The sequence below is a fragment of the Paraburkholderia sp. GAS348 genome, from assembly GCF_050434205.1.
GTDB lineage: Bacteria > Pseudomonadota > Gammaproteobacteria > Burkholderiales > Burkholderiaceae > Paraburkholderia.
The window spans coordinates 1-57,531 of sequence record NZ_JBNPVT010000027.1 but is presented as its reverse complement, the minus strand read 5'-3'; the positions used below and the strand labels follow the sequence as shown (position 1 = coordinate 57,531).

General features: G+C 59.2%; 54 protein-coding genes and 2 pseudogenes. 28 read left to right on the top strand and 28 right to left on the bottom strand.

The features are described 5' to 3' along the window. The first annotated feature begins 336 nt into the window (after positions 1-336). The 14 genes from P3T22_RS29200 to P3T22_RS29135 all read left to right on the top strand — a co-directional run bounded on the left by P3T22_RS29200 (position 337) and on the right by P3T22_RS29135 (position 12,553). Positions 337-633: a hypothetical protein gene (locus P3T22_RS29200; protein ID WP_063500111.1), complete on the top strand. Its 297-nt coding sequence runs from the start codon at positions 337-339 to the stop codon at positions 631-633. A gap of 45 nt (positions 634-678) precedes the next feature. Then, entirely contained in the window at positions 679-1,545 is an 867-nt protein-coding gene (locus P3T22_RS29195; protein WP_429326841.1) for a DUF2092 domain-containing protein, read from the top strand. A gap of 11 nt (positions 1,546-1,556) precedes the next feature. Then, positions 1,557-2,342, top strand: a complete 786-nt coding sequence (locus tag P3T22_RS29190) for a hypothetical protein (RefSeq protein ID WP_063500856.1) — start codon at positions 1,557-1,559, stop codon at positions 2,340-2,342. A gap of 165 nt (positions 2,343-2,507) precedes the next feature. After that, positions 2,508-3,269: a DUF4239 domain-containing protein gene (locus P3T22_RS29185; RefSeq protein ID WP_063500113.1), complete on the top strand. Its 762-nt coding sequence runs from the start codon at positions 2,508-2,510 to the stop codon at positions 3,267-3,269. A gap of 240 nt (positions 3,270-3,509) precedes the next feature. Then, positions 3,510-3,644 carry an entericidin A/B family lipoprotein gene (locus tag P3T22_RS29180; RefSeq protein WP_063500114.1) on the top strand — a complete coding sequence of 45 codons (135 nt, stop codon included), beginning with the start codon at positions 3,510-3,512 and terminating at the stop codon, positions 3,642-3,644. Between the two features lie 146 nt (positions 3,645-3,790). Further along, the gene (locus P3T22_RS29175; RefSeq protein WP_063500115.1) at positions 3,791-4,720 is read left to right on the top strand and encodes a LysR substrate-binding domain-containing protein; all 930 of its coding nucleotides are present in this window, start codon (positions 3,791-3,793) and stop codon (positions 4,718-4,720) included. Between the two features lie 269 nt (positions 4,721-4,989). Beyond that, positions 4,990-5,613 carry a 3-isopropylmalate dehydratase small subunit gene (gene leuD / locus P3T22_RS29170; RefSeq protein ID WP_063500857.1) on the top strand — a complete coding sequence of 208 codons (624 nt, stop codon included), beginning with the start codon at positions 4,990-4,992 and terminating at the stop codon, positions 5,611-5,613. 44 nt (positions 5,614-5,657) lie between these two features. Beyond that, positions 5,658-6,878: a CaiB/BaiF CoA transferase family protein gene (locus P3T22_RS29165; protein WP_420488494.1), complete on the top strand. Its 1,221-nt coding sequence runs from the start codon at positions 5,658-5,660 to the stop codon at positions 6,876-6,878. Continuing rightward, on the top strand, positions 6,875-7,891 hold the full coding sequence (locus P3T22_RS29160; RefSeq protein ID WP_429326840.1) for a hydroxymethylglutaryl-CoA lyase: 1,017 nt from the start codon (positions 6,875-6,877) through the stop codon (positions 7,889-7,891). The genes P3T22_RS29165 and P3T22_RS29160 overlap by 4 nt, the downstream gene beginning before the upstream one ends. Positions 7,892-8,109: 218 nt before the next feature. After that, on the top strand, positions 8,110-8,370 hold the full coding sequence (locus tag P3T22_RS29155) for a hypothetical protein (protein ID WP_082855429.1): 261 nt from the start codon (positions 8,110-8,112) through the stop codon (positions 8,368-8,370). A gap of 736 nt (positions 8,371-9,106) precedes the next feature. Further along, positions 9,107-10,060 carry a carbon-nitrogen hydrolase family protein gene (locus P3T22_RS29150; RefSeq protein ID WP_429326839.1) on the top strand — a complete coding sequence of 318 codons (954 nt, stop codon included), beginning with the start codon at positions 9,107-9,109 and terminating at the stop codon, positions 10,058-10,060. Positions 10,061-10,475: 415 nt separating this feature from the next. Further along, a complete protein-coding gene (locus tag P3T22_RS29145) occupies positions 10,476-10,940 on the top strand; it encodes a hypothetical protein (RefSeq protein WP_063500859.1) in 465 nt (154 codons plus the stop codon). 112 nt (positions 10,941-11,052) lie between these two features. After that, entirely contained in the window at positions 11,053-11,436 is a 384-nt protein-coding gene (locus tag P3T22_RS29140; protein ID WP_063500118.1) for a VOC family protein, read from the top strand. Between the two features lie 676 nt (positions 11,437-12,112). Continuing rightward, complete coding sequence (locus P3T22_RS29135) at positions 12,113-12,553, top strand: hypothetical protein (RefSeq protein WP_063500119.1); 441 nt, start codon at positions 12,113-12,115, stop codon at positions 12,551-12,553. Positions 12,554-12,679: 126 nt separating this feature from the next. Here the strand turns inward: P3T22_RS29135 and P3T22_RS29130 are convergent, their stop codons facing one another. From P3T22_RS29130 to P3T22_RS29120, 3 genes are all read right to left on the bottom strand, one after another. Continuing rightward, a complete protein-coding gene (locus tag P3T22_RS29130) occupies positions 12,680-12,862 on the bottom strand; it encodes a hypothetical protein (protein WP_063500120.1) in 183 nt (60 codons plus the stop codon). 243 nt (positions 12,863-13,105) lie between these two features. Next, entirely contained in the window at positions 13,106-13,978 is an 873-nt protein-coding gene (locus P3T22_RS29125; RefSeq protein ID WP_063500121.1) for a manganese catalase family protein, read from the bottom strand. A gap of 417 nt (positions 13,979-14,395) precedes the next feature. Beyond that, on the bottom strand, positions 14,396-15,517 hold the full coding sequence (locus P3T22_RS29120; protein WP_429326838.1) for an ATP-binding protein: 1,122 nt from the start codon (positions 15,515-15,517) through the stop codon (positions 14,396-14,398). A 131-nt stretch (positions 15,518-15,648) separates the two neighbouring features. Between P3T22_RS29120 and P3T22_RS29115 the strand changes: the two genes are divergently transcribed. Further along, positions 15,649-16,068: a response regulator gene (locus tag P3T22_RS29115; RefSeq protein WP_429326837.1), complete on the top strand. Its 420-nt coding sequence runs from the start codon at positions 15,649-15,651 to the stop codon at positions 16,066-16,068. Positions 16,069-16,219: 151 nt separating this feature from the next. On the opposite strand, the gene P3T22_RS29110 is transcribed toward P3T22_RS29115, so the two are convergent. Both P3T22_RS29110 and P3T22_RS29105 read right to left on the bottom strand, forming a co-directional pair. Next, positions 16,220-17,374 carry an epoxide hydrolase family protein gene (locus P3T22_RS29110; RefSeq protein ID WP_063500124.1) on the bottom strand — a complete coding sequence of 385 codons (1,155 nt, stop codon included), beginning with the start codon at positions 17,372-17,374 and terminating at the stop codon, positions 16,220-16,222. A 536-nt stretch (positions 17,375-17,910) separates the two neighbouring features. Further along, positions 17,911-19,875 (bottom strand): alkaline phosphatase family protein, encoded by a 1,965-nt coding sequence (locus P3T22_RS29105; RefSeq protein WP_082855430.1) that lies wholly within the window; start codon positions 19,873-19,875, stop codon positions 17,911-17,913. 218 nt (positions 19,876-20,093) lie between these two features. On the opposite strand from P3T22_RS29105, the gene P3T22_RS29100 reads away from it, so the two are divergent. Then, positions 20,094-20,366, top strand: a complete 273-nt coding sequence (locus P3T22_RS29100) for a hypothetical protein (protein WP_148662376.1) — start codon at positions 20,094-20,096, stop codon at positions 20,364-20,366. Here the strand turns inward: P3T22_RS29100 and P3T22_RS29095 are convergent. Continuing rightward, a complete protein-coding gene (locus P3T22_RS29095) occupies positions 20,334-20,960 on the bottom strand; it encodes a LysE family translocator (protein ID WP_429326836.1) in 627 nt (208 codons plus the stop codon). The genes P3T22_RS29100 and P3T22_RS29095 overlap by 33 nt on opposite strands. 332 nt (positions 20,961-21,292) lie before the next feature. Between P3T22_RS29095 and P3T22_RS29090 the strand changes: the two genes are divergently transcribed. Beyond that, positions 21,293-21,781, top strand: a complete 489-nt coding sequence (locus P3T22_RS29090; RefSeq protein ID WP_429326835.1) for a GNAT family N-acetyltransferase — start codon at positions 21,293-21,295, stop codon at positions 21,779-21,781. Positions 21,782-22,012: 231 nt separating this feature from the next. Then, a complete protein-coding gene (locus tag P3T22_RS29085; RefSeq protein WP_236721018.1) occupies positions 22,013-22,663 on the top strand; it encodes a cysteine hydrolase family protein in 651 nt (216 codons plus the stop codon). A 378-nt stretch (positions 22,664-23,041) separates the two neighbouring features. Here P3T22_RS29085 and P3T22_RS29080 read toward each other — a convergent pair whose 3' ends face one another. The 4 genes and pseudogenes from P3T22_RS29080 to P3T22_RS29065 form a co-directional block, all read right to left on the bottom strand. Then, positions 23,042-24,682 (bottom strand): acyl-CoA synthetase, encoded by a 1,641-nt coding sequence (locus P3T22_RS29080; protein ID WP_063500128.1) that lies wholly within the window; start codon positions 24,680-24,682, stop codon positions 23,042-23,044. Positions 24,683-24,714: 32 nt separating this feature from the next. Continuing rightward, positions 24,715-25,620: an SDR family oxidoreductase gene (locus P3T22_RS29075; protein ID WP_063500129.1), complete on the bottom strand. Its 906-nt coding sequence runs from the start codon at positions 25,618-25,620 to the stop codon at positions 24,715-24,717. A 161-nt stretch (positions 25,621-25,781) separates the two neighbouring features. Further along, positions 25,782-25,909 (bottom strand): annotated as a pseudogene (locus P3T22_RS29070) (ABC transporter substrate-binding protein); the annotation flags it as partial. Between the two features lie 170 nt (positions 25,910-26,079). After that, the gene (locus tag P3T22_RS29065) at positions 26,080-26,919 is read right to left on the bottom strand and encodes an SDR family oxidoreductase (RefSeq protein ID WP_063500130.1); all 840 of its coding nucleotides are present in this window, start codon (positions 26,917-26,919) and stop codon (positions 26,080-26,082) included. A 102-nt stretch (positions 26,920-27,021) separates the two neighbouring features. Between P3T22_RS29065 and P3T22_RS29060 the strand changes: the two genes are divergently transcribed. Further along, a complete protein-coding gene (locus P3T22_RS29060) occupies positions 27,022-27,963 on the top strand; it encodes a LysR family transcriptional regulator (RefSeq protein ID WP_429326834.1) in 942 nt (313 codons plus the stop codon). A gap of 270 nt (positions 27,964-28,233) precedes the next feature. Here P3T22_RS29060 and P3T22_RS29055 read toward each other — a convergent pair whose 3' ends face one another. From P3T22_RS29055 to ltrA, 3 genes are all read right to left on the bottom strand, one after another. Further along, positions 28,234-28,590 (bottom strand): septal ring lytic transglycosylase RlpA family protein, encoded by a 357-nt coding sequence (locus P3T22_RS29055; RefSeq protein WP_082855431.1) that lies wholly within the window; start codon positions 28,588-28,590, stop codon positions 28,234-28,236. 1,238 nt (positions 28,591-29,828) lie between these two features. Next, the gene (locus P3T22_RS29050) at positions 29,829-31,535 is read right to left on the bottom strand and encodes a hypothetical protein (protein WP_429326833.1); all 1,707 of its coding nucleotides are present in this window, start codon (positions 31,533-31,535) and stop codon (positions 29,829-29,831) included. A gap of 393 nt (positions 31,536-31,928) precedes the next feature. Continuing rightward, the gene (ltrA, locus tag P3T22_RS29045; RefSeq protein ID WP_429326832.1) at positions 31,929-33,407 is read right to left on the bottom strand and encodes a group II intron reverse transcriptase/maturase; all 1,479 of its coding nucleotides are present in this window, start codon (positions 33,405-33,407) and stop codon (positions 31,929-31,931) included. Between the two features lie 95 nt (positions 33,408-33,502). On the opposite strand from ltrA, the gene P3T22_RS29040 reads away from it, so the two are divergent. The 3 genes from P3T22_RS29040 (at position 33,503) to P3T22_RS29030 (ending at position 36,695) form a co-directional block, all read left to right on the top strand. Beyond that, positions 33,503-33,790, top strand: coding sequence for a hypothetical protein (locus P3T22_RS29040; RefSeq protein ID WP_429326831.1), 288 nt, complete (start codon positions 33,503-33,505; stop codon positions 33,788-33,790). Positions 33,791-33,822: 32 nt separating this feature from the next. Beyond that, positions 33,823-35,268 carry an IS1182 family transposase gene (locus P3T22_RS29035; RefSeq protein WP_429326830.1) on the top strand — a complete coding sequence of 482 codons (1,446 nt, stop codon included), beginning with the start codon at positions 33,823-33,825 and terminating at the stop codon, positions 35,266-35,268. A gap of 1,154 nt (positions 35,269-36,422) precedes the next feature. Then, entirely contained in the window at positions 36,423-36,695 is a 273-nt protein-coding gene (locus tag P3T22_RS29030) for a hypothetical protein (protein WP_429326829.1), read from the top strand. 141 nt (positions 36,696-36,836) lie between these two features. Here the strand turns inward: P3T22_RS29030 and P3T22_RS29025 are convergent, their stop codons facing one another. Continuing rightward, a complete protein-coding gene (locus P3T22_RS29025) occupies positions 36,837-38,174 on the bottom strand; it encodes an MFS transporter (protein WP_429326828.1) in 1,338 nt (445 codons plus the stop codon). Positions 38,175-38,527: 353 nt separating this feature from the next. Between P3T22_RS29025 and P3T22_RS29020 the strand changes: the two genes are divergently transcribed. After that, positions 38,528-39,118, top strand: a complete 591-nt coding sequence (locus P3T22_RS29020) for a carboxymuconolactone decarboxylase family protein (RefSeq protein ID WP_063500138.1) — start codon at positions 38,528-38,530, stop codon at positions 39,116-39,118. Between the two features lie 209 nt (positions 39,119-39,327). On the opposite strand, the gene P3T22_RS29015 is transcribed toward P3T22_RS29020, so the two are convergent. The 8 genes from P3T22_RS29015 to P3T22_RS28980 all read right to left on the bottom strand — a co-directional run bounded on the left by P3T22_RS29015 (position 39,328) and on the right by P3T22_RS28980 (position 46,614). Beyond that, a complete protein-coding gene (locus P3T22_RS29015; RefSeq protein WP_429326827.1) occupies positions 39,328-39,702 on the bottom strand; it encodes a BON domain-containing protein in 375 nt (124 codons plus the stop codon). 30 nt (positions 39,703-39,732) lie between these two features. Further along, positions 39,733-40,878: a porin gene (locus tag P3T22_RS29010; RefSeq protein WP_063500140.1), complete on the bottom strand. Its 1,146-nt coding sequence runs from the start codon at positions 40,876-40,878 to the stop codon at positions 39,733-39,735. A gap of 142 nt (positions 40,879-41,020) precedes the next feature. Further along, positions 41,021-41,377 carry a Rieske (2Fe-2S) protein gene (locus P3T22_RS29005; RefSeq protein WP_063500141.1) on the bottom strand — a complete coding sequence of 119 codons (357 nt, stop codon included), beginning with the start codon at positions 41,375-41,377 and terminating at the stop codon, positions 41,021-41,023. Positions 41,378-41,447: 70 nt separating this feature from the next. Further along, the gene (locus P3T22_RS29000; RefSeq protein WP_063500142.1) at positions 41,448-42,008 is read right to left on the bottom strand and encodes an RBBP9/YdeN family alpha/beta hydrolase; all 561 of its coding nucleotides are present in this window, start codon (positions 42,006-42,008) and stop codon (positions 41,448-41,450) included. A gap of 124 nt (positions 42,009-42,132) precedes the next feature. Continuing rightward, positions 42,133-42,981, bottom strand: coding sequence for a TauD/TfdA dioxygenase family protein (locus P3T22_RS28995; RefSeq protein ID WP_429326826.1), 849 nt, complete (start codon positions 42,979-42,981; stop codon positions 42,133-42,135). A gap of 10 nt (positions 42,982-42,991) precedes the next feature. Further along, positions 42,992-43,972 (bottom strand): quinone oxidoreductase family protein, encoded by a 981-nt coding sequence (locus P3T22_RS28990; RefSeq protein ID WP_063500144.1) that lies wholly within the window; start codon positions 43,970-43,972, stop codon positions 42,992-42,994. Positions 43,973-44,085: 113 nt separating this feature from the next. Then, positions 44,086-45,405, bottom strand: a complete 1,320-nt coding sequence (locus P3T22_RS28985; RefSeq protein ID WP_429326825.1) for an MFS transporter — start codon at positions 45,403-45,405, stop codon at positions 44,086-44,088. A 153-nt stretch (positions 45,406-45,558) separates the two neighbouring features. Further along, the gene (locus P3T22_RS28980) at positions 45,559-46,614 is read right to left on the bottom strand and encodes a 3-keto-5-aminohexanoate cleavage protein (RefSeq protein WP_429326824.1); all 1,056 of its coding nucleotides are present in this window, start codon (positions 46,612-46,614) and stop codon (positions 45,559-45,561) included. Between the two features lie 247 nt (positions 46,615-46,861). Here P3T22_RS28980 and P3T22_RS28975 point away from each other — a divergent pair, with 247 nt between their 5' ends. Then, on the top strand, positions 46,862-47,863 hold the full coding sequence (locus tag P3T22_RS28975; protein ID WP_429326823.1) for an AraC family transcriptional regulator: 1,002 nt from the start codon (positions 46,862-46,864) through the stop codon (positions 47,861-47,863). Positions 47,864-48,107: 244 nt separating this feature from the next. On the opposite strand, the pseudogene P3T22_RS28970 reads toward P3T22_RS28975, so the two are convergent. Further along, a pseudogene (locus P3T22_RS28970) lies at positions 48,108-48,374 on the bottom strand (GntR family transcriptional regulator); the annotation flags it as partial. A 535-nt stretch (positions 48,375-48,909) separates the two neighbouring features. On the opposite strand from P3T22_RS28970, the gene P3T22_RS28965 reads away from it, so the two are divergent. After that, the gene (locus P3T22_RS28965) at positions 48,910-49,551 is read left to right on the top strand and encodes a hypothetical protein (RefSeq protein WP_429326822.1); all 642 of its coding nucleotides are present in this window, start codon (positions 48,910-48,912) and stop codon (positions 49,549-49,551) included. A gap of 18 nt (positions 49,552-49,569) precedes the next feature. Here P3T22_RS28965 and P3T22_RS28960 read toward each other — a convergent pair whose 3' ends face one another. Both P3T22_RS28960 and P3T22_RS28955 read right to left on the bottom strand, forming a co-directional pair. After that, positions 49,570-49,821 carry a hypothetical protein gene (locus P3T22_RS28960; protein WP_429326821.1) on the bottom strand — a complete coding sequence of 84 codons (252 nt, stop codon included), beginning with the start codon at positions 49,819-49,821 and terminating at the stop codon, positions 49,570-49,572. Positions 49,822-49,837: 16 nt separating this feature from the next. Next, positions 49,838-50,647 carry an alpha/beta fold hydrolase gene (locus P3T22_RS28955; RefSeq protein WP_429326820.1) on the bottom strand — a complete coding sequence of 270 codons (810 nt, stop codon included), beginning with the start codon at positions 50,645-50,647 and terminating at the stop codon, positions 49,838-49,840. 92 nt (positions 50,648-50,739) lie between these two features. Between P3T22_RS28955 and P3T22_RS28950 the strand changes: the two genes are divergently transcribed. The 3 genes from P3T22_RS28950 (at position 50,740) to P3T22_RS28940 (ending at position 52,733) form a co-directional block, all read left to right on the top strand. After that, on the top strand, positions 50,740-50,967 hold the full coding sequence (locus P3T22_RS28950; protein WP_063500150.1) for a hypothetical protein: 228 nt from the start codon (positions 50,740-50,742) through the stop codon (positions 50,965-50,967). Positions 50,968-51,096: 129 nt separating this feature from the next. Further along, positions 51,097-52,008, top strand: coding sequence for an AraC family transcriptional regulator (locus P3T22_RS28945; RefSeq protein ID WP_429326819.1), 912 nt, complete (start codon positions 51,097-51,099; stop codon positions 52,006-52,008). An 86-nt stretch (positions 52,009-52,094) separates the two neighbouring features. Beyond that, positions 52,095-52,733, top strand: a complete 639-nt coding sequence (locus P3T22_RS28940) for a dihydrofolate reductase family protein (RefSeq protein WP_429326818.1) — start codon at positions 52,095-52,097, stop codon at positions 52,731-52,733. A 363-nt stretch (positions 52,734-53,096) separates the two neighbouring features. Here the strand turns inward: P3T22_RS28940 and prpF are convergent, their stop codons facing one another. The 3 genes from prpF to P3T22_RS28925 all read right to left on the bottom strand — a co-directional run. Further along, positions 53,097-54,281 (bottom strand): 2-methylaconitate cis-trans isomerase PrpF, encoded by a 1,185-nt coding sequence (gene prpF / locus P3T22_RS28935; RefSeq protein WP_429326817.1) that lies wholly within the window; start codon positions 54,279-54,281, stop codon positions 53,097-53,099. Between the two features lie 35 nt (positions 54,282-54,316). Beyond that, positions 54,317-56,914, bottom strand: a complete 2,598-nt coding sequence (gene acnD / locus P3T22_RS28930) for a Fe/S-dependent 2-methylisocitrate dehydratase AcnD (protein WP_429326816.1) — start codon at positions 56,912-56,914, stop codon at positions 54,317-54,319. Positions 56,915-57,228: 314 nt separating this feature from the next. Next, positions 57,229-57,531, bottom strand: a 303-nt coding sequence (locus tag P3T22_RS28925; protein ID WP_429326815.1) for a citrate/2-methylcitrate synthase, incomplete at its 5' end; no start/stop codon positions are given.

Here is a 57,531-nt window from a genome sequence, read left to right as displayed (position 1 = left end):
ATGGCTGTGAGCGGTCACCACGTCCTTGCGTACGCAAGGGAGCCTGAAGCAGCCCGCGACTGTAAAGCGCGGACAATTTTGTCGTCGTCCACCTGAATACGGGACGAATCAATCACGCCCAGGTAACAAGCGACGATTTTATTGAGCCGATATTGGACCAAGGTCCAATATCGGCATCCCCGCTGGTGCCATACTCTATTTCACAGGCGAAAGCGGTTGATCGTGTATTCCCGCACGAGACGATCGAAAAAATCAAGAACCAGATCATCCCTGTGAAAGCGCTGATCCTGGACCTTTCCCGAGTGCCGCATTTTTTGACGAAATGAGGGCAAGCTCATGATCAAGCGTCTCCTGTGGATTGCGATGGTGCCCGCGTTGCTGCTCGCGAATGCCGCCACCGCTCAATACCCGATGATGGACATGGTCGCCGACAAACTCGTTCAAAAGTACCAGCAATCGTCTTGCGAGCAACTGTGGCAAGAGAAAGCGCAGAAACAGGGGCGACCCAAGACCGGGAGAGAGCAGGAGGCCATGCAGATGCTGCGCGACGATCCGCAGATGCGCGCCGCGTTCATCGCCAGAGTGGCCGCGCCGATCGCCAACAAGATGTTTGAATGCGGCATGATTCCATGAAGTCGTCGGGTGCACCGTGAAACCGGCTTACTCACCGAGGCCGCGATGACCTGCGAGAAATTGAAGTTGGGCATAACCTTCGTCATGCTAAGTGTGTTCCTCGCCGCCGGCGGCCACGCCCAGCAAACGCTACGCACGCCGAAAGCAACCGCCAGGCCGGCGGCGAAAGCTGCTGCGCCGGCCTTCATGCCCGGACTCGAACCACGCGCGATCGACATCCTCAAGGCGGCGAGCGCGCGCCTTGCGGCCGCGAAGACGATGACTTTTACGGCCATCGTCTCCTATGAGAGTCCGAGCCGCCTCGGTCCGCCTCTCGTCTATTCGACGAAGTCGGAAGTGACGCTTCAGCGTCCCGACAAGCTCAGAGTGATCACCCTCGGTGACGGTCCTCCCTCGGAGTTCTACTACGACGGCAAGACGATGACAGCGTTCGCGCCGCTCGAGAATCTGATCGCCATTGCTGACGCTCCGCCGACGATCGATGCCGCACTAGAGGCAGCCTATAACCAGGGCGCCATTTATTACCCGTTTACCGACGTAATCGTCGCCGACCCCTACAAGGACATCGCCGATGGACTGAAAGTCGCCTTCTATATCGGTCAATCGAACGTCGTCGGCGATACCACAACGGACATGGTGGCGTATGTGACCGGGGATGTATTCGTGCAAATCTGGATCGGCGCGCAGGACAAGCTCCCGCGCCGCATTTACGCCGTCTACCTCAACGACCCCGCCCGTCTGCGCCACGTATTGGTGCTCTCCGATTGGCAACTCGATCCGGCTGTGCCCGCAGACGCGTTTGCGCCGGCCAGCGCAGCCGGCGCGGCCCGCATTGCGTTCGCGCGTCCAGACGCGAGCGATGCGCCGGGAATGAAGCCGCCGCCGAAGACCAGACACACCGGGACGCAATGAGGAGACGCATCGTGAAGAAAGTCGTCATCCGTCTGGTGGGTCTTCTTGTGTCGTCGCTCGCAGCCAGTTCAGCCGGCGCATGGTCGCATGCCAACTATTACGGAGGCAGCACGTCGCACGCGCCCGGCTCGGGGTCGACAACCCGCAGCAACGCATGGGGCGGCAGCGAAACGCACACCTATGGCCAGGGCACGACCGCGACCGGGCGCTACGGCGACACCGCCACGCACGCGCAAGGATCGGGACAGACGAGCGTCACTAACCAATATGGCGGCAGCGCGACCCACACCTATGGTCAGGGCACCAGCGCCACCAACGCGTATGGCGGTTCGGCGTACCACGCCGCAGGCTCGGGTTATACGAGCTACACGAGCGCCTCGGGTGCGACCGCTTACCATAGCGCTTATTACGGCGCCAGGTACCCCGCCTACCATCCTCCGGTCACGGTGAACAATTACGGATCCAGCTGCTACAACTGCGGCGGCTGGTCCACCGCGGGGGCAGCCGCAGCGGGCGTCGCAGTCGGTGTGGCGGCGGGCGCGGCCATAGCGTCGGCCAACACGAACGCAGCGGCATCGAATGCTTACAATGCGGGCTACGTCGCTGGAGCAACGGCAGCCCCGCCACCCGCCCCTGTCAGTACGACATTCGCCATGGGTGCGATCTATGCGGCACTACCGGCAGGCTGCATAAAGCCCTCGGTTCAGGGCGGCACATACTACCTGTGCGGTAATACGTGGTTCCAGCCCGCCTACGGCGCAAACGGCGTTTACTACCGCGTGGTGCCAGCGCCTTAAGGAACGTTAAGGGTTGCTTACCGTGCTCGCGTAACTCGGCCCACAGAGACAAATTGGAAGCCAGCTGGCGAAGCTGACCAATACTCGGTATGGCGGTCGTTGCAGCCGGTCGGTGTCGCGCGTCCTGATTCGGGGCGGCTCAGAGTCAAACCGCAGGGGGCAATCATGAACTCACTGGTAGTCGCCTCGATCGTATTTGTGTGCGTCTCCGGCAGCGGGATGCTCGGTTTGGCTCTTCGCACTTTTCTTCCCGACCATCATCTGAGCGAGGATTCAACAGCTATCGTGAAGCTGGGGGCGGGCCTGATGGCGACGCTCGCCGCTCTCGTCCTTGGTCTCCTCATCGCGTCGTCAAAGGTTACTTTCGACCGACTCAACGACGAGTTCACGCAGACGGCGGCTACGGTCTTCGTGATCGATCGCACCTTGGCCGATTATGGTCCGGAGGCAAAGGAAGCCCGCGAGTTCCTGCGCAGCACCTATGCCTCAGCTGTGGAGCGGTTCTATTCCGAAGGCGGCGCCGGAAAGGCCGACGTGGACGCTCCTGAAACCTTGGCGCACATGGTGCAATTTCAGCAAAAGCTTCGAGAACTGGCTCCACGAAACGACATGCAGCGCATGCTGCAATCGGAGGCCCTGGCTCGCAGCCACGACCTGGCGGAAGCGCGCTGGATACTGTTCCGACCAGGGGAAGGCGCGATCCCAACGCCATTCCTTGCGGTGCTGGTGCTTTGGCTCGGTATCCTTTTTGCCGGCTTCGGTCTGGTCAGCATCAACTACCGGACCGCCTTTGCGACGCTTTTCGTCTGTGCACTATCGGTCGCCGGCGCTATTTTCCTGATTGAGGACATCGCCCACCCGCTCGAAGGGCTGATGCAGATCTCGCGCACGCCGGCACAGATAGCACTCTCCCATCTCGGCCAATAGGCCAACGCTACCCGGCGGCGGCTTTCGGCAAACATGGGGCACCGCAGCCGTCCTCCATCTCCCGCCGTTCAGCCGGGCTTGCGAAGCGGGCATGGATTCGACCCCGCTATTGGCTGACGTCTCGCCTACAATGACACTCATACGCAGGGTCCGCGCCGGCTTGAACAGGTGCATGGCGCCCACGCGTGTTCCGGCTAGCACCCGCCTGCCGCCGCCAAAAATCCGTGAAAGGGGAACAACATGACACGACTCATCGCTCTGTTTTTGATCGCCGGCACCGCTCTCCTTGCGGGCTGCAACACCGTCGCGGGTGCGGGCGAAGACATTTCGAAGGGCGGCCAGGCCATCCATAACACGGCTGAGCAAGCCAAATAGCCGCCGCTGGCGCGACGGGCCAGCCGTTCGATATTGCGCGCTACACTGCCGGGCGCACATGTGTCCGGCAGTGGCGAATACTCGCGGCGCCGTGATTACGGCCGTGCCCCATAATGGAGCGCTGACAGCGGCCAGAACATCCGAGCATGAACCTTCATCGTCTCGATCTCGTCTCACTTTCGCTTTTCGCACTCATTGTCCGAAGCGGCAGCATCAGCAAGGGCGCCGAACTCGCCCACCTCGCGATCGGCGCCGCAAGCAAGCGAATCGCGGACCTCGAATCCACAATCGGCGCCGAGCTATTCGAACGCCACTCCCGCGGCATTACGCTCACCGCGGCGGGCGAGGCGCTCAAGCTTCACGCGCAGCGTATTCTGAACGACGTCGACCTGATGACGGCCGATATGTCGGACTATGCGGCCGGCGTCGTGGGCGTCGTTCGGCTGTGGGCCAACACGTCGGCGGTGACGCAGTTCCTGCCGTCAGGGATCGCGGAATTCAATTCCAGCAATCCGCAAATCCGCATCGAGCTGGAAGAGCAGGATAGCGAGCAGGTCGCACTGGCGGTGGTGGACGGCGTTGCAGATTTCGGCATCATGGCCGACCAGATGCCGACGTTCGGCCTTCAGACCATGCCCTATCGCCACGACCATCTGGTCCTGGTCGTCCCCAGCGGCCATCCGCTGACCCAGCGCGAGTCGGTCTCGTTCATCGACGCGCTGGAGTTCGACTTCGTCAACCTGTCGCGCAATACCTCGCTCGCCAAACGCCTTCAGGCCGCCACCGCCTTTTCGGGCGGACAGCTGAAACTGCGCATTCAGGTCCGCAGCTTCGATGCGATGTGCCTGATGGTTGCCGCGGGACTCGGCATCGCCGTGCTGCCCGATGAGGCGGCAGGTCCGCACCTGAGGTCGATGGGCTTGCACAAGATCGGCCTGTCGGAAGACTGGGCCCACCGCGAACTGCTCATCTGCGCTCGCGATCTGAAAGCACTGCGCAAACCGGCGCGGCTGCTCGTCGACCATCTGACCCGCGCGGCGCCGGAAACGGCCCAGGCCCCGACCACGACCCGCTGACGCAAAGCGCGCTTTCGCGTCCCGCGAAAGCTGGGTTCCACACTGTTGCATTCCGCCCACGGGATCGCGCGCGGAAAATGACTCTCCATAGACAGCAGCCTTGCCGGCCGTGACTGGCCGGCCAGGCAAGCATTCTTTCATATGAATGGATGGAGACACCCCCTCATGCAGCCCGCGAGTACGCCCCGTACGTTGTTCGACAAGCTGTGGCAAAGCCACGTCGTGGCTCGCTCGACAAGGTCTTCATCGGCTCGTGCACGAACGCGCGCATTGAAGACCTGCTCGTGGTGCCGCTCGACCGCGCGAACGTCGACACCGATGCAATCATCCCCAAGCAGTTCATGAAATCGGTGAAGCGCACCGGATTTGGCGTCAACCTGTTCGATGAATGGCGCTACCTGGACCACGGCGAGCCCGGGCAGGACGTATCGAGCCGCCAGCCCAACCCGGACTTCCCGCTCAACCAGGCACGCTTCGCGGGCGCCCGGATTCTGCTCACGCGCGACAACTTCGGCTGCGGATCGAGCCGCGAACACGCGGCATGGGCTTTGTCGGACTTCGGCATTCGCGCGCTGATCGCACCGAGCTTCGCCGACATCTTCTACGGCAACTGCTTCAAGAATGGCCTGCTGCCGATCAGGCTCGACGAGCGCGTTGTCCAGGACCTGTTCGACCTCGTCGCCCGCCCGTCCGGTTTGCGACTCGAGATCGATCTGGAGGCGCAAACCATCCGGCCCGTAGGCGGCGACGCGCTCCCGTTCGGGATCGAACCGGAACGCAAGCGCCGCCTGCTCAAAGGGTTGGACGACGTCGCGCTGACGCTCGGCCAGGCCGACCTGATTCGCGAGTACGAGCGCGTGCGTCGCGCTCGGGAGCCTTGGCTCTTCAACTAAGTCAACGCGCCTTTGGACACCGACCGCACGCTCAGGAGTTTTTCATGATGAACGGCCACGCTTCTTTTCCGAGTACGCCCGCAGCGCTTAAAGGCGTGCGCGTGATCGAGATGGGTCAACTGATTGCCGGCCCTTTCGCCGGCAAGACGCTCGGCGAATTCGGCGCCGAGGTCATCAAGATCGAGCCGCCGGGCGCCGGCGATCCGCTGCGCAACTGGCGTCTGATGAAGGACGGCACGTCCGTCTGGTGGCAGGTGCAGTCGCGCAACAAGCGCTCGCTGGCGCTCGATCTGCGCAGTGCCGAAGGCCAGAACATCGCGCGCCAGCTGATCGCCGAGGCCGACGTCCTCATCGAAAACTTCCGGCCAGGCACACTCGAAGGCTGGGGCATGGGCTACGAGCAACTGGCCGAGCTGAACCCCCGGCTCATCATGCTGCGTATCTCGGGGTACGGCCAGACGGGACCCTACCGCGATTTGCCGGGATTCGGCTCGATCGGCGAGGCGATGGGCGGCTTGCGTCATCTGACCGGGGATCCCGGCTGCGTACCTGTGCGCTGCGGCATCTCGATCGGCGATACGCTCGCTGCGCTGCACGGCGTGATCGGCGTGCTCACCGCGCTCTATCACCGCGACGCGAACGGCGGCAAAGGGCAGGTCATCGACGTGGCGCTTCATGAAGCAGTCTTCAACGTGATGGAGAGCCTGATTCCCGAGTACAGCGTGTTCGGCGCGGTCCGTGAAGCCGCCGGCAGCGCGCTGCCCGGCATCGCACCATCCAATGCGTATCGATGTGCCGATGGTTATGTGCTTGTCGCCGGCAACGGCGACAGCATCTTCAGGCGCCTGATGACGGCGATCGGCCGCAGCGATCTGGCGGACGCCCCTGCGCTCGCGAACAACGCCGGGCGTGTTGCGCGCGTTGGCGAACTGGACCAGGCCATCGAAGCGTGGACCGCGCAACGTTCGACCGAAGACGTGCTGGCCACGCTGACCGAGGCGCGCGTGCCCGTTGGCAAGATCTATACGGCCCGCGATATCGCCGAGGACCCGCACTACCGCGCACGCGACATGATCTTGCGGCAGACCACGCGCGACGGCTATGACGTCGACGTGCCGGGCATTGTGCCCAAACTGATGGGCACGCCGGGCTCCGTGCGCTCGTCGGCGCCGAAGCTTGGTGACGACACCCATGACATCTTGCGTGAGATCGGGCTCTCCGAAAGCCGGATTGCCGAGTTGCGTGACAAAGGAGCAATCGCATGAACATCTGGAACGGACAACACCGGCGCATTTACATGCAGGAAGTCGGCACGCGCGACGGCTTCCAGGCGGAAGGCACGTTCGTCGAGACGCGCGACAAGATTGCGCTGATCGACGCGCTTTCCGAAACAGGCATGGCGAAAATCGAGGTGACGGCTTTCATGTCGCCGCAAGCGATTCCCGCGTTACGCGACGCCGAAATCGTGCTGCGTGAAATCGAGCGCAAGCCGGGCGTCGTCTATACGGCACTCGTGCCGAACATGCGTGGCGCCGAACGCGCAATCGAGGCGCGCGCGGACGAGTTGAATCTCGTGATGTCCGCGACCGAGAGCCACAACCTGTCCAATCTGCGGATGACGCGCGAGCAATCGTTCAATGGGCTGAGGCAGGTTGCCGCCAGCGCGCGCGATGTGGGACTCCCGGTCAACATCTCGCTGTCGTGCGCATTCGGATGCCCGATGGAGGGCGATGTGCCGACAGACACCGTGATCGAGTGGACGCAACGCTTCGTCGAAGAGATCGGCGCGCGCGGCGTCACGCTATGCGACACGACCGGCATGGCCTTTCCGCAGCAGGTCGCCGCGCTGACGGCGCGATGCATCGAGCGCTGGCCGCAGACCGAGTTCACGCTGCACTTTCACAATACGCGTGGCATGGGTCTCGCCAACGTGCTCGCCGCGATCGATGCGGGCGCCGACCGCTTTGACGCGTCGCTGGGCGGTATCGGTGGTTGTCCCTATGCGCCGGGCGCCAGCGGCAACGTCTGCAGCGAGGAGATCGTGCATGCGCTCGAACTGATGGGCTACGACACAGGCGTCGATCTGGGCGCGCTCATCGACGCGTCAAAACGCTTGCCGGCGCTGATCGGCCACGATACGCCGAGCCAGATCGTGAAGGCGGGGCGGCGGCTCGACCTGCATCCGCTCCCGGCCGACTTTGCCGCGATCCGCGAGCCCGCCCCTTTACGCTCAAGCAACTGTTCACCGAGCGCGAAGCGCTTCGCCGCACGCTGCTAACGACGGTGCTTTCGATTGTCGCGACGACTGGGTGGTGGTGAGACTCGGGAAACCAATGACGGTGGTCGTCGCAGACTATTTTCGATGAGCAACTTTGTGCGGAAATTGGCAACAGTGAATTCTGCCGGTTGCGCTCGTTACTGAGCGAGTGCAGATCTACACTGCACGTACCGGGTACGTACAAGACTGTACGCGGGACACCTCCTGGAGAAAAAACCATGAAAGTTGCTCAATTTATCGTCGCCGCCGCTATCGCAATTCCCGCTGTGTCCTCGTTTGCACAGTCGACGCCTCCGTCAATGAACGACGCTGTGAGGGCGCAAATAGCGCAAGAACAGATGACATATCGATACACGGATCCCGCTGATCAAACGCAAGCTGCGATAAATGATGTTAAGCGGACCTGGGTGCCACCACGCCAGATAGCTGAAGTGAATATGGGGCGTTATTCGCTTTCCGTAGTCCGTCCGTCTTTTTGATACTTTCAATCGTAATCGAGATCTCGTTGTCTTGATCGAACTTGAGGATCACGACAGCAAGGTTTCCGACTGTCGCACGATGCATTCGAGTGTCGTGAGCGGGAAGGTCGACGCATGAGGCAACGGTGTTCAGCAGGTTCGGCGGTAAGTCATAACTTCAGGAAGCAACAGACCAGCGATTGTGTCAGGCTGCCTGCCGGCTCGATACACTGACGCACAAAGCATTGTCCGACGAAGCTCAGCCACTAAGCGGAAGTTCGCAATCACGAACCCTCTTCGGTGCCACTTACGCTTCATCGACACGCGGTCGTCGAATGAATCGAGGTATACGCGGGACCGGGTGCGTTAAGGGTTGTTCGATGCCTGCCAACACGCGCAGAGGCACCGTCACATTCCTGTGGCCGATGGCAGGCATCGAATAACCCTTAACGGGTGGAGTCTCATGGGACCGGCGTAACCCGACTCGAAACGGCCGTCTGGCCATCCCGGACGCGGCCGTTTGAGGGCTGCCGTTGCCGCCTATATCCAGACAGGAGGCTTGCCTGCTAGCAGGCCTATACTGGTAGCGGCTTGCAATCCACCGTGGCCGTGCTCGCAATCAACGAATTTTCCACCTCAAATTAGTTGCGACTGACGGACTCCGCCGGCTCACATGAGTTACGCGACTGGGCTTGCAATGAGCGGGCAAGCCGGAGCGTTCCCGATAGCAAGCCCTTACATTTAGCGGAGAATTCTGATGCAACAGAAATTACGTGCTGCGGTTGTGCAATCGGGATCCGTCGTCTTCGATGCGGACAGAACCATCGATAAAGTCGCGACGTTCACCGCAGACGCCGCGCGACAAGGAACTCAACTTATCGTATTTCCCGAAGCATTCGTCTCAGCTTATCCAAAGGGACTCGATTTCGGCTCGACAATTGGTGGAAGGACCGCTGCCGGACGCGAGGACTATCGTCGTTACTATGACAGCGCGGTAGAAGTGCCAAGTCCCGGCACCCGCCGGTTGGGCGAGGTTGCCGCCGACCACAAGCAATACATCGTGATCGGCGTAATCGAGCGGGACTACGGCACGTTGTATTGCACTGCGTTGTTTTATGGTCCGGACGGTACGATGCTCGGCAAGCATCGCAAGCTGATGCCGACCGCCGGCGAGAGGCTGATCTGGGGCTATGGCGATGGGTCGACCCTCCCGGTTTTCGACACGCCGTTCGGCAGGCTTGGCGCAGTCATTTGCTGGGAAAACTACATGCCATTATTGCGTATGGCGATGTACGCCAAGGGTGTTCAGATTTACTGCGCCCCCACCGCTGACAGCCGGCCGACATGGGCTTCCTCCATGCAGCATGTTGCCTTGGAGGGTCGTTGCTTTGTATTGTCAGCCTGCCAGCACCTGCGCCGATCGGATTGCCCAACCGACTATGCCGCAATCCAGGGTAACGATCCGTCCACTGTGCTGATGAGCGGTGGAAGCTGCATCGTCAGCCCGCTTGGCGAGCTCATTGCCGGCCCAATCTTTGAGCAGGATGCATTGCTCGTGGCCGATCTTGACCTCAACGACCTTGCCCGGGCGAAATATGACTTTGACGTCGCGGGTCACTACTCGCGTCCGGACATCTTCCGTTTGCATGTCAACGAAGCGGCGACGCCTCCCGTCGTGTTTGAGACAAATGGATTCGGCAGCGGCTTCTGAAGGTCAGCGCGGGAGCCGCCATTTGCAATGTGATGCGACAGAATGCCGGCCGGGAACCGCGCAACTAATTTAGCCCTCGGCCTAATCGGCCATCAAAGTCTGAGCTCGCGCACACATCGGTTCGAAATGAAGCTGGCTCGCCTGACGAATCGCTGGTCGCCGTCGCTTCGGCATGTTCCGATGCAATATCCGCGGCACCACTCCACGTTGGCGCTCACCATTGCATGGTTTCCTGACGCAGGCCACTTCAGTTCATATTGCCGCCGTGTCGAGGCCCTGGAACATCGCAGCGGTCAGTCTGGACCACCGGCACGTGAAGTTGTATCGTTTGAAGAGGGGAGCGGAAACGTCTGCTGAAATTCCGCGCTGGAACGGCAAGATTTCTTTTCATCACATTGCGAGGCCAAGGGATTTGATGGCACGCACACTGACAGTCGGACGGCGGATTCTTTGGGTGCTCGTACTCTGCATTGCCGCGACATGTCTGGCAACTGGCGCAGCGCTGCTGTTCGAGTTGTCGGTCGTCAGCCGCGCGGTGAGCGATTTCAGCCAGGACGAGACACGGGAACGGGCGCGCATCGCCCATGGTGGGCAGGTTACGCTCGATGAGCGCCTAAATCCGGCCTACCTGAAACGCTACGATCTGGACCCGGGCCAATACACCGACAGTCAGGGCCATTTTTCACCAACGGGCGCCGACTGGCAGCGATGGAGGCTTCGAACCAAAGCGGCCGCGACGGTGATGTGGCTCGGCCACGATCCGCCAGGCACATGGTGGACGCTACGACAGATCAAATGTGTCGATCGCTTTCCCGAAGCCCACGCCGATAGCGAGCCGATCGTCGACATTGCCGATGCATGCATCGGTCAGCCGCACTAATTGGCGCAATGTTCAGCGGTTGCGCGAGGGCGGGCGTGCCGGTTGGGCGATGATGCCGGCCGGCACCGTGAGCAGGCACTGTCACGCAAGCGGCGAAAGGAGAGTAGCGAACATGAGCATCACGCTTAATCACACTATCGTGTACGCGCGGAACAGGGATGCATCGGCGGGATTTCTCGCAGAAATACTCGGACTTCCCGAGCCGAAGCCATTCGGGCCGTTCCTTGCCGTGCAACTGGAAAACGGCGTCACGCTGGACTTCTACAGTGATGATCATCAAACGCGGCCGGAACACTATGCGTTTCTGGTGAGCGAGACGGAGTTCGATTGCATTCTTGCGCGAATACAGAGCCGCGGATTGCCCTACTGGGCGGATCCCTTTCACCGCCGGCAGGGCGAGATCAATACGAATGATGGCGGTCGAGGCACGTATTTCGAAGATCCGAGCGGCCACAATCTCGAGATCATCACGCAGCCGTACGGCAGCGGCGCATAAGGAATCCAGTCGGCTTCCGGTCCGGACCGGGAAAGCGTGTTTGGCAGTATTGGCCTGCGGAGAAGCCGAAGGATTTCTCGGCATTCGCGCGCTGGTCGCCGATCGCACGTTGATCGAGCCCTAGTGTTCTCGCGACAGTCAGCACGCGCCCCGTTACGGACAGATGCACTGCCCGACAGCGGCCATTCGATGTCGAAATTTCTGCGGTGGCTAGAAGTGGCATTAAGCGTCACTCGTAGCAGTTCTGAAGGATTACAACGCTCGGTTCATAGGCTAGAAAAATATGCCCGATTTCTAGCCGCGGCGGACTCAAGCGCTTGCAGTAGCGCCCAAGCGGTTTGTCGGTATGACCGGTTCCATCGTCAAGATAATGAGCTACTGCAAGAAATTACGCAGCGAGTATTCGAAACTTTCTTTGTCACATATGGTTCCCATTCGCAAGATCGCCGCCTCTCAGTTTGATCAAAATTGCATCTGACGATGCCTGATTGTCGGCGATCCAGGCACCGATGTCGATCGGCCGACTGCAGCCTGACACCAATGGTGCCGAAAGCGTTTCACTAAAAAACTATCGGATCATTTTGTTACACCTCTTACCGAGGTCCGAATGACGAGTTACAAAAACCTTTCGGAGGGCGGTTATACTCAGCGCCGTCCCAAAAACTAAAGACCTTTTATGTCGAAGAGAATCTTCCAGATTGTTGCCATTGCAGCGCTCAGCACAGCAGCGTCGTTACCGGCGGTGGCCGGTGATATGAACAATGCCCTTGGCGGTGCGCTCGGCGGCGTAGCCGGCGCTGCCTTGGGTGGCGCAGTAGGCGGCAGCACGGGTTCCGTCATTGGCGGTGCAGTCGGCGGCGGCGCCGGCGGTGCAGTCACGTCAAACCGCAGGGAACGCACGGGCGCCATCATCGGTGGGGCGCTCGGGGGCGGTGCCGGTACAGCGGCAGGCAATGCGATGGGCGGCCGCACGGGCGGCCTCGTCGGCGCGGCCCTGGGTGGCGGCGCGGGTTCAGCGCTTGGCGGTAACATGTCGCGGTCCAATTCGTACGCGGACGACTATGCCCGCGGCTACCGACCGGACAAGCGCCATCACAAACATCGCCACTATGACTGAACGTTGAGCAAAAACGGCGTGGTTCAATCAAAGGTTAAGCCCGAAACGCCGAATACCTTTCGCAGCGCTGCACGAGCGATTCTCATGTGAGCCAGAACCGGCGCTTGATGAGCCACGCCAGCCTCTTCAATCGCCATAGCGGCGCCAGACTCCGACCGCAGCGAAGGACTCCGCGAATCCCTCCATCGCGCCTTGTCTGACGCCCGCCCGCACCACTTCGTACAGACAGTCGTATAGACGAAAACCTGGCATCGAACCACCCTTGGCGATGGTTGCCAGACAGGTCGTGTCGAAGCGGACATTCGCCATCACGCGCAGTGGTGGTAACTCGCATGTCTTTTGCCCGGCCAGGAAGCAACCGAACTCGTCGGCGCACCAGCTGCATCCGCAGCCCATCGAGTCCCGCGCTCAACGAATGGCCGTTTGCGAGCGAAGCTTAAGACAGGAGTCGACCCAAAGCAGCCCTTTGACTGTTTCGAAAGAGACATTCACGACAGGCCGCTACGCGCCCGATGCGCGGCCATTCTGACAGCCGCGCATCTGCCAACAGGGTCAGGCGGCCTGCCCCGCGCCAAGGTCAGCACCTGTCGTCGGATCGGACTTTGCATCCGAGGCCGTTCTCGATGCCATTGCCTGAAGCACCTTCACATCCCCCTTCGATACATTTACCGTGGCGCTCCCGTCTCCGCCATCCACCGCCGGCTCCGGAGAGTCAACGAACTGCCAGTCCGGACCTTCGTTCCATGGCCCGCGCGTCACATCATCACCTTGCGACATTTTGTAGTACACGCTGGTGTATTCCGGCACGCCGGGAAGCTTGCCCTGCGGAAAGTTTGGCTGAATCGAATGTAACGCTTTCTCGAACGATTTCTGGTGAGCGATTTCTCGCGTCATCAGAAACCCGAGCGTTTCCTTGATACCCGGGTCATCTGTGACGTTGATGAGCCGTTCATAGACAATCTTCGCGCGAGCCTCGGCGGCGATATTCGAACGCAGATCGGCCGTCGGATCGCCAATCGTGTCGACATACGCGGCGCACCACGGCACACCGGCCGAATTCGTCAAGGCCGGGCCACCTCCGTAGAGTAATGCCGTGGTGTGCGAGTCGTTTCCCCCACCAGTCATCGAACGGTACAACTCTGCCTCGGCTTCAACGGCTTCGGCCAACTGGCCCTTCGCGCTTTTGTTCAGCATCGCGACGATCGAGCCGACAATTTCCAGATGACTCAATTCTTCGGTCGCGATATCGAACAACAGATCCTTGCGGCCAGGATCATCCTCGCCAACGGCCTGGGTAAAGTATCTGCAGGCGGCGCCGAGTTCTCCTTGGGGACCACCAAATTGCTCGAGCAGCAGATTCGCAAGACCTGGGTTCGGCGCCGCGACGCGCACGGTGTATTGAAGGCGTTTGTTGTGAATGAACATGAGACTTCTCCGGTGATTGGCCGCAGCAATCCCGCACGGGCACAGACGGGGACCATTAATGTCCCTGTACCCGTGCAGAGTCGCACATGACCATCGATCAATCCGGACAGCGGGCCAACCACATGGTCGTCCGCACCCAACAGTGGGCGCCCGGGTCTCAGAGCGAGCGCCCTGGCGGATGCGCTGCGAGAATGCCGCGCATGGCAACGCGTTGCCGATTCTGATGCAGCATGCACCGTGCCCATCGAGAAAATTCCGCCGTCTGACCTGCCATGCCGGCTTGCACCATGGCTCCACGGGAAAATTGGCGGGTGGCGCTGAACTCCAGGTGAATTCGATTAACCGATCCGTGCGTCGGTGGAAAGCCGCTATTTACGTGGACTACCTTCTGCCCTTGTGTAGCGGCAGGAGGAGACGCTATTCGCCGCGTGGCAGTCGTACGGCAAACACGGTTTCGTCATTTTCGGAGCGAACTTCGATCTCGCCTCCGTGAGCCTTCGCGATTTCGCGCACGATGTACAGTCCGAGGCCGAGGTGACTGTCATCGTTGTATCCTTCACTTTGATCCACACCGCGCCTCAAAGGCTCAAAAAGCTGCTCCATAGCTGCCGGCCCAATCGCAGCGCCGCTATTCAAGACAGCGATATGAATATCGGCCTCCTTACCGGTCACAATGACCCGCACCGGTGTCGTCGATGCCCCGTACTTGACGGCATTCAGAACGAGATTTCCGAGCAATTGCTGCAAACGTGGGCCGTCCCAGACACCGTCACATTTCCCCTGTATCGTCAGATCCAGCTGGCGATCAGGATGTATCGCGCGAAGCTGGTCCAGTTCGTCGCGAAATACGGCAGCCAGGTCCACATGGGTCGGAACTATATTGATGCCAAGACCGAGCTTCGTCCGGTTGAAATCGCTGAGATCGTCGAGAAGAGACTGCATGCGGGCGCCGCTTCGGATCAGGCGACTCGCAGCACCCGTCACTCTCTCTCCGGCATTCAACCCGACGAGATACGATGCGGTCATCTGAATGGTCTGGAGCGGGCTGCGCATATCGTGCCCGAGCATTCCGAGAAACAGGTTGCGAGCCTGGTCCACTTGCTTGCTGAAAAGGCCGACTGATTCAGCCAGTGCCTGGTCGATGGCTTCGTTGAACCGGATGACATCGTCCAATTCCAGTTCGTTGCTCGGGCAGTGGTCCATCCATAGCCGAAGGACACTGGCGCGGAGCGCTCGGTATTCCGCTGTCAATTGCTTGATGTCGAAACCGCTGCGTGCCCGCAGGATCGCGTGTGTTTGTGCCGCGGTTTCTGGAGCGTCGACTATTACTGGCGCGCGTCCTTGTGATTTTTCGACTTGTGCGTTTCTTGTCTGGGCGGCGGACAGAACCTTCGCGATCGCCTCCAGGATCTGTTGCGCATGGTCGCGTAAAGCGGGCGATTTCAGATTTGCGGCAGCCGGCAACAGCGTGCACGCGAATGCCTCCCATTGCGAGAGGATCGCTTCCATGTTCCGCAAAAGGAAGTCGGCCAGTCGCATGCGCGCCTCGAATAGTGGCAATGAGCCGTGAATTGAACGTCTATACCGGACCCATACTACGCGGAAATCTTACGAATGACCGCCTCGGGTCTGCCAATTGCGTCCCGGCAGGCACAGTCGGGAGAAACGCAATGTTCCCAGGCCAAGCTCACCACTTACTTGTCGCAGATTATGACCCTGGCTTGCTCGCCGCATACGTCCACTATTTCGAGATTCACGGCTACGAGGTTCGGGCCGCTCAAGACGGAGTCGATGCGCTGGCCGAGTACTGTCGGTGGCTTCCGGCATTCGTTATCCTCGACATTCAGATGCCTCGACTCGACGGTCGGGAAGTGGCTCGGGAGATCAGGCGCCGTAGCTGCAACCCCTCACCACTGCTTGTCGCGGTGTCCGGTTTGTCATCGCAGGTCGAAAGGGAGCTAAGCCTTCGGTCGGGTTTCGACCACCATTTTGCAAAACCTGCCCAACTGCCGGTCATTCTTGCCATGGTTGCCTCTCACTCGCGCATCAGCGACGCGAATATCGCCCTGGTTCATAGCCGTTGTGACTGACCGCTTTCGCGACGCAGGTCGATTGACCGCTTGTGGCCGAACGCGGTCCGATGACAAACCGCGGTCAACCTCGAACGACCTTCATCGTCTCGACCAGCGGACCATCGCGAAACGCAGATCGCGTCCGCTTAAGGTCGATTCTTCAACGAACTCAGTGCCGAAAGCGCCTGAAAAAGCTGCGAATGTCGGCCGCGAGGAGTTCAGGTTCTTCCATTGCCGCGAAATGGCCACCGCGCGGCATGTCGGTCCATTGCGCGATATTGAATACTCGTTCCAGCCATTCGCGTGGGGGGTGGTTAATCTCTTTCGGAAAGTGTGCAAAGCTCACCGGCGGCAATACCCGTTGTCCTGGGGTGAAACGCAGGGGTTGCAACCGGTTTTCCCAGTACATTTGAATTGCGGTACCAATGCTCTGGGTGTACCAGTAGAGCGACAGGTTGGTAAGCAACTCATCTTTCGAAAATCGCCCCTCGATAACCCCGTCGCAATCGCTCCAGGCGCGAAACTTCTCGCCGATCCACGCGGCCAGCCCGGCCGGCGAGTCGTTAAGCGACGCGGCCAGAGTTTGCGGCCTCGTGGCGTGCATATGCGCATAACCGCCCTCGAGCGCAGCCCACTCGCCTTTCTCTCGAAGGTAGTTTTGTTCTGGGATGGTAAGCGGCGAATCAGCGGCATCAATTGCCGGTTCGTACGATGTCGGTAGAAAGTTTAGATGAATTCCATCGACTACCTGGGAGTGGCGCGAGGCAAGCACGACCGACACCCCCGCGCCCAGATCACCACCCTGAGCGCCAAATCGCTGGTAGCCAAGACCACGCATCAGCGACGCCCACAGATCGGCTACCTGAAACGCCGAAGTACCAGCGGCGGCAGGTGCCGGCGAAAATGCAAAGCCCGGCAGTGACGGAATAACGACGTCGAAGGCATCGTTCGGGTCCGCACCGAATGCAGCCGGGTCGCGCAAACGATCCGCCAGCTCACGAAATTCGAAGAACGATCCGGGCCACCCATGCGTGACGACCACCGGGTATGGCCGCGGTCCAACACCACGCTGATGAACGAAGTGCACACGCTGACCGTTCACGTTGGCCATAAACTGAGGCTGCTGGTTCAGACCGCGTTCCGCGGCCCTCCAATCAAAACTGTCGGCCCAGTACTTCACCAATTCGCGCAGCCATGTGGTGTCTGTGCCCTGTTGCCACGGCCCTGAAGGTGTCGCGGATGCCCACCGACTGTCGCGCAAACGCCGGCGCAAGTCGGCGATCTCAACATCGGACACGCAAATTTGAAATGGCTCGATATGCATGGCACCTCCTCTGGAAGGATGCAGTCGATTCTCCACGATCTAACTGACAGTGCCGAACGACCACGGTTGGCTGGGCTTTGTACGACGACGAAGTTCCGTAGACGGACCCTGAACCGCCGTTCCGACTTTTGCCATCGCAACATCGTTCCTCGAAGTCTAACGGCCATCCGTCCACGCCAGGTCGCGTGCCGCTTATTGGCAGTTGCAGACGTTCACTGAGGGCGCAGACGTGTCTTCGGCAATTGTCCGCTGACGAGAAGCCAGATGATCGTGGCCGCCCCGATGCGGGTGTCACTGTCGCCAGTTCAACTTCCTGTTGCCGTCTCATCCATGCCATCGGTGGCATAAACAAATTCTATATGGCTCACCGTGCCGTGAGTGAGCACATTGCGCGGCCGATTGTAAGTTCTTTGTCTTCAGATTTCTTGCAACTCCGTCCAGCTTACTGCTTGAACCGCGACCACAATGTGTCCCCTGCGCGGTGAAACCCTCCAGATCGGCAGAGCCGGTTCGGCCCTGCCCGCCATGCCACGCCGTTACGGCGTGCGCGGAAACTCGAACGCGTCGAACAGATCACCGATTGCGGGCGAATTGACCGGCACATACGGATGCGTCTGCAGCTGGATCGGATTCGGCAGATTGTCGCGGCTTCTCTGCGTGATCGGCTTTAGATGCCAGTTGCGTTCGATGAACTTCAGGATCGACGCGTGATCCGAGTACTGATGCACGACACGGCCGCCGCGCGAGTATGCCGACACGACGATCATCGGAATGCGCGGGCCGTCGCCGAAGTAATCGAGCGGCTGGATGTAGCCTGAGTCGTAGTAGCCGCCGCCTTCGTCGGTCGTGACCAGGATCGCCGTCGAAGCCCACAGGCTCGGGTCGCGCTGTACCTTCTCGATCAGCTTGTGCACGAACGATTCAAAAAGCCCGAACTTCGACGACTCCGGGTGCCCGTCGAGCAGGCCGCCCGGCTTCACGAACGAAACCGCCGGCAGCGTGCCATTCGCAATGTCCGCGTACAGATCGGTCGTGTCCTGCAGATGCGCACTGACTAGCGCGGGGTTCGTCATGATCGCGGTTTCATACAGGAACGGGTTGCAGATATTGCAGTAGACACTCGTGGCCGGCGTCTTGACAAACGTATTCCAGCCTTCGCCGTAGTACTTCCACGAGATGCTCTTCTCGATCAGAGTATCGGCGATCGTGCGCACCGGCGACGGCGGGATCGTGAACGTATTTGTATTCACCGTGCCGTCCCCGTTGTAGCCGGGGTTGTAGTTGTTCAGCAGGTAATACGTGTTCGGCTCGCACTTCGCGTCCGGCTTGTACGGCAAGCGGTCCAGATAGTGGCGCAGCGTGCCGGCGCCGGGCTGATGACTGTCCGAGCAGTTGGTATACGTGCCGCCCGAATAGCCGTCCTGCGTGTAGTAGTTGTTGGTGCCCGGTTGCGGCAGCGGATTCTCGATCTGATCGGCGGGCGGTTTCGCGGCATTGCCGTTGCCGTCCGTGTAGTAGAGCGCGTCAGCCGTGCCGATCATGATGCTGTTCGCGCCCGTGCCGCCCATCACCGGCTGGTGATAGTTGTCGCTAATCGTGAATTGGCGCGCAAGATGCGTGAAGTACGGCATGTCGCCTGTATTCACGTTGTAATAGCCGAGCGCGGTTGCGCCTTCGCCGGTGGTCTCGTCGTTGAAATTCGCGGGCTGCGGCTTGCCGTTCGAACCGGCGCCAATCGAGGTCTCGACCCATGCGAACAGATCCATCTGGCAACCGCTCGGATTATCGAGCGTGGCGTGATCGAGGCTGCAATCGGCCTGTTGCCAATTCTGGTAGAAGCGGTGCACTGGGCTGTTGATGTACTGATCATAGTCGGGACCGACGCGCGAGATCTGGTACGGTCCGTTCGGCAGGTTATACGTGTTCGAGCCGAAGCGCGTATCGACGCTATGCTGCGGCACGCCGCTCGCCCCGGTAGTCAGGTGCACGACGTCCCAGGGCTCAATCATGGCGCCCTCGGCAGCCTGAGCCACTGTGAGTGTGGCGAACGGCGGCGGACTGGTATCGCTAGGCGTGCTCGCCGTACCGCCGGTATTCGGCGCCGGGAGCACCGTATAGGGCTGTTTGCCGCTTGGCGCCATATCGAAGCGCTTCGGGTCCGTGGCGCTGGCCGTGTATTGCGCGGCTAGCGCGAAGTTAGGTCCTGGGCGGCCGTCGGCCGTGATGATGCCCTTCGACAGCAGGTTCGCCACCGTCTGCCCCCGGCGCGGCGTGTAAGCGCCGAATACGTGATCGAACGTGCGGTTCTCGCCGACCACCACGATGACATGCTTGATCGGCGACGCGGTGTTCACCGCGGCTGCGGCGGCCTGCTGCTGGCTTTGCGCGACTGCCGGCCAGATAGCCGCGGCAAGCGCGAAGGCAGCGGCGCTGCAAAGCAGGCCTCCTCTAAATGCTGGGGTACTAATTACATTGGCAATTTTCTTCACGAACGCCTCCATGACGTTACCCGGATGAGCAAGCGGTAATGTGGCGTGTGGTAACAACGAGCAGCTCCCTGCGTGGAGACGCTGCCTCTCTCTTACAAAGCATTACGACGGAGAGAAGTTATAGGTTGGCAATGACGATATAGAGACAAAAAGAAGTCGATGGCGTGTGAATTTTCTAACGAATAACTTTCAATGCGATCCGTATTGCATAATTCGCCCGCGGCACTGGATTGGACGACAACGATGTGCCCGCAACAAAGGTGCGCAAGCGCATCATTGACCATTGCCGTTATCTCGTCGCTTCAACAGGAACCGGCACTATACTTTCGCATGTCCTTATCGTTATTGCAGATTTCGACCACGCATCCGGTTTTTATTTGGCATTACTGTATGCAGACGGTCCATTCCATCTCGGCCAGTTTGAGTCGTTCGGCATCGTGGACCAGATCATCAACAATTGGCTAGCTTCATCAAATTTTCTCTGTTGCCAACTTCAGACCTAGCCCGACAAACAAGGCGCCCATGGTCTTAGTCAACCATGCGGAAATAGCCTGGTTACGACGAAGTGCGCCTGTCATTCTCGCCGCAAGAAACACGTAGGTGATACTCGTTGATATTCCGACCATATTGCCAATCACGCCTAACGCAATGAGATGCTTCACAGGACTCGGGTCTTGTGCGTTCATGAACTGAGGAAGCAATGCGATGTAAAACAGAGCGACTTTCGGATTCAAGACGTCGCTGAGAAAGCCTTGCCAGAAGATGAGATGTAAAGCTTTTTTCTTGGCATCACCGCTGACAGGGAGAGCAATTCCCTTGGAGCGCAATGCTCCCAAGCCAAGGTAAATGAGATAAGCCGCACCGACCCACTTTACAGCGGTGAACGCCGTTGCTGATGCCAAGAAAAGCGCCGAGAGACCAGTTACCGCAGCGAGCAAATGCACATAGGCGCCGAGATTAATTCCGAACGCAGCACATAGCCCTGCCGCACGTCCTTGTGCAATTGTTCGCCCAAGCATGAACAACATGTCGGGACCAGGCACGAGACAAAGAACAAGACTCGCGGCTACAAAGAGCATGTATGTATGCAGACTCATAGTTTCTCCGGTTCAATCTCGGGAGGGGGCGGACAAAGCTTGCCATAAACAGGGCTTGAGGGCGGTGAAAAAATATTGTTGCCGCCATTGTCGATCTGCCCGCATTGGGTCAGTTAGGGCAGCCTTAATGTCCGCTTTCAGGTGAGCTGGCTGTCCCTTGTGGGTCGCGTGCCGCCGATCAGAGATTCACGCGGCTCAGGTCGCGTATGCTCTTTGCATGAGGCACTACGCGGCCACTTTCGGCCGTTCGACATTGCTGGATGAATCGTCGACAATCTGCAGAGGCTTTGCCATCGGGCCACTAACGCGCACAGTCCGTATCGAGTCTTCACATGCCACATATCGAATTGAAGCAGGCTGAGAAATCGGATCATCAGCTAATCGTGAACCTGATGCAGTTTTATAACTATGACTTCAGCGAGTGGGTTCCGCTTTCGTTTGCGGAAGACGGGTTCTTCGCTATCCGTCCGAAGGTTGAATATCTTTCCAGTCCAACGACGATTCCACTTCTCATTCTTGTTGACGCCCAAATTGCCGGTTTCGTGATCGTCGACGACGAGGTTCATGCCGCAGGGGCGCAGCACAATATCGGCTACTTTTTCGTAGCGCGGCGTTATCGCGGTCTAGGTGTGGGAACGCGGGTCGTGTCCGATTTGCTGTGCAAATTCCCCGGCCGTTGGCAGATATGGCACGTCAGGGAAAATTTGGGAGCAGCGGCGTTCTGGGCAAAGGTTGTCCCCGTTTTATCCGACGGCAAATATGTCGTCCATTCTCTGCCCATCGACGACTGCAATGCGACGCTGTACCGGTTCGACCGATGAAAGGTCGTTCGGCTGGGTGCGGCCGAGGCCGTGTGAAAACGGAAAAGTACTCGGTTTTCGGGCGTCGTTTTACCTTTCCCAAGGTGCCGCCAAGCCGATATGGCGCGATCTGAAGGGTCGATTTATTCGACTGCTACTTTTAGCTTGCGTTTTCACACGGCCTCGGCCGCGTGCTGCCCGACGCGTCAGGCACATCTCGACCCACAAGGGACCTTCGCGTGCCACGTACGAGTGTCCGGTGAACACCTCAAGGTTGCCGTCGCATTGCGAGCTGTAAATCCCGCTAAGATACGTTCTTTCCTCAAGAGGTTTCTGCTCATGACTACGTTAGCCGGTCGCCCCAACACCGCACTTGTCGTGATCGATCTTCAAAATGAAGTCGTCGCGAACGCATATCGATGCAATGAAGTGCTCGACGCGGTCAACGTGCTCATTGAGCGGGCACGCACCGCGCACGTGCCAGTTGTTTGGGTCCAGCACACCGACGAAGACCTCAAGGAGGGCAGCGAAGCATGGCAGTTTGTTGCCGAACTTGCTCCAGCGCCAGGGGAAGCGGTTGTCGAAAAAAGTTATCGCGATGCGTTTGAAGACACTGATCTAGAGCAGGTTCTATCCAGGCTCGGCGTAGGCAAACTCATTGTGACCGGAGCGCAGACGGACATGTGCGTTCGCTCGACCCTGCATGGCGCACTCGTGCGCGGCTATGACGCCACTCTGGTCAGCGATGCCCATACGACTGAAGACATGACGACAACTGGCGCGCCGACACCGGACGCCGTGATCAGGCACACCAATATGTACTGGAGCAAGCAAAGGGCACCTGGCCGCTCGGGCGGAGTAATCGAGAGCAAAGACGTCGATTTCGCGCCGTGTGGTCCCTGAATACGGCAAGCAACCGCCCAAGCCGTATGCTGCGGTCCGTTGGGAGGCCGAAATCCGGCCCAAATTGGCCACTACGTTCGCTGCCCTGTGTGACCGAAACTGGCCGGACTCCGGCCGTTGGAATCAAGACGCTTATCCGCTCGACCGGAGCGTTGCCTACACGCGTTTGCAACGTGGGCGATGCGCCCGGGGACCACTCCCCGAGCTACCGCGTGACAGCTACGCGAGCGGTCAGATCTCTATGACGTCCCCCATCACATCTTTGAGCGCCAGTAAAACGCTGAGCGAGGAAAGCGTTTGTAGGTGGCCTTTTTAGCTCGATGATTTCCTCTGTACCTAGATGTTTCGACTGCTCGGAACAGAGAGTACGCTGGACGACTAAGTCCCATTTTCGCTGACAACTTGCAGACGCAATTCCTTCCGCATTACCTTACCGGTGGCGGTCATTGGCAAGGTTTCAACGAAGCGAATTTCGCGAGGATACTCGTGAGCAGCAAGCCGGGTTTTCACATGTTGCTGGATATCACGCGCCAGATTTTCATCACCGACAAACCCTGGGTTGAGGACGATAAACGCCATCACGATCTCTGTGCGCGCACTATCGGGCGCCCCAATAACCGCAGCCATATAGACAGCAGGGTGGCGCAGTAAAGAGTCCTCAATTGCTCCGGGCCCGATGCGGTATCCTGCGCTCGTTATAACGTCGTCGTCGCGGCCGACGAAGCGAAAGAAACCATCCTCATCGCAGGTCGCCAGATCTCCCGTGACGAGATACCGGCCCCGATACTTCTCGCGGGTCGCTGCTTCATGCTGCCAGTAGCCCAGGAACATGACAGGGTCAGGGCTCTCGACGCCGATATTCCCGATCGTCCCGGGTGGCTGCTCCTGTCCCGCATCATCAACGATCTTAACGCGATGCCCCGGCACGCACCGACCGATTGCGCCAATGCGTGGCTCGTAGAGGGCAGCGCAAGATGAGAGAACGACGTTGCACTCGGTCTGACCGTAAAACTCGTTGATTGTCACACCCAGCGTGTTCCTACCCCACTCGATCAGCTCCTCGCCCAAAGTCTCACCACCGCTTGCAACGGATTTAAGCGACAACGACCAGCGTTCCGGCCGCTCCACAGTACGCATCATCTTCAAAGCTGTCGGCGGAAGAAACGTATGCGATACACCGTGACGCTCCATCAGATCGAATGCCGCCTCTCCATCAAATTTCGCAAATCGCCTCGCGAGCACCGGGACGCCGTGATGCCACGCCGGGAGCAGGACATCAAAGAGACCCCCAATCCAGGCCCAATCAGCAGGGGTCCACATCAAGGTCGCGTCGGTCGGAAATCCTTGCTGTGAAAGCTCGACGCCCGGAAGATGTCCCAGCAGCACCCGATGCGCATGAAGCGCCCCTTTAGATTTTCCGGTAGTTCCAGACGTATAAATAATGACGGCGGGGTCATCGGCCGTCGTTTCGACGGGTGTGAAATCACTGGACGCAGCTTGCAACTCGCCCCAGAACGAATAAATCCCTGCTTGAGTTCCCGCCTCCCCACCGTCGACGTTATAAATGCTTTGCAGTTCTGGCAGCGACTGTCGGATGTCCCGTAATTTCTCGATGCCTGAAAGATCGGTAATTAGCGCGACGGTGCCGCTGTCGCCCAAGCGGTGCTCAATAGCATCGACGCCGAACAAGGCAAAGAGTGGAACCGCAATCATGCCCGCTTTGTACACAGCCAGATGCGCTATCGCCGTTTCAGCAGACTGAGGAAGGAAAATCGCGACCCTGTCACCACGGCGCGCACCATGACGTAGAAGCGAATTTGCAAAACGGCCCGACAGCGATTTCAGCTGGTCGAACGAATACTTCGTAGCCTTCCCATCATGGTCCTCATAAATGAGGGCAACGCGCCCGCTACCGTCAGCCCATTTGTCGCAGGCGTCCACACCGATGTTGTAGTTTGCAGGGATATTCCACGCAAAGTCCGCTGTAACACTCTCGTACGTCTGTCCTTCTAGCTTCATCTCCGCCTCCAACTATCGAAGTACCTCTGTGCTTAATCCTGGAGCCCTTTAGGCGGTTCGTAGCGAGGGAACCCGTTATATTCGGTGACTCGCTCAGCGTTGGCGAGCGGCCAGGAATGTCGGGCGTTGGGAACCCCGCCGTCCACGCGGATCACTGTACCGTTAATGAAGGCCGATGCCTCCGAAAGTAGGAAAATCGCAGCGCTCGCGAGCTCAGATTCGGTACCAAAACGTTGCAGCGGCACTTTATGCTTCAGTTTGCGAAGCAATGCCTGGTATTCTTCGTTATAGCTGTCCATGCCTGCGGAGGCGATCCACCCCGGCGCCACGGCGTTCACCCGAACGCCGGCATGCCCCCATTCACAGGCTGCTGTCTCGGTCAAATTCCAGACACCCGCCCGTGCGGCGCCCGAATGACCCATCCCGGGCATGCCCCCCCAAATATCCGCCAGCATATTCACGATCGCACCACCGTGACCCGCCATCCATTGGGTAAAGCACTCGCGCGACATGAGGAATGTCCCATGGAGGTTGTTACGCACTACAGCGTCCCAGCCATTCAGTGAGATTTTTTCCAGCTTTGCCGGGAATTGTCCACCGGCACAGTTAAACAGGCCATCGATGTGGCCGAAGTCCGCGAGAGCCGCCGCAACCGTCTGTTTCACGCTGGCTTCATCGCGAATATCGCAAGCATATAAGCCGATTCGGTCTGCACTTTCCGGATAGTCCACATTAAGCTCGTCACGAACCGCAGTCAATTTGTCCGGATTCCGTCCGACCATGATCAGCGTCGCGCCCAGCGAGGTAAGCTCGTGCGCCGTGCAGCGGCCAAGGCCACTTCCGGCACCGGTTACCATCACAACTTTTCCGTCAAACAGGCCAGGTCGAAACACCGAACGGTAGCGGGCACTGACTGATTCATTTACGCGGTCCTTCATATCGTCTCTCCGATTTGGCGATGCGGGCGCCCGGCCTTTGGTGCCGATTGTTCCGTAAAAAAGGAACTCCGTGAATCGGCTGCAGGTGCAATCATGTGGCTCGATCACAGTCCGAGCTTTGCTTGCAAAGTAGTACCTTTAAAGACCCAAAATACGAGAAATTAATTCCATAGTTTGCAGCGCGTCTCTGCCTTGGTGATAAAGGCCTGCTCGCCAGGGATAGTGGCTCGGCAGGCGTTTTAACCCGCATCAGATACATATCGTGAATCATGCTTCCATCGGCGCGGATAGCCGCCGCTGACTGTGTCGGGTCAGGCCAGGTTGCAATGCACCCCGGCTGTGACACTATGCAATACGGGACGCGACTCCCGCACCGAGGCCACCACCACGTAGGCGACCACCGATGGGGCAGTCCTTCGTGGTTTAGGTGTGTGGTGGCAAGGGCGACTCACCTCGCGATTAGAAGCTACCGTCCGTCGACGTCGAAAGCGACTCCAGGGCGTGCACCGCCTTCAGCCGAGCCTCCACAGCCGGCCCGACCACCGCCAGTGCATCGCTTCCCGCCACGAACACGCGCGGCGGAATGTCCAAACCCGCGAGCTCTACCAGGACCTGGCCGAGCTTGTCCGGATCGCCCGGTTGCTGGCCGGCGTATGGGGACCACATTTCCTCGGCGCTGACTTCGGCGGCTGCGTAATCGTCGATACGCTTGTCCGGCCATTTGGCGTTGGCTGCGTCCAGCAGGTCCGTGCGGAAGAATCCCGGCTCGACCACCGTGATCTTGATGCCGAACTTTCCGACCTCCTCAGCCACGGCAAGCGAAAGGCCCTCCACGGCGAACTTGCTCGCGCTGTAGGCGCCGCAGTGCATCAGGCCGACCACGCCTGCCACGGAACTGACGTTGATGATGTTCCCGGAGCGCTGCCTGCGCATGATCGGCAGCGCTGCGCGCATCACGTTGCTCACGCCCCAGAAGTTCGTCGCGAGCAGGTGTTGAATGTCTTGCGTTCCCAGTTCCTCGTAGTTGCCTAAGAGGCTGTATCCGGCACTGTTCACGACTACATCGATACGACCGAACTTCTTTTGCGCCTCTTCTACCACGGTCGTTGCCTGCGCCTCATCGGAGACGTCGAGCCGGAGAATCTCCAGATTCTCGCCGGCCAGGTCGCGCAGGGCATTGCCCATTTTGTCCAGGTTCCTGCCTGTAGCAACGACCCGATCACCCGCCTTCAATGCGGCCCTGGCTGTACCAGCGCCGATACCGCTGCCAGCACCCGTGATAAACCACACTTTGCTCATGCTCACACTCCCAGTCCTGGTCAATGCTCTTCACTCTAGGCAGATTGACTGAGAAGAAAAACACCCTAGTACTGAACATGCTTTGAAGATATTCTTCAAAGCATGAGACTCAATCAGCTTGATGGACTGCTCGCATTCTGGAAGGTCGCGGAGCACCGTGGCTTCTCTGCCGCCGCGGCAGCGCTCGAGGTTTCGCCTTCTGCGCTCAGTCAGGCGATCCGCCACCTGGAGGCCCGGCTCGACGTCAGGCTTCTCAACCGGAACACGCGCAGCGTCAGCCTCACTGAAGCCGGACAGGCATACCTGTCCCGGATTGGACCGGCGTTGAGCGACGTGCTGGAAGCCGGAGAGCAGCTTCATGAGCTTCAGGGCCGGCCATCGGGCGTCCTGCGCATCAACGCAGCGCGAATCTCGACCGCGATGGTCCTCCAGCCGCTGCTGGCCGGGTTCCTGAAGGCCTATCCAGACGTCCACGTGGAGCTGACGAATGACGAGGGCTACGTGGACATCGTCGAAAGAGGGTTCGACGCCGGCATTCGAATGGGAGAGAGTGTCCAGAAGGATATGATCGCGCTGCCTCTCGGCGGCCCGGTTGCCGTATCCATCGTTGGATCGCCTGACTACTTCAAGCAGCATCCCGTGCCGCGCCACCCGTCCGATCTGATCCATCACAACTGCGTTCGGTTCAGGTTTTCAGGCAGCGGGGCCATTCACAAGTGGGAGCTCGAGGTTGACGGCCGCATCGTCGAATACGAGATCAGCGGCAACCTCACGATTAGCGACTCGTTGTTCTCGGTTGAGGCTGCGCTGGATGGCATTGCACTGGCGTACACGTTCGAGCAGCTCGCGCTTCCTCACATCCGGGCCAGAAAGTTGAAACGAGTCTTGAGCAGCTTCTCACCGATTTTCCCCGGGTTCTACCTGTACTACCCGAGCAGACGCCAGCAGCCTGCCAAGCTGAAGGCCCTGGTGAACTACGTGCTGGCGCATTCCAGCCCGGAGACGATTGGAATGTCAGCAACCGTGCCCGCGACAGACGTGTAGTAGTACGACCATTTTTTCGGCGACCGAAAGTCTGCGTCGGGCCGACAAATTCCGCACGAAGGTAAGCATCGCGCGACCATTAGACAGTGGAAACAACCGCCGACTGTACCGACGGCCATTCGAATCAGGATGCAAAATCCGAATGGCCGGTTTGCCGCAATCAACGGTCAACCGTTACACGAACGTGATCGGCCTCTCCCTAACCTTCAGCGTCAGACCGTAGCCCCTACCGCGCGAGCGGCACAACGCCGTTGACGCTCCGCGTGTTTTCTACCGACTGCCGTTTCCCGTCGTCAAGATTCCACCGCCGTCCGACTCCGTCTCTGTGCTCGCCGTGCTCTCTACACGTTCAATCCGTACTTGCATCGACCGTGCGTCTGTCAAACCCAGGGTCTTCGCCGCGGCATAAGAGAGATCGATAATTCGGTGTTTGATGTATGGTCCGCGATCGTTGATACGCACGACAACCGACTTTCCTGTTGCCAACGAACTGACGCGCACATAGCTGCCGAGCGGCAATGTTCGATGGGCAGCCGTTAATGCGCCGCCATCATAGCGTTCTCCGTTTGCGGTCAGATGCCCCTGGAACGTTGCCGAATACCATGACGCCTCGCCGGATTGCAACATCTCGTGTCGCATGCGACAGGAATCAACTCTGCACGCAGCATGGTCGGACGCAATCTGTCCGCAAGCCGCGAACAAAGCGCAGATTCCCAAAACTCCCAAATAGCGGAGTGATAGCACCATAGACCACATGTCAGTTAATGAGGCATGGTTTTAACGTTCTCAAAAAGTTCAGGCAAGCCGCGTGCCCGGGCGAAATAACATCTTGACAATTTTTATTAGATCTCATGCAGTGGGTCTGTCAGTCCGACCCTTATTTCATTGCAGGTGTCGCCGATGCGATTGGTACTGGCCATGACGAAAATACGTGAAATACGTATTCATTTGCCTGGGGCCACATGGCTATCATAACGGCCACCAATCTCGCCCGGTGCGCGAAGTTACACGCTGCACCGCCCAATTGTTCCGGCTGCTCGCCACGATGCAACGTCCACAACGTTCCGGACGTCGAACGGGTTTGCAAGGCAACTCGTGAGTAATGCGTCTGCATAAGGTTCAACGGATATTATCACCTGCGGTGCGATGGACCGCTCAGTGTCGAGTACGCGCTGGCAGAGATGACCACGTGAACGACCGTTATAACCTGGAAGCTGCGACGACAAAGTATGGTTAGCGGCGGCGGTCCGGCGAAATTCTTCAGTGCGGTGATTTCCGGTGCGTTCGCGCAATAACTGTTGCTTCCGAGCGGGGATGCTATGGTCGCTTGCGCTCTTGACGGTCAGATTCACCTGTACCAATTGGACAAAACATCGGGTGGCTATCGGGAAGCTAGCGTTCCACTACCCTCTTGCCAAACGGAACACCCGGCGGCAGTGTTCCTGATGGTCCGCGACGGGGCAACTATGTTGCTGAGCAGAATGCCTCCCTATGGCAATGTTGGGCCGAATGCGTGTTGCCATTGCCGTCAGATAATTACCGGCCAGTTTCGGCCGTTCGACCGCACACGCAAATGGACATTCAAATGTCGGAGCCGCACTCGGCAGTGGACGCTCATCCCATCAATTATCAACCAGCCCCCAATCCCGTTGTCGGCTTGGAGCTGAAGAAAGGGAAAGCGAGATGACCGCTGCGAACTTCTACTGTGAGCAAGTACGGCAACAGCTAGGAGTTGCCGCACTCTTGCCGGTCGATTACGTGCTCGTACAGCTGCTCACACGCCGGTCCCGACCAGACAGCGAGCCCCAGGGATAGCAGGAGTATTTATCGTCGCGTTCGATGTGGTCAAAAAGAACGGGGGGTAATCATAAAATCTCAACAGCAATTGCAATCGAGGAACTGTCGAACGAAGTTGGGAAAAACCGAATCGCCTTACCGGTCGTCAGCGGCTTTTCTCGATCACTCTCGATGATATAGTCAACGTTAGTAAAATACTCTTTGCCATCCTCGCCCCGCACAAACGCGTTTTTCCCGTTTGCGTACTCAATTTCCCCATTTATCTTTCCAGGTATCTTAGCTTGCTCGATGATATCGTTAGAAATTCCCGAAACGCGACTAATCCAATCGCCGTTTTTCAGCGACCGTTCTCGATCAATCTTTTCTGTATTTTTCAGATAATGCGTCGGTATATCGTGGCTCACGCAAAACGAGTAATCAAATGCATACGTGGTCCCCTTGCGCCCAGAACCGAGTTCAAGAACGTTGATCACATTAAATTCTTGAGATCGATTCGTGAACTTACTTAGCACCGGAGACATATACGGAAATTGAAACCGGAACGTCGAGCGACTCTTGCATACAGAACTCAAAACTTCCAGAAAATCCCTATCGACCACAGTGTATTGTTCCTCCTGACGGCTCGAGTTCTTTTGCAATGCAAGCAGGCAACTATCCAGCGCGACTCGTCCAAAGCCTTTGTGGATAGCGTATGCCTCAGACATTGCCGAATCAAGAAGCTGGATTAATCTTCTAAGATTTCCGTTGGAGGCGTAAATCAACTGTTCAACACCATCGCCAAAATCATTGCCGGCTTCAATTTCAAAAATTTCATCAGCGGCTACCGTCTCCTCCTCCTGCCCTGTATAGTTCGCAATAATTTCAATGGTTCGTCTTCTCAGCCCTTTATAGCTTGTTATGTCGTAGATATTCTCCTCCAACTTTACGACATCGCCGTAACGGGTTTCTGTCAATATATCGGAATACGAGTGCGGATAGAGCGCAATCTTGGTCCGAATAAAATTCGCAGTTCTGAACTGGTTCATCAATACTTCGAAGAGCGATGCGGACTCTGCTTCTTTGAAGAATTGTTTATCAAGCGCTCCGGCTTCGTCGATTAGAAGCAAGATCTTTGCATCGCTGTCGTCAAATAGTCGACGGTAGCACTCTTCAATATCCTTGATTCCCGGGTTGGGTTTTTGCTTGATTTCAGAAAATTTCGTTTGCTTATAATCGATGGATAGCTCAAAAAACCCTGGCTTGGCGCCACCCTTCAGACCGATTTCGGATGTTAACTTGTCGACATACTCTTCGCTGCCAAGCGTCACTAATTTTCTTAGTGCCGAACCCATTTTCTGCATATAAGCAGGATCCGCCACTAATGATTTCATGCCCATATGAATGCGGCCCAGATCTTTTACGTTTTGCAAGTGCTCGTAAATTGAAGTTAACTCTTCAATTACTTTTATGATAATTGACCGGTATATTTCCTGAGGGGTATTCAAATGTTGAAAATCGCTCAGGCGGATCATGACCGGGAGGATGACCGGCTCCCCCGATTCAAGCGTTGGCAACAAACTAAAGAGGTAGTATGCGTGGTTCGCTCGGAGATACATTGTTTTCCCCGAGCCCATTCGCCCCTTAATAATACTATTCTCAAAATCGAAAGGTGTGGTTAATCCATCGAGTGGATTAACGAACAGCTTGAGAATTGCACTTAGATCGTATTCGTCTGCGTTTCGAGTCTTAAAAGGACGGCTTACGTAGATTTTTTGCAGTTCGTTGGCGTTGTTCATCGCAGTCGGTCGGGGAAGTCATTGTACTAACTAAACCTTACCATTGATGCGGATCCGATGGAGCCTTAAGAGATAGGCTCTTGGGAGCAAGCCGTGCGAAAGTCTCGGTCGCTCAGTCTGGCTGATGCCGCAGACTAACGTTCCAACACAAGTAGTAACCGAGGTCTTTGCGAACGTAAGTTGCGACCTCACGCGAGTACTGCTTGAGTCCAATTGACGGCCGCTGTGATGGCTCGTGCCGTCGTTAGGTGAACGACAAGATGCTGGCTAAAAGCTGCCGTACACGCAATGCTGGTTCGAGGGGCAGGAACGGGTCGAGGATCGCGGTAGGGATGCCCATTACTGAGCACCCCCCGCACAGATCCCGGCGTGCCCAATTCGGGCACCGTGCTCCTACCTCGGGTGTTTGACGGCGAAGCGCCGATCAGGCCACGGATGAAGGATTCGAGGGGGCGGAAGCCAGGCATTGGCGATTCGTCTCATTCGCTCCCACGTCATGGCGTCCTTCTGACTGCGCCGCCGGAGCGTGCGCCGCCATAGATCGGTGACGTGATGTCGGAATGCGACGAGTGCCCGTGCGTTGGTGGGCACCGCATGATACGCAAAGTATCCGTGAACCACCTGCCTGAGCCAATGCCCTTGTACTGGAATCGGTTCGTGCATGCGCTTCCGTAGCGCCTCCTTGATCTGCCTGAGTCTCGCCCGCATGCGATCCCCTCGAGTCTTCCGCTGTAACTGGAAGGCCCCGCGACGAGACCTGCCGCAGATAAAGATGAAACCCAGGAAGGTGAAGGTCTCCGGTCGGCCACGACCCCGGCTCTGGCGGTTGACCGCTGCATAGCGGCCGAACTCCAGCAGCCTCGTCTTGTCCGGATGTAGCTCAAGCGAGAACTCTTCCAGCCTCGATCGCATCGCATCCCGGAAGCGCCGCGCGTCAGCTTCGTGTTCGAAGCCCACAACGATATCATCCGCATACCGCACGATGATCACGTTGCCTTTGGCTTCTCGCCGTCGCCACCGGTTGGCCCAGAGATCGAAGACGTAGTGCAGGTACACGTTCGCGAACAGCGGTGAAGCTACTGATCCCTGTGGTGTACCGGTCTCACTGACGCTCAGCTCTCCGTCTTCCAGAACACCCGCCTTGAGCCACTTGCGCACAAGGCGGATGATGCGCTGGTCGCCGATTCGGTGCTCAATGAAACGGACAAGCCAACTCTGGCTAACCGAGTCGAAGAAGCTCCGAAGATCCGCGTCCAGAATCCAGTTCACCGGGGTGTGGGTGATGGCCGTCGCCAACGCATCCAGCGCATCATGTTGACTACGCCCGGGCCGAAACCCGTACGAGAAACCAAGAAAGTCTTCCTCGTATATCGCGTTCAGCACTTCCACCACCGCACGCTGGACGATCTTGTCTTCCAGCGCGGCAATCCCCAGCGGGCGCTGTTTGCCGTCCGGCTTCGGTATGTACTGTCGCCGAACAGGCAGTGCCCGGTACGCTCCGCTCTGTACCTGCGAGAACAGGCGCTGGAGATTCTCTTCCAGTTCTGCCTCGTAGTACCGCCACGTCAGGCCATCCACTCCGGGAGCCGCATTGCGTTTGAGCGCAAAGAATGCCATTCGAAGTCGGTCGACTGTGACGTGGTGTAGAAGCGCGGTGAACCGCTCCTTCTTCCGCTGTCTTGCAGCTTGCCGTACACGTTCCAGCCCCTGTGGCACGCTTGCCCGGTTCTGCGCCCGGTGCGTGTGTGGCTGACCCGTGTTCCCCTTGGTCCCCGCCCTTGGCTCCACCCACTCCGTAGCTGGTTCCCCAGCCTTGTTCGCGGGCTTCATCGCTACTACGGCGGAGTCTGACTTCTCCCGTCCGTTCATCATCGGCTACGGCTCCTCGCCTTCCCGACGCGGACCTGTCCATCCTGAGACAGGCCGGACTGGAGATCTCCCGGTTCCCAAACAAGGAGCGTGCGTACATGCCAGGTTCTACGACCACGCCGGGTCATCCGGGCGCTCGCGATTGCGCGCTCAGACGTTTTGCCTTCCGCTACACAGACAGCGTCGGCACCCGGAATCAGTTTTCTATCGTGGCTCAATGGCTGGCCTGCACGTACCCCTGCCGACGCTTCGCCGACATCCTCACGGATGCCTGCGCACGGCTCGGGGCCGATGTGGTTCGCTATTCCTTCATCGTAGTGGACTTGCACCACTTACTCCTTGCCGGTCTCCCGGCGCACCTGTGTGAAAACGCCATGATCACCTAAACTGGATTAACTCATTCAGCTTGGGTGACCGGATGAAGCGATTCATAGAAGGCGAAGATCGCAAGCAGGTAACGCTGCTTCCAGAATGCCTTGATGACTTCGTCGCCGAGGACAATCCGGTCAGGATCATCGAGGCGTTCGTTGAAGAGCTTGACCTTGGACCGCTGGGCTTCGATGGAGCGATGCCATCGACTACAGGTCGCCCGTCCTATCATCCGGCCGTGCTGCTGAAGATCTACATCTACGGCTACCTGAACCGGGTTCAGTCGAGCCGCCGCCTGGAGCGTGAATGCCAACGCAATGTTGAATTGATGTGGCTCACAGGCCGTTTGGCGCCGGACTTCAAGACCATAGCTGACTTCCGTCGTGACAACGGTACCGGCATCCGCAACGTATGTCGCCGCTTCGTTGTCCTGTGCCGTGAGCTGAAGCTGTTCTCGCAAGCGCTTGTTGCCATCGACGGTAGCAAGTTCAAGGCAGTCAACACTCGCGATCGCAACTTCACCGAGGGTAAGGTCGATAAGCGCCAGAAGCAGATCGAGGAGAGCATCCAGCGGTATCTGAACGCTCTGGAGACTGCCGATCGTACGCAACCCGCTGAGCTGGAAGCGAAGACGACCCGCTTGCAGGACAAGATCGCACGCTTGCGCGAGCAGATGCGAAACCTCGAACAGATCAAGGAGCAACTGAAGACGCAGCCTGATGGCCAACTCTCGATGACTGATCCCGACGCGCGCTCCATGGCGACGAGCGGCAAAGGCTCGGGAATGGTGGGCTACAACGTACAGGTGGCAGTAGACGCCAAACACCACCTCATCGTGGCTCACGAGGTCACAAACTCTGGCAGTGACCGGGCGCAGCTTAGCCCCATGGCAAAAGCTGCGCGCGACGCGATGGGTAAGACCAGACTGCGGGCAGTCGCCGATCGTGGCTACTACAGTGGGCCTCAGATCAAGGAGTGCGCCGATGCGGGGATTGCGGTCATGCTGCCGAAGCCGACAACGTCAGGTGCGAAATACCATGGCCGATTCGACAAGGCAGACCTTATCTACATTGCGCGGGACGACGAATACCAATGTCCAGCTGGAGAACGGGCAATTTACCGTTACACCAGCGAGGAACACGGGATGCAGCTACACCGATACTGGAGCAGCGCCTATTCGCAATGCCAAATAAAGTCACAGTGCACGCCCAGCGGCCAACGACGGATAAGTCGATGGGAGCATGAGTCGGTGCTGGAAGCAGTTCAACGTCGGCTGGACAAGACGCCTGACGCGATGACAGTGCGCAGGCGAACCGTCGAACATGTCTTCGGAACGTTCAAGCACTGGATGGGCTACACGCACTTCCTGACGCGCAGGTTGCCAAACGTAGGTACCGAGATGAGTTTGAACGTACTCGCCTACAATCTCACTCGAGTGCTGAGAATCCTGGGCTTCAAGAAGACGATGAAGGCAATGCGGCGGGTGGGTGCGTGAGCACCCCGTAGGTCCTGAAACAAAGCTCTTAAACTCGTCTGGAACGCATCGGAGAGGCTCGCCTTCCCGTCGTCGCCGTGATGGCCGCAAAGGCAGCCAAACGTGCCGCTGGGGTCAGCGGTCATGCGTCGCATTGTAATTCCATCGGGTTTCCACACAGCCTGGGTCGGGAGCTGACCATCGAAGTCGCTAGGACAAAAGAGCGAATCGACGCGGCGAGGCCGGTGGGCATCGACGCGACGGAAGCGCGACGTATGCTGGCGTGCCTGGACCAGGAGCTCGCGGATGCAAAAAAGCGCATGATCGAAGAATTCCATCGCATGCCTGGCGCCTGATTGCAAACTCCAATCAAGGCCAGGGCATTCCGCCGATCGGCGCGGTACCGAACGAATCGACTCGCTGAAGTGGTTCACGCAGGCGCCATCCGGCCACGGCAAACTGAAGTACCTTATCCGACCGATCATGACACGTAAGTCCCCCTCGTTGCGGCATCACGAGGCGCGCATTCTGTAACGAACGAACGTCCTGGAACGGTTGTTGCATAGCCTAGAATGCTTGTTGCATAGCCTAACTTGTCCAGTGCGCAGACGCTGGGGAGGAAATATGTACGGCCATTCTTGCGAACCATATCGGGGGCACGGCGTTTACGTCGAGGTGACGGAGAATCAATCCGTGTCGTTCAACGGTGCCGAGCGGCGTTACTCAGTCGCGTGGTACGTGTATAAGCGGGAGCCCTTCATCCAGGCAAACGTGATTGCACGTTTTGCCGAGACGGTTGAATTTTTGTCCACTGACGAGGCAGTGCGTTACGCAGAGGGGCGCGCGCATACGTTCGTCGATTGCTCACGCGTCATCTCGAGGAAGTGACGTCGCCACACGCAAGTGATGTGCGGCAGCTTCAGGTGCATGTCACGTGTATCCATATGATCTCGCCACAGAAGCGGAAAAGCCGGTTGCATAGGCGGTGAGAAATTTTTTCGCAACAACGTGATCTACCGCGCAGTGTGACGCACAGGTACTCCCTGATTATTGATAGCGCTGACTCACCAGTGGCTGTATGAATAAGTGGTCGGGACAGTGGCGTTTTGCACCCCCGGCTTCAAAGTCCGATTTGAAGCCGGCGGAATGTCACCTGACGATGAGAGGAGTTCATCATGCTGCGGTGGATAGCCAACTGTGCTGTACGCAACGCACTTACTCCGGAGAAGCAGGCCGAAAAAGCGTTGCGAGAATTGCGTCTGGAACTCTTCCAGGCTGAACAACGCATCCTCGACGCTCAGATGCACGCAGATTACTACCGAGCCCGTCTGGCCTTTTGTGAAGCGGTGTTGAAAGGCGGCATCGAGCAAGTAAGCGATCAGCGAATGGACCCGCAGACGGGCTGGCAGGCATTGAGGACAAGCCCCAAACTCACGGCGGCCCAATAGCCCAAACCGTTGTGTTGGCGAAGCGGCGACTCCTTCCAGATTTCGCCCTGCGCATCGCCCTCCTCGACGGCCTGCGGAATCCCCAGGCGGACACACGCGTCTGGGGACGTCATAGGCCTTCGCTGCGGCGACGGTGGTAGATCAATGCGCTACGACAACATCGCTGTCGGCCACGCGCGCCGTCGTGCGAATCGCGATGACGGCAAGCATCGCTGCCGCAAGAGGTACAGCCAACGCCAGATAGAATCCGCCCGGGCCTCCGTGCGCAAGGACCGTACCGCCTATAGCGGAACCCGCGATCGCACCGACCCGGCCCATTCCGATCGCCCACCCGGTCGCCGTTGCGCGCAGTGTCGTCGGATAGGCGCCCACCACCAGATAGTTCAGCGCGATTTGCTGACCGCCGATACCAAGCCCTGCCGCCCCCGCAAGCGCAAAGACCAGGCCCCACTCAGTTCCGGCATAAGCAAGCCCGGCGGAAATCGCAATGCCAAGTCCTAGCAGCACCATCAGCAAACGGCGAGTGTTCACTTTGGGAAGAAGCATCGAGAGGGGAATGGCACAGACGATGAACACTGCATTCACGATTACCGTACCCATCGGCGCTTGCGAAACGGGCAGGCCCGCGGCTTTCAGCACGGTGGGCAGCCACGAGAGGAACATGAACCACGCAACCCAGTTGCACAGATATACGGCCCAGATAGCAATGGTGTTGCGCGCATTGCCATTGCTGAACAGTGCGGTAACGCTGGCGCGTGCGGCCGTCCCCGGGACCTGAAATATCGCGTCGGCCGGCAACGCGACGCTCACGATGCGACGCAGTGTGTTGCGCACACGCTGCGCGCTGTCGTTGCTTGACCGACTAACCAGATATTGGAGAGACTCCGGCAACGCAAAATACAGCACGACGAGGAGCAGCAGCGGCGCCCCTCCGCCGACGACGAACACGCCCTGCCATCCGATCACAGGCATCATGCGCGCCGCCAGCAGTCCACCCAGCATCGCTCCTGCCGGCAGGCCCAGCAGAACACCCGTCATGATCGAGCCTCGGTGGCGCGCCGAGCCGTACTCCGCGGCAAGGGCGAGCAGAACCGGTGTACAGCCGCCCATGCCGAGTCCGGCGATGAATCGCAAAGCCAGAATCTGCGCGGTGCCACTCGCGCAGGCCGTCAGCAGCGACGCAACGCTGAACACAGCGACTCCAACGAGCAGCGCCGGACGGCGGCCTACCCTGTCGCCGATCAGACCCAACGTCATCGCGCCGATCGTCATGCCGAGCGTCCCGGCAATCAGGATGGGCGCGAGATCGCCCGGACGCAAGCCGAACGTCGCGACAATCGCCGGGCCCGTAAAAGCGATGGCTTGCGTGTCGAAACCATCGAACACCGTGGTTGCAAAGCAAAGAAGGAAGATGCCCCACTGATAGAGCCGAAGCGGCTCGCGATCAATGAGCGATGCGATGTCGAGAGGCTTGCTCAAGATGTCTCCGTGCGTGCGCGACAGCGTCGCTTTTGTTTTATAGGGGTCGGTAACGGGCCTCAGGTTATGCGAACCCGCATTATTCCGCCAATACCGAATGGGACTGCCTCCATACCGTCAGAGCATGGACGTGCTGGTGATCCAGGAACCGTATTGCCTGATTGGTTGATTGCCGGCGAGCCGACCCAAGCGCAATATCCGTGAGCCGATTTCTTTGACGATTCAGGACTTTCGAACCGGGCACTGACACCCTATTCCAGTTGGGAATAGCTCTTATGTTCCGGCGCCGCCTACTGCGAAGGTGCTGCATCGTCGATACTCGTGTGACTATTGTTTTTGGTTCGAGGCAATCGATGGTCAAGTTTCTCGCATATACAGCAGCATCCGCCCCTGCTGCGTCTCAACCGGGCCTCCAACAGGCAGAACGTATTTTTGGCGTAGTGCCGAATCTCCAGGCGCATTTGGCCGAGTCGCCGGAAACACTGTCCGGCTATTTCACGCTTCTCGAGCTTTTCTCCAAGAGCACCTTGAGCTCAGTGGAACAGCAAGTTGTATCGATGACTGCAAACTTCGAGAACAACTGCCACTATTCGATGGCTGGACACAGCGCTCGCGCGTTGCAGGTCGGCATGGATCCGACGCTCGTCGCTGCCTTACGTGAAGGCAAGCCACTCGCGGATCCGAAGCTTGAAGCGTTGCGTCGCTTCACGACGCATGTTGTACGGGAACGTGGTTTCGTTGCTGAAGCGGACATCAACGCCTTTCTGGCGGCGGGTTACTTGCGCCGAAACGTGCTAGAGGTGTTGCTCGGTGTAGCGGCGAAGATCTTGGGCAATTACACAAACCATATTGTCGGTACGGAATATGATGATTTCATGCGGGGACACGAATGGAGCAAGCCGTCTGCCTCCGACGCGAACGCCATTCTCGCAAGCACGCGATGAATACCCGGCTTGCCTTTACCTCTCAGATACGCGACATTTCTGGAACCGCCGGTAGCGAAGCAGAACACCTTGATCCAAGGCGGATGCACCGGATCGCTCGCCGATCCGGCGAGCTTCGAATCTAAAACGTATGCCAAAGTCGGACGGCGCTTGATACCGTTCCTGATGCTGTGCTATCTGGGCGCTCCTCCGTGCTTGACTACGGCGGCTTACATGCCGCCAAACGGTTTCTTCACCGTCAGCTTGCTGGTCACCGACGTCACTCCGGGAACGCCCCTGGCGATCGCCTCGGCCTTGCCGATCTGGGCAGTTTCCGTGACCGTGCCATTCAGTGTCACCGCGCCGTCTTTCGCGATGACACTGATGTCTCCAGCGCTGATTTCCTTGTCCCTCCCGATGGCGGCATAAATCCTACGGCGCAGGGCACGGTCCGCTTTCCTGCCCGCGGGAGCCACAGCGCCCGATGCCGCCATCACGGAAGCACCCTGCGCACTGGCTGCGTCACCGGTCTGGGACCACGCCGTCGTGGACGCTGCAACGAACCATGCGGCGACCCACAGCTCGAGTGTCTTGATTGTTTTCATGGATTACTCCGGTTTATAAAGATGACGAAATCAGAAGCTATGGCGAATGCCGACCATGGCCGCAGTGGTGGAGACGCCCGGCGCAACCGGAGCCCCATAGATGATCGTCTGGTTCATCGTCCCCTTGTTGTCGACATAGCCGACTTGCGCGTACACCTTGGTCCTTAGGGATAGGTTGTATTCGGCACCCACTGCGATTTCGCTCGAGTGATTCGCTGAATGGTTCCGGTCCTTCAGGTAGTAGTAGCCGGACGTGATCTTGAAGTACGGATTGAATTGGTAGCCGATGCCACCCGACACCATTTCGAAGTCGACGGTGTTGCTCTTCGCCGGGTTCTTGCCGATGCCGTACGAGGCGGACATAGAAAACCCGCTGATCGTATACATCGCACCGAAATAGTAGAAGCGATTATTGCTCTGGCCTGTCGCAGGCGCAGCCGGCGCCGCCGGATAGGTCAGCGGGAACGGATTGGTGTCATGTCCGTTGTAGTACACAGCGGACAGGTTTAGACCGTAATTCGAATACTTGAGCACAGCCGACTCACGCGTGCCGCCCTGGAACTGCCCTGCGACGCCACCCGGCGCATACTCTAGCGCAAGCGAGGCGCCATAGAATTTTGGTGAATTGTAGACCAGCGCGTTGCTGTCATAGAGGGCGCCGACTGGAGCATTCGTGCTGGTGCCGGGCCAGCCGGCCGCCTGATTGATGCCGAGCCACGCAGTCAGGATACTGCCGAAATACTGTGCGCCGCGTACGTCGGTTTCCGCCATCGCATAGATCATCGGGATGATCTGCCGGCCGGCGTCGAACGTGCCAAACGGCCCGCTTGCCCCGATCGTCGAGAACTGGTTGAAGATTGCGGTCGTGCCCGGCGTATCGGACAGTCCGAACTTGCCGTTCGTGGTGTTGAACGTGCCTTGCAGCTTGAAGGTGATCTTGTAGCCGCCGCCAATATCTTCGCTTCCCTTCAGGCCCCAGTAGCTGGCATAGATGCCACCGTCCTTGAGTTGATAGACATGCCCCAGGTTATGCGCGGTCGGCAGGAACGTTGCGGTCGAAGTGCTCTGATACAGGAATCCATTGTCGAGTACGCCATAGAGCGTGACCGACGACTGGGCATGGGCTGATGCCGAAAAAAATATCAGCACTGCCAGGCTGCTTGACTTCAATTTCATTGTGTCTCCTCCTGGTTTGGGGCGCGCCGGGTGAACCCGGCAGCTTATGGCTTGTTGCTTGAATGAAACTGTGTTGCTGCCACGTCGGTGTCTCAGGCCGACAGGAATTGCGCAAGATCCCGGTACCGATGCGCGGCCTGGATCACGGTGCCGACTTGCACGCCGGTGCCTGCGCGGGACTGGCGGCCGGATCCCCAAGACTCACGACCAGCTTCCCGCCGACGACCCGAACCGGGAAAGTCGTCAGGCTCAACCCACCCACGCCCGGCATGCAGCCGGTGCGCAGGTCGAAGCGCAGACCGTGCGCCGGGCAGCGCAGCACACACCCCTCCAGCTGACCGCTTGCGACCGAGGCCCCGTTGTGGGGACACGCGTTGTCGATTGCGTGGATCGTGCCATCAATGTTGAACAGGACAATGCTGCGGCCATCGACGAAGGCCAGTTTGCGCTGGCCTGGCGCGAGTTCATCGACCGCGCCAACCGGTATCTGACGTGACATTGCCTGTTCCTTGATATTCGGACTGCTAACACCATAGCTCTGGCAATAGCCTCGGGAGAGTGGAATCCGATCATTCGAGTTCATGGATCAGTGTCTCCGCCATCGGCCATTCACCAAACCCTGCAGCGGGATTCAGGTGACCGACTTCGCCGAGGTCGACGAGACGACTGCCCCAGTCTTTCGCCATCGCCGCGGTACGCTCGAACTGCGCGAGCGGATCGTTGCGGCTCGCACCGACAATGCTCGGAAACGGGAGCGGCTTTCGTGGAATCGGCTGCCAACCGTTCTGAGCAATCGCATCGAAGGCCGGATAGCCTGCCGGCAGCGGTGTCTCGAGGTCGGCGGGAGCGGCGAGTAGTGCACCGTGAATCTTGCGGCTGTGCTGCTGGGCCCAATGCACCGTGATCATCACGCCCGCGCTATGCGCGACCAGGATCACCGGGCCATCGATTTTCGCGAGGGCAGCATCGAGCGCTGCAACGCGTGCCGCGCAACTGAGCTTGTCGTGCTCGAGCGGCGGCACCGAGGCCGCCTTGGGCAACTTTTGCTCCAGCAGCGTTTGCCAATGCTCCGCGACGTGGTCGCGTAAGCCCGGCACCATCAGGATGGTTGGTGTCATATCGAGAGTCATGAAGCGGTCTCCTGTCGATCGGAGTTAGCGCTTCAGCTGTCGGCCAGAGTTCGCGCTTTAACGCGTTACGCTGGTCCCCTGCAAAGCGCTTACTCCGATCTCATGCAAGATGGTTGCTGCCCGATCAGTACGGCCTGTCACCGATAATTCCGGCGCGCTCCATCTTGCGGTGACACGGCGAATAGTCCATCACTGCATAGTGCTGCGTGCTGCGGTTGTCCCAGATCGCGATGCTGTCGGGTTTCCAGCGCCAGCGGACCTGGTACTCGGGGATGTAGGCCTGGCTGATGAGATAGCGCAGCAGGTCACCCGCGCCCGGATTGGCGTCCTGCCCGAAGCGCACCCGCGCCGGCGTGTGGTAATTGGTGAAATGGGTGGTGAAGGCACTCACGAACAACACCTTCTCACCGGTCTCCGGGTGCGTGCGCACGACCGGATGCTCCGCGTCCGGGAATTGCACCTTAAGAGCGAGACGTTTTTCGATCGGCATCGCGGCACCGAAGCTCGCCTCGATGCTGTGGCGGGCCCGCAGGTCCGCGATCTGGGTCTTGACGTGGTCCGGCAGGTTCTCGTAGGCGAGGACCATGTTCGCCCACATCGTGTCGCCCCCGACGGGCGGGCACTCCACGCAGCGCAGGACAGCGCCGAACTGCGGCGCCTCGCGCCAGGTGGCATCCGCGTGCCACGCGTTTTCATACCGGTCGTTGGGCTGATCCGGGTTCTTGTAGATGCGCACGAGGCCCGGATGCTCGGGATCGCTGCCGGCGACGGGATGGTCTTCCAGAGCGCCGAAACGGCGCGCGAATGCGACGTGCTCGGCGCGCGAGATAGCCTGGTCGCGCAGGAACAGCACCCTGTGCTCAAGCAGCGCCGCCCGGATCCCGGCAAACAGGCTGTCATCGTGGATGGCATCGGCGAGATTCACCCCGATCAGTTCGGCACCGATGGCACACGTCAATTGTTCGACTCGCATGGCCCGCTCCTCAGATGACGAAGACCGATGAGCCGGTCGTCTTACGCGTTTCGAGGTCGCGGTGGGCCTGCGCCGCGTCCTCCAGCGCGTAACGCTGGTTGAGTTCGATCTTGATGCGGCCCGCGGCGACATGCCCGAAGAGTTCGCCGGCGAGTTCGTCCTTCTCGGCGGGGTCGGCGATATAGTCCGCCAGCGCGGGGCGCGTCAGGTAGAGCGAGCCCTTCATTGCCAGAATCTGTGGATTGAACGGCGGGATCGGCCCGGACGCCGTGCCGACGCAGACCATCAAGCCACGGCGCCTGAGCGAATCGAGCGACGCCTCGAAGGTATCCTTGCCGACGCTGTCGAACACGACGTCCACGCCCACGCCGTTGGTCAGTTCGCGCACGCGCTTCGCGACGTCCTCCCGGCTGTAGTAAACGATGTGATCGCAGCCATGCGCACGGGCCACCTCGCCCTTGGCCTCGTTTGACACCGTGCCGATCACGGTGAGACCCAGCAGCTTCGCCCATTGCGACACAATCAGGCCGACACCGCCGGCGGCGGCATGCAGCAGGATAGTGTCGCCCGCCCTGAAGTCATGAATGCGGCGCATCAGGTACGACGAGGTCAGGCCTCGCATCGTCATGCCGGCCGCCGTTTCGCAGGAGATCGCATCCGGCAGCTTGATGAGCGGGGCCGCCGGGATCAGGCGTTCAGTGCTGTAGGCGCCGAGTGTGTTGAGAAATCCCGTGTAGGTCACGCGATCGCCGACCGCGACGTTGGTCACGTCGGAACCGATTGCCTCGACCACACCTGCAGCCTCGACACCCATGCCCGCAGGCAGCGGCACGGGGTACAGGCCCGTGCGGAAATAGGTGTCGGCGAAATTCAGGCCCACTGCCTCATGGCGCAAGCGAACCTGTCCGGGGCCGGGGTCGCCCACTTCAACGTTTTCGTAGCGCAAAACTTCGGGACCGCCGGTTTCATGGAAGCGCACTGCTTTCGCCATGTCAAATCTCCTATTCATTACTCGAACTGCAAATTTATTTGGCCTGTGATGGGGTGGCCCGCTCTGCTCTCAGGCGCACTTGCCAGGTCTAGAGCTCGCGGGTGACCGTCGGGTCAGCCCCCGGCCTGTTCACGCAGGGCACTCAACCGATCGAGGTCGACGCCATAGTTCCGCTTGCCGATGAAGAAGGCGATTGCCGCGGCGAGAGGTGCAAACGGTACGAGTTGCAACGCGCCGAGCAGCCCGATCCGGTCGGCCACGATGCCCGTCAGGACGGCAGCGGGTGCCAGCCCCAGCAGGTTGTTCGCCAGCGTCAGGGTGGCAAACGCCGACGCATGGATCGACGGCGGGGTGAGGTTCGCCACCATCGCACCCGAGGGGCCGGTCGCACCTGCGCTGAAGAACATGCCGGCACCAATCACGACGAGTTGTGCCGGACCCACCGGCATCCGGAAACCGATCGTGAGCAGCACGAAGCAGATCAGGCAGAAGGCGACGGCCGTGCTCCACTTCCTTTCCCGCTCATGCTTGCTGAGCCGGTCGGTCAGCATTCCGCACACCACCATGCCGAAAGCGGTCGCCAGCACGAACACTGCCGCGCTCATTGCCGCCTTGCCGGTAGACATGCCGTAGTAGCGGTTCAGGAAGCTGGGCATCCATGCCCATACGGCGGCTGGGACCAGCAGGTGGATACCGCTGCCGACGTAGGCGCACACGACTGACTTCGTCGAAAAGAGGCCTTTCATCAGCGCGCGGACGCTCATGCACACACGGTCGCCCTGCGCTTGCCTGATCACACTTGCAGGCTGCAGCCGCGCTAGCTGTTTTTCGGTGACGGCAAACCGGTAGAAAACCAGCAGCACGATCCCCAGGGCCGCCATTGCGCCGAACGCCGCGCGCCAGCCCAGGTGAGCCGCGACTGTCCCCCCGAGCGCCATGCCCAGCACTGAACCGAACGCCCCTCCGGCCATGAACGCGGCGGTGAGCGTGGAGCGCAGACGTGCCGGAAAGATGCTGAGCACAACCGCGATGCCGACACTGCCATAGGCGGCTTCACCGATACCGACGAAGGCGCGCGCGAGCAGCATCTCGTGATAGCTCGTCGAGAGCGCACAGCCGAGCGTCGCGAGACTCCACATCGCCGCCATCAGGACAATGCTCTTCACGCGGCCCCAGCGGTCGGCGAGCACCGAGAGCGGAAAGGTGAGCACGCCGACCATCAGCGCGACCACACTGCTCAGCGAACCCAGGCGGGTGTCGGAAAGGTTCCATGTGGCCTTGAGCATCGGGAACACCGCATTCAACACCTGCCGCGACATGTAGTCGGAGAGCAGCAACCCCACCGTCAGGGCAAATACCACCCACGCATAGGCGCGCACGTCTTTTTGCGTCGTCGAAACATCGGCCGTGGTGGGCTCAGCATGCGTGAACATGAGTCGTCTCCTTCGTGTCCAGCTCGTTGGCGACCGCCTTTTCCCTGCAGGGCAAAGGGGCCTTTATGGCTACCGTGCAACCCTCCCCGGCATACCGGAGAGCCCTACCTTTGAAACCCGACATCCGCGAAGCGTCAGCCGCGTACCCATCCCTTACGCCGCGCGCAGCGGCAGGTTCTTAACGCCTGCCTTCCGGTTCGGTGCCATGCCGTTGGCCGCGAGTGTCTCGTCGACCGTGTTGTACTGCACGCCGATCTTGTAGATCTCGCGCGCCTCCTCACCGCTTGCGATCTCGCGGCCCAGTTCGCGGGCCACGCGCACGCACTGCTCGATCTGCTGCACCGAGGTCATGCGGTTGCCGTGCTGGTCGATGATCGTGTCTTCGATGCCGCAGCGAGGATGCAGGCCCATGGCCATCGCCATCATGTTGAACGGCAGGACGTTCTTCAGCAACGACTCGGCCGTGACCGTGCCGCCGTCCGGCGCACGGTGAACGAAGTTGAAGAAGTTGTGCGGGTTCGGACCGTCAAAGCCGCCGCCGATTCCGATCCACGTCAGGTTCAGCGGCCCCTTGTAGACGCCCTTGCGCACCAGGCGGTCGAGCGTTTCGAGCGCATGGATACCGGTGAGCTGGAAATGCGGCTGGATGCCCGATGCCTGCAGGCGTCGCAGGTGTTCCTCAACCCAGCCCGGACCCGCGGGCACCGTCATTTCACTGTAGGCAGCCATGAGCGCGGGATTGGCCAGCGACGTGCCTTCCAGGTATTCCGGATAGAGCAACTCCATGATGTTCATCTGCGTGGTGTTGATCGCCACCGTCACCTGATCGGGCTTCGGGTCGAGGTCGGCCAGCATGTGACGCGTGTCGTCGGACAGCCACTTCGCAGCCTGGCCGTCGTCTTCCGGCGCGAACGAGATCGAACCTCCCACCTGGATGATCATGTCCGGCACGGCCGCGCGCACACCCGCGATCAGTTCGTTGAATTTCGACAGGCGCTTGGAGCCCTTGCCATCCAGTTCACGCACGTGCAGGTGCAGGACGGTCGCGCCGGCGTTGTAGCAATCGACGGCCTTCTGGATCTGCTCCTCCATCGTCACCGGAATGTCTTCCGGGAAATCCTCGGGCATCCATTCCGGGCCGTACGGAGCAGTCGTGATGACAACCTTGTCCTGGTTCTCGGGGTGCAGCGAATCGTCGAGGAATTGCATCGTGTTCTCCAATAGGGGGACGGTATTCCGACGCTCGCGACACGGCTGGCCGAATCAAAACTGGTCGGAACATGATGAACCATTGAGATCGCACGATACGGCAATCCTGCATTACACTTTTGTGATTGGGCGCCATCCTTTTAGCGTTTCATGCCACTGCGCGTTAACACCAGTATGTGCGCGCGGTAGGCATTTTCATTACCGGACGGCAAGGCGCTGCCCGTAAGATGCGTGCGGAGGCATAACGATGGAATCGATGCTGCGCTCGGTAGCCATGAGCGGCTACTTCGATGTGACGCGGCGGGTCGGACTGAACCCGGTCGAGCTTGCGCAGCAGGTCGGGATCGATACCGCGGCGCTGGCGAATCCGGACGATCGCATTCAGGCAGCCGCCGCGTGCCGGCTGCTGGAACTTACGGCCGAAAAAGCGTCATGCCCGACTTTCGCGCTGCAAATGGCCGAGACCCGGCAGAAGTTCGGTACCGGTGTGGTCAATGTCCTGCTCGCGCACAAACGCACGCTGCGCGAGGTGTTGCTGGCCACAGCCGAATACCGGCATCTACTAAACGAAGCCCTGGCTGTGTACGTCGAGGACGCGGGCGAAACGGTCACAATCCGGGAAGAACTGGTCGTCGAAGCGGGTACCCCAACGAATCAGGCGATCGAACTCACGGTCGGTGTCCTCTGGCGCCACTCCAGCGCCCTGCTTGGTGATCACTGGAAACCACGCTCCGTCCATTTTGTTCATCAAGCACCGAAAGACCTGACGTTTCATCGACGGTTCTTCGGCTGTCCGTTGGAGTTCGGCAGCGATTTCAACGGCTTCGTGTGCGCGGTCGCCGATCTCGACTACCCGAATCCCGCCGCTGACCCGGAACTGGTGCGATATGCCGAGAGCCTCGCGGATTCGCTCAATGTGACGGGTGTCGATTCGACCGCGCTGGAAGTGCGCAAGGCGATCTACCTGTTGCTGCCCCTCGAGCAGGCCACCGTCGAGCGGGTTGCCCGCCATTTATGTCTGAGCGTTCGCACCATGCAGCGCCAACTTGAACTGGCGCATACCAGCTTCTCGCGTCTGGTCGAGGAAGTCAGGGGCGAACTTGCCGTGCGCTATATGAGCAACCCACGCTATCCCATCGGGCGGGTTTCCGCACTGCTAGGCTATTCACAGCAGGGTTCCTTCACGAACTGGTTTTATGCACGCTTTGGCGTGACGCCGCGTGACTGGCGCAACAGCCATTTGAAATGATCGCGCTGCGCCTTGGGCTTTCGAAGGCTTCGATCGCAAGCCAGTCGTCAAATCACCGAAAGCTCGCCACCACACATCGCCTGGAAACCGGCGCAGACATCCGCCGCTCAATAGTCGACTCGTCCTGCGCAGATAGTGCGACGAGGCCTGTCGACCTAGACAGTCGTGTTCATCACCCACGAGCGTCTGGTGCGCGAGCCAAGACGGATAAACCTTCACGGGTCGCGAACGGCTAATAACTCGTCTCGAGTCCATGCAGCAGTTCGAACGTTGCGTTGAGATCGGCGAGATCGATCGGCGCCACCCGATAGCCAATGTACTGGCGATGCGTGACCAATCCTTCGGAGACGAGCACCTTCAGCGCCTCCCGCAAAGGCGTTTTCGATACGTCGAAGGTGACACACAGTTCCTTTTCGTCGATCCTGGCACTCGGCGGCAACTCGCCTTCATCGATCATCACGCGCAGGCGCGCGCCGATCTCGGCAGCCATGCCGGGAATGCGCACAAACATTGCAACCCGCGCCAATCGAGGACTCACCTGCAACGTCGTAGCAACCGGAATTGGGAGATGGGTCCATCGAGTCGAACGCTCAAACCCGAGCGATCGTTTAACCCGCTATCGAGCAAAGGCAGTCATCGCAATTTTGCATTGTCATTAATTTGGCTCGCTATTTAATAAGTTGAAAAAAGGTACTCCATAGACTAGAGTGGTCCGTAACTTCTATCTGCGTACATATTCTAATCTCCAACACGGGAAGCGGATAACAGGCTATCTCGTCATTGATCACGGCGACCCATGGTGGATCAGCTCTAACGTCTGGGTTGTGCCGGTCAGCAATCCGAACTAACCATGGCCGCTTTCCGATGCAAGCCAGCGCAATTTATCCTGATACAGATGCGCGAACGGCATATATAGCAGATTTTTATTTGCAAAAAAGACTCGACTTTATTTCGATCAGCGCCTATATCGAGACGCAAGGTGTGCCCCGTTGTGCCGCATATGTATTTATCGCGATCCAGGTCTTATTCCAGGAAAGGGGATCACTATGCAATCCGCATGCAAGGTGATTGGCAATATGCGCCATGTTCGCCGCGCCCTGATTGTTTTCACTCTGATCGCGGTCGCTGCATTCCAGCCTGCCGCAGGCCAAAGTCTCATCATCAAAGATCTCGGCGCGCTCCCCGGTGGCTTTAACTACAGCAACGCTCTCGGGATCAACGAGCGCGGCCAGGTGGTCGGCTATTCGTCCATCGCAGGTGGGTACGCGCACGCCTTTCTGTATGAACACGGGGTGATGACTGACCTGGGCACGCTCCAGGGTAGTAACGGCAACAGCCATGCTCAGGGGATCAACAATCGCGGCCAGGTGATCGGCATATCGTCTACCGCAAGCGGGGCCGTGCACGGCTTTCTGTTTGAAAACGGGGTGATGACTGACCTGGGCACGCTCCCCGGTCGCAACGACAGTAACGCTTTTGGGATCAACAATCGCGGCCAGGTGGTCGGCGAGTCGGATCCCGGAACCAACCCGTACTTGCCGCACGCCTTTCTGTTCGAACACGGGGTGATGACCGACCTGGGCACGCTCCCCGGGGACAACTTCAGCGAAGCTGTCGGGATCACCGAGAGCGGCCAGATCGCGGGTAACTCCACGTCGCACGCTATCCTTTGGACACGAGAAAAATGACTGCCGGTCTCTAGTGGTTCACAAATCCTTCCACTCATACCCGAGCTGTTGTCGCTCAATGCCGGCCTTCAGGTCGATCTTGTTCTTTCGGACTTCGTACGAGATATGGCGGAAGATCGGATCGATCTGGAGATCCGGGTGGGCCCCGTCATCGATCTTGATGCGGTTGTGAGGCGCCTGGCTAGCATCCCGCGCCCGGGTGCGTGACGGGAGTACGAGGTGCCTGCTGGTCTGCGGGCGTTCATAGACGTGCTGAGAGAGGTCAATCACTAGCGCATGTGAATGTTCATCCGAAGAATCTATTGAGATGCCGCACGGTTTCTTCCGGTTGCTCATCTGGAATCCAGTGCCCGGTATTCGGTAGCTTTAACACTGTCGCGTCAGGGGCAGCCGTGCCAAGGAAAGCAGCGAGGAAGTCGTAGCTGATACCGCCTAGCCCGAGCACCGGAATAGTCAGCGGCGCATAGCCGCCAGCATCAGCGATGTCAGTTGCAAAGGAGGAGAACCAGCTGTTGGCTGCGCGTAGCGCATCCGCGCTGTCGTAAGCTGCCGTATACACCGCGCGGTCGTGCGAGGTGATTGCTGTCCTGTCGGCTGCCAGGTAGTCGAACAGCCAATCCTGCACGATGCCGTAGCGGCCCGCGAACACTCGTTCTGACAGTCCTGGAATCTGGTTGAAAGCAAACCACCAGGGATGTACCGCGCGCGCCGGATTTTCCAGATCGTAGGTACCCGGCGCTGGAAGCAGAGGAATCTGCTCGAATACCGCGAATGGATGCGGCGAGTCCATCATCACCAGCTTACGCGTAGCCTCTGGATGGTTAGCGGCAAAACTGTAGGCCACCCTCGCGCCGACATCGTTGCCAGCGATATTCACCGGACCTAGGTCAAGCTGGGATACGAGGGCGTGGATGTCCGACGCCATGGTCTTCTTGTCGTAACCGTCGTCGGGTTTGTCCGAGCTGCCCATGCCGCGAAAATCGACGGCGAGCACGCGATAGCGTTCGGCGAGCGGCGGCAGTACGCGCTTGAATTCCCACCAAATCTGCGGCCAGCTCGGCAGTAGGATCAGCGGGGCGCCGGTACCACCTTCCACGTATTGCAGGCGGATACCGTTGACTTCGGCGTAAGCGTTCGTGAAACCTGGCAGCGTTGCGACAAGGTCGGCGTCGCTGATCGGACCGAGTGATGAAGGAGGCAGTAGCGCACGTGCACAAAAGCAAGATCGCCATCTATCGCAATGCGTTTAACCTCGCATGGAATGCGCCCGGCCTGCTTGATGTAGCCCAAGATGCCGTCGAGCCCATCTGGAAAAAGCGGATTGTGTTGAATATATGGCCCGCTCACGAAATCCGGATACAGGTTCGCCTGGCCCTTGTTGAAGATCTTCTCGTAGATAGTGTCAAGCACTTGTAGGACGTGATCCCTGTTCATGATTTCGCCTCCGTGTTTTGTAGCTCTCATTGGAAACGTTCTTTGGAAGATGATCCATACCAATATGGTGATAAAACATAGCAATTCGTCTCATTCTGCTAGGATACGGTCATGAATGCGTTGAACGGTTGGTTGAAAGCAGTCCGGGCCGACGGCTTGGTGCTGGTGCGCACACGCGTGGCAGGCCCATGGGGGTTCGAGGTGCAACCTCGCAACGCCGTGGTGTTCCACTTCGTGGCGGAAGGGCGTGCTTTCGTGCGCCAACCCGAGACGAAAACGATGGAATTGCAGGCTGGTGAACTAGTCTTGTTCCCGCGTGGCAGTGCGCATGAAGTGGCGCATTCTGGGCGAGGCAAAGCCATGCCGCTGGAAACGTTCCTGGCTAGGCGTGATGGTGTCGTCGACCGCGACCCAAAGGCCACCACGCTGATTTGCGGCCAGTTCGACGTAGATCAGCACTTGGTGCTTCCCGCTCTGCGGGCGCTACCACAAGCCGTGTCGCTCCGCGCTGGAATGAAACCTGGATGTTCACCGCTATGCGACACGTTGCGGATGCTTCGTAACGAAGTGGAGACGCCAAACTTCGGGAATCAGATCGTGGTTCGTAACCTGCTCTCGTCCTTGTTCGTCTACTTCATGCGCGATTGGGCCGACGCTGCATCTCCGGCAACAAACGACTGGTTTTCGGCGCTGCGTTCGCCGCACATCACACGGGTTCTCGCGCACATACACGAAGCACCCGAACGTGCGTGGACACTGGAGGATCTCGCCAAAGAAGCTGGTTTGTCGCGCGCTGCGTTCGCCCGCAACTTCAGCAATTCAGTCGGTGAACCACCGCACAGCTATCTAACGCGCTGGCGCATGGGGATTGCCGCTCAACTGCTCGAGCAGACCGATCTGCGACTTCGCGATATCGCGGCGCGCGTTGGATACCAGTCAGAATTTTCCTTCAGCCGCGCCTTCAAATCGACTCGTGGCGTCGCGCCGATTCAGTATCGGCGCGCGAGACTCGATTGCCGATGAGGGAAGTCCAGTCGTCGAAATTAGGGCGCAAAACTGTCGCCCTATATTAAAGTTAGGCCGACATCCGAACCTGCGAGAGGAGAATCATGAGTAAAGTATTCGTCAACATTGGACTTAGCCTCGATGGCTACATGGCACCGGAAGGAATGACCATGGAGAATTGGGACACGCCTGAGTACAAGAACTGGGGCGCCAAGTGGGGTGCGCTGATGGCCTGGATCTTCAATCAACAGTACTTCCGCGAGAACCACAAGCTCGGACCAGGGGGAGAGACTGGCCCGGTCAATGACCTGCTTCGCAGCACAACGGAGCGCATCGGCGCCAACATTATGGGCAAGCGAATGTTCGAGCAAGGCGAGCGCGCCTGGCCGGAGGAGGCTCCGTTTCACACACCGGTATACGTTCTTACGCACGAGAAACGCGAACCCTGGGTGCGCCCGGGTGGGACGATCTTCCACTTCATCAATGACGGGCCGGAGCGTGCCCTTGAGCTGGCTCGGGAATCCGCAGGCAGTCGTGATATTCGTATCGCGGGTGGAGCCGATGTGATCCAGCAATACCTGACCATGGGTGTCGTTGACGAGCTGGAAATCGCCTTGTCATCCGTGTTGTTCGGCGGTGGGCGGCGTCTCTTCGAGAACCTGGGCGAGCCAGGGCCGCAGTTTCGCATTGACAGGGTTCTTGATGGTCCAGCCGCCACGCACTTGCGCTATGTGCGTCAGTGAGGCCGGCCTGACAATCGGTTGCAGCGAACGGTCCGCTGTGCGGGCCGCCGCTGAACCGGAGCGTTGAATGTCTGCTTCCCAATTGTTGAATTGACCGCTGTGGATCATCCTGAGCCGGTCATCGCCGGCCTCATTGCGGCCAGTTTCGGTCGTTCGTCGCCATGTAACTTGCGGCTTTGGCCTCTCTTGCCAACTGCATCGCTTTTAAACTGTCGTGTGAGATAGTCAAACCTCACTGAGTGGAGCCTATGGCCCCAAGAAATCCAGCACACGTGGCGCTTTGCCGTAGCGCGATTGTTCGAAGCCATTGGATGCGCCAATGCTCGCCTGGGGTCAAACTATGCCGGGCCGGCAACCGTTAACTCATTCCCCCGGCACCCTCACCCACCCCTCCATCAACACCCGCGCACTCCGGCTCATAATGGCTTTGGTGACCGTCCACTCGCCGCCTTCCTCCCGAGCTTCGGCCCCCACTCGCAGCGTCCCCGACGGATGTCCAAACCGCACCGCAGCGCGCGCCCCACCTCCCGCGGCAAGATTCACCAACGTCCCTGAAATCGCCGCTGCCGTACCAATCGCTACAGCAGCAGTCCCCATCATCGCGTGATGCAGCTTGCCCATCGACATCGCCCGCACCAGCAGATCGACGTCACTCGCGGCAACACGCTTGCCGCTGGAAGCCACGTAGTCAGCAGGCTTGGCCACAAACGCAACCTTCGGCGTATGCTGCCGCGTCGCGATCTCATCAATGTTCTTGATCAGCCCCATACGCACCGCACCATGCGCGCGAATGGTTTCGAACATCGCGAGCGCCTTGTCGTCGCTATTGATGGCACCCTGTAGTTCGGTACCCTTATAACCGATCGATTCAGCATCCACGAAAATGGTCGGGATACCGGCATTGATCATTGTCGCCTTCAGCGTGCCGACACCCGGCACCTCGAGATCGTCGACCAGATTGCCCGTCGGGAACATCGCGCCGCCCGCGCCCTCCTCTTCGGCAGCGGGGTCCAGAAACTCAAGCTGAACCTCAGCAGCCGGAAACGTCACGCCATCGAGTTCAAAGTCGCCGGTTTCCTGCACAGCGCCATCGGTAATAGGCACATGGCCGATGATCGTCTTACCGATATTCGCCTGCCAGATACGCACGACAGCCACACCGTTCTGCGGAATCCGGCTCGCATCGACGAGACCTGCGCTGATCGCAAACGGCCCCACCGCAGCAGAAAGATTCCCGCAATTGCCGCTCCAATCGACGAAAGCCGTATCGATAGCAACCTGCCCGAAAAGATAGTCCACGTCATGGTCAGGCTTGCTGCTCTTCGCGATGATGACCGTCTTGCTCGTGCTGGAAGTCGCGCCGCCCATGCCGTCGATCTGCTTGCCATACGGGTCCGGGCTGCCGATCACACGCATCAGCAGCGCGTCGCGCGCGGCGCCCGGCACCTGGGCCGCCTCCGGCAAATCCTGCAGCCGAAAGAACACGCCTTTGCTGGTGCCGCCGCGCATGTACGTCGCCGGAATCTTGATCTGAGGTTTGTGGGCCATAAAAGTAGTGTCCTGATGAGAGAAGCTCAAAAGCCTTAAGCCGCCGCCTTCGTCGATTCAAGAAAGTCCTGCGCGAAGCGTTGCAACACACCGCCGGCTTCATAGATCGACACCTCTTCCGCCGTATCCAGGCGGCACGTCACCGACACCTCCACGCGCTCACCGCTCTTGCGATGAATCACGAGCGTGAGGTCGGCGCGCGGTTTGCGTTCGCCGATCACATCGAAGGTCTCAGTGCCGTCGATCGCCAGCGTAAGACGATTCACGCCAGGCTTGAATTCCAGCGGCAACACGCCCATGCCCACCAGATTCGTGCGGTGAATCCGCTCGAACCCTTCGGCAACAATCGCTTCCGCGCCGGCAAGACGCACGCCCTTCGCTGCCCAGTCGCGCGACGAACCCTGACCGTAGTCGGCTCCGGCAATCACGATCAGCGGCTGCTTGCGCTCCATGTAGGTTTCGATCGCTTCCCACATGCGTGTCACCTTGCCCTCGGGTTCGATGCGGGCCAACGAACCGGCCTTCACCTTGCCGTCTTCCAGCACCATCTCGTTCTTCAGCGTCGGATTCGCGAAGGTCGCGCGCTGCGCGGTCAGGTGATCGCCACGGTGCGTTGCATACGAATTGAAGTCCTCTTCCGGCAAGCCCATCTTGGCAAGGTACTCACCCGACGCACTGTCCGCCAGAATCGCATTCGACGGCGACAGGTGGTCGGTCGTGATGTTGTCGCCCAGCACAGCCAGCGGACGCATGCCCTTCAGCGTGCGCTCGCCGGCAAGCGCGCCTTCCCAATAGGGCGGACGGCGAATATAAGTGCTCATCGGACGCCAGTCATACAGCGGATCGGCCTTCTCACCCGTATCGACAGAGACGGCGAACATCGGCTCATACACCTTGCGGAATTGTTCCGGCTTCACGCTCGACGCGACGATCGCGTCGATCTCTTCATCCGACGGCCAGATGTCTTTGAGCTTGATCGCATTGCCGTCAGCGTCGACGCCAAGCACATCCTTCTCGATATCGAAGCGGATCGTGCCTGCAATCGCGTAGGCTACCACCAGCGGCGGCGACGCCAAAAAGGCCTGCTTCGCATACGGATGAATACGGCCGTCGAAGTTACGATTGCCCGACAGCACAGCCGTCGCGTACAGATCGCGATCGACGATCTCCTTCTGGATCACCGGATCCAACGCACCCGACATGCCGTTGCACGACGTGCATGCATACGCGACCACGCCAAAGCCCAATTGCTCCAATTCCGGCAACAGGCCCGCCTCTTCCAGATACAGCGTGACCGCCTTCGACCCCGGCGCGAGCGACGTCTTCGCCCATGGCTTGCGGGTCAGTCCGCGTTGATTGGCGTTACGCGCCAGCAAACCGGCGGCGATCATGTTGCGCGGATTGTTGGTGTTCGTGCAGCTCGTGATCGCAGCGATGATCACCGCGCCGTCCGGCATCAGGCCCGGCTCGTTCTCCACCTTGCCGCTGATACCGCGCGCGGCCAACTCGGACACCGGCAATCGGCGATGCGGGTTCGACGGACCCGCCAGCGTGCGCACCACGGTAGACAGATCGAACGTCAGCACGCGCTCATACTCGGCGTGCTTCAGCGTATCGCCCCACAGGCCGGTTTCCTTCGCATAGGTCTCGACCAGCTTGACGAGTTCATCGTCGCGGCCGGTGAGCTTGAGGTACTTGATGGTCTGCTCGTCGATGTAGAACATCGCTGCTGTCGCGCCGAATTCGGGCGCCATGTTGGCGATGGTGGCGCGATCGCCGAGCGTCAGGTTGGCCGTGCCTGCTCCGTAGAACTCGAGGTACGCGCCGACCACTTTTTCCCGGCGCAAAAATTCGGTCAGCGAGAGCACGACGTCGGTCGCGGTAATGCCCTCAGCCGGCTTGCCCGTGAGTTCCACGCCGACGATATCCGGCAGGCGCATATATGACGCGCGGCCCAGCATCACGCTCTCCGCTTCGAGACCACCCACGCCGATCGCGATCACGCCGAGCGCGTCCACCATCGGCGTATGCGAATCGGTGCCGACCAGCGTATCGGGGAAGGCCACGCCGTCTTTCACCTGTACCACCGGGCTCATGCGCTCCAGGTTGATCTGATGCAGGATGCCGTTACCCGGTGGAATCACGTCGACGTTCTTGAACGCGCGCTTGGTCCAGTTGATGAAGTCGAAGCGGTCTTCATTGCGGCGATCTTCAATGGCGCGGTTCTTCGCGAACGCATCCGGATCGAAACCGCCGCACTCGACGGCGAGCGAGTGATCCACCACGAGCTGCGTCGGCACGACCGGGTTGACCATCGCGGGATCGCCGCCTTGCGCGGCGATCGCATCGCGCAGGCCGGCGAGGTCGACCAGAGCGGTCTGGCCGAGAATGTCATGGCACACCACGCGTGCCGGGAACCACGGAAAATCCAGCTCGCGCTTGCGTTCGACGATCTGCTTGAGCGACGCCGTCAGCGTTACCGGATCGCAGCGGCGCACGAGGTTTTCGGCCAGCACGCGCGAGGTGTACGGCAGCTTGTCATAGGCGCCGGGCTCGATCGCATCGACCGCGGCACGCGTGTCGAAGAAATCCAGCTGGGTGCCGGGAAGGCGTTTGCGGTTGGCAGTATTCATGGCGTAGGGGACAAAACAATAATGATCCGGGGACGATGGCGGCAGCCGTGCTTCAGAATCCGCTGCCCCTCTTTCAAGCGGCGCTCCCCTGGCGTGTCAATCGGACAATCTGTGTAGTTTAGCTTGCGGTGGCGCGCCGGCTCGCAGTGTGTTTCGTTGATGCGCCGCATCAACGAAACACAACGCGCACCGCAACATGCGCTGCAAAAAATAGCCTTGGCTCGGGGTTCCTGCGAGCCAAGACCAAAACTTCATTACGTCGCGCTCATGAGACGCAATGGAGGAGAAACGCTTGCGGCTTGGTGCTTACACCCTTAGACGCGCTTGGCGAGCGGCACGAACGGCAGATCGTCGGGACCGGTGTAATTCGCGCTCGGACGGATGATCTTGTTGTCGATCCGCTGCTCGATAATGTGCGCGCTCCAGCCAGCCGTACGGGCGATCACGAACAGCGGCGTGAACATCGCCGTCGGCACGCCCATCATGTGATACGAGACCGCGCTGAACCAGTCGAGATTCGGGAACATCTTTTTCACATCTGCCATCACTGTTTCAAGTCGTTCGGCGATGTTGAACAGCTTCAGGTTGCCCGCTTCCTTCGAGAGCTTCTTCGCGAC

Coding starts and splice junctions, on each gene's coding strand:
- P3T22_RS29015 (WP_429326827.1), bottom strand. CDS start 39,702: ATGAAAACAATCAAGACACTCGAGCTGTGGGTCGCCGCATGGTTCGTT.
- P3T22_RS29060 (WP_429326834.1), top strand. CDS start 27,022: ATGAGACTCAATCAGCTTGATGGACTGCTCGCATTCTGGAAGGTCGCG.
- ltrA (WP_429326832.1), bottom strand. CDS start 33,407: ATGATGAACGGACGGGAGAAGTCAGACTCCGCCGTAGTAGCGATGAAG.
- P3T22_RS29195 (WP_429326841.1), top strand. CDS start 679: ATGACCTGCGAGAAATTGAAGTTGGGCATAACCTTCGTCATGCTAAGT.
- P3T22_RS29055 (WP_082855431.1), bottom strand. CDS start 28,590: ATGTTGCAATCCGGCGAGGCGTCATGGTATTCGGCAACGTTCCAGGGG.
- P3T22_RS28965 (WP_429326822.1), top strand. CDS start 48,910: ATGCAATCCGCATGCAAGGTGATTGGCAATATGCGCCATGTTCGCCGC.
- P3T22_RS28985 (WP_429326825.1), bottom strand. CDS start 45,405: ATGTTCACGCATGCTGAGCCCACCACGGCCGATGTTTCGACGACGCAA.
- P3T22_RS29090 (WP_429326835.1), top strand. CDS start 21,293: ATGCCACATATCGAATTGAAGCAGGCTGAGAAATCGGATCATCAGCTA.
- P3T22_RS28995 (WP_429326826.1), bottom strand. CDS start 42,981: ATGCGAGTCGAACAATTGACGTGTGCCATCGGTGCCGAACTGATCGGG.
- P3T22_RS29035 (WP_429326830.1), top strand. CDS start 33,823: ATGAAGCGATTCATAGAAGGCGAAGATCGCAAGCAGGTAACGCTGCTT.
- P3T22_RS28980 (WP_429326824.1), bottom strand. CDS start 46,614: ATGCAATTCCTCGACGATTCGCTGCACCCCGAGAACCAGGACAAGGTT.
- P3T22_RS29165 (WP_420488494.1), top strand. CDS start 5,658: ATGATGAACGGCCACGCTTCTTTTCCGAGTACGCCCGCAGCGCTTAAA.
- P3T22_RS29140 (WP_063500118.1), top strand. CDS start 11,053: ATGAGCATCACGCTTAATCACACTATCGTGTACGCGCGGAACAGGGAT.
- P3T22_RS29115 (WP_429326837.1), top strand. CDS start 15,649: ATGTTCCCAGGCCAAGCTCACCACTTACTTGTCGCAGATTATGACCCT.
- P3T22_RS28940 (WP_429326818.1), top strand. CDS start 52,095: ATGAGTAAAGTATTCGTCAACATTGGACTTAGCCTCGATGGCTACATG.
- P3T22_RS29150 (WP_429326839.1), top strand. CDS start 9,107: ATGCAACAGAAATTACGTGCTGCGGTTGTGCAATCGGGATCCGTCGTC.
- P3T22_RS29020 (WP_063500138.1), top strand. CDS start 38,528: ATGGTCAAGTTTCTCGCATATACAGCAGCATCCGCCCCTGCTGCGTCT.
- P3T22_RS29160 (WP_429326840.1), top strand. CDS start 6,875: ATGAACATCTGGAACGGACAACACCGGCGCATTTACATGCAGGAAGTC.
- P3T22_RS29180 (WP_063500114.1), top strand. CDS start 3,510: ATGACACGACTCATCGCTCTGTTTTTGATCGCCGGCACCGCTCTCCTT.
- P3T22_RS29040 (WP_429326831.1), top strand. CDS start 33,503: ATGCCAGGTTCTACGACCACGCCGGGTCATCCGGGCGCTCGCGATTGC.
- acnD (WP_429326816.1), bottom strand. CDS start 56,914: ATGAATACTGCCAACCGCAAACGCCTTCCCGGCACCCAGCTGGATTTC.
- P3T22_RS29145 (WP_063500859.1), top strand. CDS start 10,476: ATGGCACGCACACTGACAGTCGGACGGCGGATTCTTTGGGTGCTCGTA.
- P3T22_RS29200 (WP_063500111.1), top strand. CDS start 337: ATGATCAAGCGTCTCCTGTGGATTGCGATGGTGCCCGCGTTGCTGCTC.
- P3T22_RS29030 (WP_429326829.1), top strand. CDS start 36,423: ATGCTGCGGTGGATAGCCAACTGTGCTGTACGCAACGCACTTACTCCG.
- P3T22_RS29010 (WP_063500140.1), bottom strand. CDS start 40,878: ATGAAATTGAAGTCAAGCAGCCTGGCAGTGCTGATATTTTTTTCGGCA.
- P3T22_RS29075 (WP_063500129.1), bottom strand. CDS start 25,620: ATGAAGGACCGCGTAAATGAATCAGTCAGTGCCCGCTACCGTTCGGTG.
- P3T22_RS29000 (WP_063500142.1), bottom strand. CDS start 42,008: ATGACTCTCGATATGACACCAACCATCCTGATGGTGCCGGGCTTACGC.
- P3T22_RS28950 (WP_063500150.1), top strand. CDS start 50,740: ATGAAGGAGGCAGTAGCGCACGTGCACAAAAGCAAGATCGCCATCTAT.
- P3T22_RS29175 (WP_063500115.1), top strand. CDS start 3,791: ATGAACCTTCATCGTCTCGATCTCGTCTCACTTTCGCTTTTCGCACTC.
- P3T22_RS28990 (WP_063500144.1), bottom strand. CDS start 43,972: ATGGCGAAAGCAGTGCGCTTCCATGAAACCGGCGGTCCCGAAGTTTTG.
- P3T22_RS29125 (WP_063500121.1), bottom strand. CDS start 13,978: ATGTTCATTCACAACAAACGCCTTCAATACACCGTGCGCGTCGCGGCG.
- P3T22_RS29155 (WP_082855429.1), top strand. CDS start 8,110: ATGAAAGTTGCTCAATTTATCGTCGCCGCCGCTATCGCAATTCCCGCT.
- P3T22_RS29120 (WP_429326838.1), bottom strand. CDS start 15,517: ATGCGACTGGCCGACTTCCTTTTGCGGAACATGGAAGCGATCCTCTCG.
- P3T22_RS29050 (WP_429326833.1), bottom strand. CDS start 31,535: ATGAACAACGCCAACGAACTGCAAAAAATCTACGTAAGCCGTCCTTTT.
- P3T22_RS29065 (WP_063500130.1), bottom strand. CDS start 26,919: ATGAGCAAAGTGTGGTTTATCACGGGTGCTGGCAGCGGTATCGGCGCT.
- prpF (WP_429326817.1), bottom strand. CDS start 54,281: ATGGCCCACAAACCTCAGATCAAGATTCCGGCGACGTACATGCGCGGC.
- P3T22_RS29185 (WP_063500113.1), top strand. CDS start 2,508: ATGAACTCACTGGTAGTCGCCTCGATCGTATTTGTGTGCGTCTCCGGC.
- P3T22_RS28945 (WP_429326819.1), top strand. CDS start 51,097: ATGAATGCGTTGAACGGTTGGTTGAAAGCAGTCCGGGCCGACGGCTTG.
- P3T22_RS29135 (WP_063500119.1), top strand. CDS start 12,113: ATGTCGAAGAGAATCTTCCAGATTGTTGCCATTGCAGCGCTCAGCACA.
- P3T22_RS28975 (WP_429326823.1), top strand. CDS start 46,862: ATGGAATCGATGCTGCGCTCGGTAGCCATGAGCGGCTACTTCGATGTG.
- P3T22_RS29130 (WP_063500120.1), bottom strand. CDS start 12,862: ATGGCGAATGTCCGCTTCGACACGACCTGTCTGGCAACCATCGCCAAG.
- P3T22_RS29105 (WP_082855430.1), bottom strand. CDS start 19,875: ATGGAGGCGTTCGTGAAGAAAATTGCCAATGTAATTAGTACCCCAGCA.
- P3T22_RS29095 (WP_429326836.1), bottom strand. CDS start 20,960: ATGAGTCTGCATACATACATGCTCTTTGTAGCCGCGAGTCTTGTTCTT.
- P3T22_RS29110 (WP_063500124.1), bottom strand. CDS start 17,374: ATGCATATCGAGCCATTTCAAATTTGCGTGTCCGATGTTGAGATCGCC.
- P3T22_RS29005 (WP_063500141.1), bottom strand. CDS start 41,377: ATGTCACGTCAGATACCGGTTGGCGCGGTCGATGAACTCGCGCCAGGC.
- P3T22_RS29080 (WP_063500128.1), bottom strand. CDS start 24,682: ATGAAGCTAGAAGGACAGACGTACGAGAGTGTTACAGCGGACTTTGCG.